Below are 42,949 nucleotides of genomic sequence, written 5' to 3' on the forward strand. Positions count from 1 at the left end.
CGGTTTCGACGATGTGGTGCCAGGCGCTGCGCCGCCAATCTTCGGCGGCTTCGCCGGTGTCGGTCCGGCCGTAGACGCTTTCGACGGTGCCGCCGAGATCGTCCTGCCAGTGAAAGGCGCGGCCCTCGTAGACGGGATGGAGCGTGTCGACCAGCGCCAGCCCGCGCGACAGCGCCAGCCCCGCCGCGGCGCAGCGCGAACAGAAGCCCGCGACGAGTTCCGCTTCCGACGTCCCCGCGAGGCCCTGGCCCACGAGCCAGGTCGAGATCGCCGCGATGTCCTCGTCCCGCATGCCGCCTCGCCTTTCGACCGGGGTCCGTCGTAGGAGGGCGGATGCCGCAACCCTCGCCGCGAGCCCGCCCGTGACCGACCTCGTCTACAAGATCGCACCATCCTCGCTGTGGCGCGAGGCCGAAACCCTGGGGGAGTTCCGCGGCGCCCCGGTCGACGCGGCCGACGGCTTCATCCACTTCTCGACGGCCGCCCAGGCGCGTGAAACCGCGGCGAAGCATTTCGCCGGGCAGGGCGACCTGCTGCTCGTCGCCGTCGACGCCGCCGCGCTCGGCGCCGCGCTGCGCTGGGAGCCGTCGCGCGGCGGCGCATTGTTCCCTCACCTTTATGGCCCGCTGCCGCTCGCCGCCGTGCGGAGCGTCGCGCCCCTGCCGCTCGGCGCCGACGGGGCGCACGCTTTCCCGGACGGGATGTGAGGATCGCGGCGCGGCCCGGTCGGGCCCGCTTTCAGTCGCGGGCGCGCTCGGGGTTCGACCAGCGCGAGGGCGCTTCGGGGCGCGCGTCGCGGCGGGCGTCGTCGGGCGCCAGGCGCGGCTGCGGCCCGCGCCAGCTCAGGACGCGGAGCACGAGCCACACCGGCAGCACCACGGCGGCGCCTGCTGCCACCGTGCCGCCCAGGCCGCGAAGCGCCGCGAAGCCCGACCCGTAAAGGTGGCCGACCGCGCGCTGGAGGTCGTCCAACAGGTCGAGCGCGTCGATGCCGAGCCAGGACATCAGGGCGCCGACGATCAGCGACACGGCGACGAGGCGGATAAGCACCGCGAGCGGCGAGCCGCCGATGAAACGGGTGGCGACGCTGTCGGGCATCGGGAAAGCTCCGGGGCGGGCCGGGACGACCCCGGCGGCAGCCCGCATGTGAGCGGCCGCGGGCGGCGGCACAAGGGCGGCGGTGGGCCCGGATCTGCGGAGCGAAGCCTTGCCGCTTCACCCCATGTCAACCCTTGCTGCCGAAGGTTGCGCCCATTAAGCGTGCTCGCGCCGGGGACGGCGCGGCAGTCATCGCTGGGGAGCCTCATGGGTCGCAGGTATTTCGGGACGGACGGCATCCGTGGCAGGGCCAACGGCGTCATCACGCCCGACCTCGCCATGAAGGTCGGCCAGGCGACGGGTCTCCTGTTCCAGCGCGGCAGCCATCGCCACCGCGTGGTGATCGGCAAGGACACGCGCCTGTCGGGCTACATGATCGAGAACGCCATGGTGGCGGGCTTCACATCGGTGGGCATGGACGTGATGCTGCTCGGCCCCATGCCGACGCCCGCCATCGCCATGCTGACGCGCTCCATGCGGGCCGACATCGGCGTGATGATCTCGGCGTCCCACAACGCCTATGAGGACAACGGCATCAAGCTGTTCGGACCGGACGGCTACAAGCTTTCGGACGAGGTCGAGCGCGAGATCGAGACCCTGCTCGACGAGGACCTCGGCCGCCGCCTGTCGAAGTCCCCGGCGCTCGGGCGCGCCACCCGCGTCGACAGCGCCCAGGCCCGCTACATCGAGTTCGCCAAACGCACGCTGCCGCGCCACCTGTCGCTCGAAGGGCTGCGCATCGTGCTCGATTGCGCCAACGGCGCCGCCTACAAGGTGGCGCCCGAAGCGCTGTGGGAGCTCGGCGCCGAGGTGTTCTCCATCGGCGTGTCGCCGGACGGCTTCAACATCAACAACAACGTCGGCTCGACCTCGCCGGAAGCGCTGGTCGCCAAGGTGCGCGAGATGCGGGCCGACGTCGGCATCGCGCTCGACGGCGACGCCGACCGCCTGCTGATCGTGGACGAGAAGGGCGACATCGTCGACGGCGACCAGCTCATGGCCGTCATCGCCCAGAGCTGGTTGGAGGACGGGCGGCTCAGCAAGCCCGGCCTCGTCACGACCGTGATGTCCAACCTCGGCCTCGAGCGCTACATCGAGGGCCTGGGCCTGTCCATGGTCCGCACCGCGGTGGGCGACCGCTACGTGCTGGAGCACATGCGCGAGCACGGCTTCAACGTCGGCGGCGAGCAGTCCGGCCACATCATCTTGTCCGACCATTCCACGACGGGGGACGGGCTCGTGGCGGCCCTGCAGGTCCTGGCCGTGGTGAAGCGGCGGGACCGTTCCGTGTCCGAGGTGTGCCACCGCTTCGAACCGCTGCCGCAGGTGCTGAAGAATGTCCGCTTCGTGGACCGGCGGACGCTGGCACAGGAAGACGTCATCCGCGCCATCGACGGGGCCCGCGAGCGCCTCGGCGGCGACGGCCGCCTGCTGATCCGCCCGTCCGGCACCGAGCCGGTGATCCGCGTCATGGGGGAGGGCGACGACCGGCTCCTGGTCGAAACCGTCGTCGACGACGTTTGCGCGGCGCTGTCGGCCCATTCGGCCGCGATGGCGGCGGAATAAGGCGAGAGCCCGCCTCCGGTCCCCGTCGGGTCGGCCCGCGGCGCGGGGTCAGTTCACCACGACGCCCTGGCCGCAGCGCGTCGCGCGCACCCAGGTGGTGGCGTCGCCGATCGTCAGGCCGAGCGCCGCCAGGATGTTCGACAGTTCGGCGTCGATCGGCTGGAGGTCGGCTTGCAGCAGCGCGCCGATCGCGGCGGCGGTGCCGGCCGGGAGCGTCACGTTGGCGCCGAGCACGCTCCCGCCGAGCTGGAGGTCGCCGAACAGCCTGGACAGCAGCGACGACGTGACATCCGTCGTGGACGTGGTCTTCGCCGTGCCGGCCGCGACGTCGGCCCGCGCGAAGGGCACCGCCGTGGCGCCCGTGTTCGACACTGTGGCGTGGGCCCGCCCCCACACGGACACGACGACCAGGTTGGTGAGCAAGGCGGCGCTCGGGCTGGGGGCGACCGTCATGTCGACCAGCATCGCGTCGGACACGTTGCCGATCCAGGCGTCGACGGCGCCCGGCGTCACGCTCAGCGTCGCGGCGGGGTCGACCGGGGCGCCTGCCGAGCAGCCGATCGCCGACAACGCCGCGGTGGCCGGCGCGACCTCGACGTAGAGGGGCAGGTTCAACCCCGACACGGCGCCGAACTGCGCGAGCTGCAGCGTGAGGAGCACCCGCGTCCGCGCCGTGTGAAGCGTGGTGCCGACGGGGCCGATGGCGGCGTAGCTCGACCCTGCCGTGGGGCCGCCGATGGCGACCTTGACCGTGGCGGCCACGATGGCCGTGCCGCTCCCCCCGAGGTTGGCGGACACTTCCGCCGTGCCGCCGCCGAGCCGTGCCGCTGCGGCGACGAGGGGCAGGAGCGGAAGCGCCGCCGCGGCCGGCGCCGGGGATCCCACGGCGAGGGTGCCGAAAGCGCCGAAGGCCACGAGGCTGCCGAAGGCGAGGCTCGGCCCCGACGACCCGACGGCGGTGGCGACCGCCCGCAGCGCCACGACCGCGGAGGGCGACGTGCCGTCCGCCGTCAGCGCGTCCGCCGCGGCGCCGATCACGTCGGCGACCCTCACGGTCGCGCCCGCCAGCGAAGCGTAGGTCCCCGTGGCGCCGACCCGCGCCGCCAGCGCGTTGGCGACCCCGAACAGGTCGACACGGGCGGCGGCCAGGCTGGCATAGTCGGCGGCCGACAGGCTCAGCGTCGATCGGGTCAGCCCGCCCAGCACGGCGTTGGCGAGCCCGGCGTCGACGCGGGCCAGGGTGGAGCCCAGCGCGAAACTCGCCACGTTGGCGTTGACAGCGGTCGAGCGCGTCCCGACCGTGGCGACGGCGGTCCCCAGCAGCGCGCCGAACACCGCCGTCGGCGCACTCCGCAGCGTCACCCGCGCGGCATTGGGCGCGGTGCCGCCGACGGTGAACCGCTGTGGCGCCGCCACGGCGGGGTCGGCCGCATAGGTGCCGAGTTCCACTGACGCGAGGGTGGCGGCCGGCACGCTGTTGGCGGCGAGGCTGGCGGCGGCGGCGGCCGGTGCGTCGGCGATGTTGGCCGCCGCCGCCACGGCGGCGAGGTCGGTGATCCCCTGCTGCCGACGCTTCACGAGGTAGAAGCGGCTCGCGTCGATCGTGATGGCCGCCATGCCGAAGGTGACGCCCAGCGCCATCACGGCCGTGACGGCGACGGAGCCGGACCGGTCGCGCCGGAAGCGGCGGGGCAGGGGCGCCACGGCTCAGAACCCCCCGCGCTGCACCACGGCCGAGCGGGCCACCGCGGGGCTGGGCAGCGGCAGGCCGGACAGCATGCGGTAGGCGAAGAGGCCGGACATGTCGTACCTCACCGTCACCTGGAACGAGGTGGCGGTCGGGTCGCTCGTCGACAGCGCGATCCTGGTCGGGTCGATGAACGGGTAGCTCGCGGCATTGGCCGACACGAAGGCCTGCGCGAGCTGCGCCCGCTCCGGGTCGGAAAGGCCGGCCACGGATGCGCGCGCCGCTTCGGCGACGAGCTGCTGGATCCCGTTGTCGACGCCGATGACGGCGCCGAAGGCCACGATGCCGAACAGCAGCATGACCAGGATCGGCATCACCAGGGCGAACTCGACCGCCGTGGCGCCGCGGCGATCCAGGATCCATCGCGGGATATGGTGTGGCATCGAGCAACCCTCGGAGTGATCCGAGTATCGACGATGCGGGTTAACACAATTATACTACATAATCATCCGTTTCGACTTGAACGGACTTGTGCGGTCGCCGATGCGGCGGGCGAGCGCCGCCGTTGGCACAAGGGCTTCGCCGCGCGTGGAAAAAGGGCGGAACCGCCGGACGGGCCGCCGGCCGCGAAGCGCCGCCGCGATGGCACGCCGTTCAAGCTCGGGCAGCGGGCCTCACTCCACGCTGGGCTTCAGGCCCGCGGCGGCGTCGCCGGCGGGCGCCGCCGCCCTGGGCGCCACCGGCCGCGCTTCGGCCCGGATTTCGGCCCGCGCCTTGGGCCACAGATGCGCCAGGGTGCGGTCCGTTTCCGAGCTCCAACCCGCCGGGGCGTCGCGCGTCGGCGTGGCGGTGCCCCCGGGCACGATGCGGACGACGTGGAAACCCTCCGCCTTCAAGGCGGACAGGAAGCGGGGCAGCATGTCGGCGGTCTGCCGCTTGATGTCGTGCAGCAGGATGATGCCGCGCCCCGCGCCGCGCAGCCGCCCCATCAGGAGGTCCAGCTCCGCGTCCGGCGTCATGGGGATCCAGTCGGACGCCCACAGGTCGGCGCCGAAGACCGCGACGCCGCGCGCCTTGAGCCAGGCGAGCGAACCGGGCGAGTCCCCGAAGCCGGGATAGCGGAAGAAGGGCACGCGCGGCGTCCCCGTCCAGGGCTCGTCACCCGCCGCGCGGTCGTCGACCCTCATGCCGTGCTCGATGTCCTCGATCCCCGCCTCGGCGCTCATGTTGCGCAGCGTGACCCCAGGGTGGTCGAAGGTGTGGTGCCCCACGGTGTGGCCTTCGGCCACCTCGCGCCTCACCAGTTCCGGATGGGCCTGGGCGTTGCGGCCGATGAGGAAGAACGTCGCCTTGACGCATTGGGCGGCGAGCGCCGCCAGCACGTCGGGCGTGGTGGGGCCCCAGGGGCCGTCGTCGAAGGTCAGCACCACCTCGTGGTCGCGCAGGTCGAGCGTGCGCGGATAGGTCTTGAGCCCGAGTTCCGGTGCTCCCCCCACCTCGATCGTTCGGGATACACCGAGTGCGTCCGGATTGTGACAGCTTTGGGCCGGCCCCTGGGCGGACGGGGGCTCGGCCGCTGCCGCGTCCCCGACGCTGCCGAGGAGGACCAGGGCGGCCAGGACGGTTCGGGATCGGGTAACCATGGGCGCGGTTTGCCGAGGCCGCGTGGCATTCCTATGACACGCCCCGCCCGCTTGCCGCCCCGTTAAGGAGGCATTACGGGGATCGATCTAACTTCGGATTATCACCCGCCCGGCTCCCATGGGTCCGTGCGGGACCATGATGCTCCTGCGATCCCGCTCGCGCGCTTCCTGGTGGGCCAGGCGGCTCCGCACGGCCGGGAACCGCGCGAGCCGTCTCGACGAAGCGAGTTGCGGTCCCTCCATGAACCTCAAGCGTGCTTTCGGCATCGTTCTGGCGGCCTTGTCCCTGGCGGGCTGTTCCGGGGCGCCGTTGCCCCCCACCACGAGCTTCGGCGGCCCGTTGCCCGACGCCTTCGCGGTGCACGGCATCGACGTGTCGAAGTACCAGGGCACCATCGACTGGGGCTCGGTGCGGGACTCCGGCGTGCAGTTCGCCTGGATCAAGGCGACCGAGGGCGGGGCCGACCTCGACAGCCGGTTCCACCAGAACTGGAACGGCGCGCGGGAAGCCGGCGTGGCGCGCGGCGCCTATCATTTCGTCTACTGGTGCCGCTCCCCCATGGAGCAGATGCGCTGGTTCGAGCAGAACGTGCCGAACGAGCCCGGCATGCTGCCCCCCGTGCTCGACGTGGAACTCACCCCAACCTCGCCCACCTGCAAACGGACCCTGTACCGGGAGCAGACCGTGCGCGAGATCCGCACCATGCTGCAGGAGATGGAGCGCTTCTACGGGCGCAAGCCGGTCATCTACGCCACCGTCGACTTCTACGCCGGCATCCTGGCGGGCGGCGCCCTCAACGACTTCCCCATCTGGGTGCGCTCCACCAAGTACCACCCCAACGTCCGCTATCCCGGCCGCAAGTGGCACTTCTGGCAGTACCAGTCTGACGCCCATGTGGCGGGCATCCGCGGCAAGGTCGACCGCAACGCCTTTTTCGGCTCGCCCGACCAGTTCGCCGACTTCCTGCAGGGCATCGACCTGCCGCTGTGACGGCGCCCGATCGGGAGCGGGGTCACAGGCCCTTCGGATTCCCGGGAAGGATCGTGAAGGGGTAGCGGGTGCCGCCCTCGTCCACGAAGGCGCCGTCGGCGCCCTGGGCCTCGACGGCGCGGCATTCCTCCTCCTCGTCGTCCACCCGGGTGCAGATCTTGTCGCCCTTCAGCGCCCAGCGGCCGTCCGCCTTGCCGTCGTTGTCCACGATGGTGAGGGTCCCGTCGGGGGCGAATAGCTCCGAATAGGGGCCGTCGGGCGTGGTGCCCGTCACGGTGTTGCCGACCACGCGGGCCCAAGCGGCGGCGCCCGCCAGGGCGGGGGTGCTCGCCGGGGCGGGTGGGTCGTCGGCCCGGGCCGCGAGCGGCGCCCCGACCAGCACGACGGCCATTCCGATCTCGATCCATCGCCCGCCCATCGCACCGCCCTCGCTCGACCACGACCGCGCCAACGCCCGCCGCCCCGATCGGTCCCATCATCTCCAGGCGAGCGTCGTCCATGTTCTTCGTCCTGTCCAAGGTGCTGTGGATCGCGGCGGCGCCCACCAATCTCCTGCTCGGCCTGGCGGTGCTCGGCGCGGCGGGCGCGCTCGCGGGGCGGCGCTGGGCGCCGCGCGTCGCCTTCGCCGCCGTGCTGGCGCTCGTAGGCTGTGGGGTGCTACCCGTGGGGCGGCTGATGCTGCGCCCGCTGGAGGACCGGTTCCCGCAGCCCTCGCTCGACGGCACGGCGCCCGCCGGCATCGTGGTGCTCGGCGGCCCCATCGACCAGGTGACCGGCGCCGCCCGCGGCCAGGTCACGCTGCGGGACGCGGCGACGCGCCTCACCGCGGGCGCCGCCCTGGCGCGGCGCTTCCCGGGCGCCGTCCTGGTCTACACGGGCGGGTCGAACGCGCTGCTGTCCGAGGTCGGCGGCGAGGCCGCGGACGCCAAGCGGCTGTGGGTGGACCTCGGCGTCGACCCCGCCCGCGTGCTGATCGAGGACGCATCGCGCAACACGGAGGAGAACGCCCGCTTCACCCGAGACCTCGTCCACCCGAAGCCGGGGCAGCGCTGGATCCTCGTCACGTCGGCCTACCACATGCCGCGCTCGGTCGGCCTGTTCCGCGCCGCGGGCTTCGACGTCCTGCCGTTTCCGGTCGACTACCGCAGCACCGGCACGGCCCACGACTTCGCCCCCACCGCCGAGATCAGCGCCGGCCTCGGGCGGCTCGACGTGGCGGCGCGGGAATGGATCGGGCTGCTGGCCTATCGGGCCTCGGGCAGAATCGCCGACCTCGTCCCGGGGCCCTGAGGCTCGGGCACCTGGTCCTCGGGCGGCAGTTCCAGCGACACGGCGCGCAGCGCGTCCGACGAGAACTGCCGCACCAGGATGGCGAAGACCACCACGGCCGTGGTTCCCATCAGCACGATCGGGCCGACGAACCATCCGAGATAGGCGAGGGCGAAGAAGAAGGCGCGCTGGCCCCGGTTGAAGTGGCGCCCGGCCACGATGTTCATCTCGGCGGCCCGCAGCGCCGTCAGCCGGCGCTGGTCCGGCCGGCCGGACTTCGCGGCCGGCGTCGCGCCGATGAGGATCGAGGCGTAGTTGAACAGCCGGTACGACCAGGCGAACTTGAAGAAGGCGTAGCCGAAGATCACCACCAGCCCCACGACCTTCAGGTCCCACAGCGTGCGGCTCGCCACCGTGCCGAGCGGGAAGTCGTTGAGAATGCGCAGGGCGTCGTCGGCGCCGCGCAGCAGCGTCAGCGAGCCGCCGAGCGCCAGCAGCGACGTCGAGGCGAAGAAGGACGTGCCGCTTTGCAGCGTCGCCATCAGCGCGGCATCGACGATGCGGGCGTCGCGCGCCTGCATCTCCAGCATCCAGCGCAGGCGGTACTCGTTCATGCGGTTGTTCAACGCCAGCCGGCCGAAGGGCGAGCGCTCGACGAGGAGGTGGTAGGCGAACCAGCCGAACAGGAAGAAGGCCACGGCCGCGTAGTCGAGGGGGGACAGCAGCATGGCGGCTTCCGCTTCGGGGAGGTGGGGGGCTTATAGGGGCGCGGGAGCGCCGCGCGCCACCCATCATCGCCGCGCATCGATCCCATCACGGATCTTCGCTTGTCCCATCCGGCCCGGCGTCGTCCGATGCGGCCCGTACCGCCTTCGGAGATCCGCCCCGTGACGCCCCGCCTCTTCATCGCCAACAAGGCCTATTCGTCCTGGTCGCTGCGGCCCTGGCTGCTGCTGACCGAGTTCGGCATCCCCTTCGACGAGACCGTGATCCCGATGTACCGGCCCGAAACCCGGGCCGAGATGCTGGCGGTGAGCCCCAACGGCAAGATGCCGGCGCTGCACGACGGCGCCGTCGTGGTGCCGGAGTCGCTGGCTATCGTGGAATATCTCGCTGAAGGCTACCCGGACCTCGCCATCTGGCCGCGGGACCGCGCCGCGCGGGCGCTGGCCCGGGCGATCTCGTCCGAGATGCACGCCGGCTTCATGAAGCTGCGGCAGACCTGCCCGACGAACTTCCGCCGCACGCCGAAGGCGATCGCCATCGACGAGGGGGTCCGCGCCGACGTCGTGCGCATCGAGGCGATCTGGGCCGACGCCCGGGCGCGGTTCGGGAACCACGGCCCCTTCCTGTTCGGCGCCTTCTCGGCCGCCGACGCCATGTATGCCCCAGTGGTCAACCGCTTCCACGCCTATGCGATCCCGATGTCGCCGGCGTCGCGCGCCTACATGGACGCCGTCATGGCGCTGCCGTCCTGGCGGGCCTGGATCGCCGGCGCCGAGGCCGAACCTTGGCACCACACCGGGTACGACGACATCTGAGGGCTTCGCCCCGATGCGGGACGATTGCCGCTCCCGCCCTGCCGGCGCAGCCGAGAGCATGGACCGCGGGGCAGCGTCCCGGCCCGTCGCGGGCCCGCTCGCAGCCCTCCCATGGCGAGGGCGCGCGCTTCCTTTCTGGGCCTGCGGCGTCCTGCCACCATGGCGGTCGCGCCGCACGATGGCGGGACCGCGGCGGCGCCGGTGCGGGCCCAGGAGAACGACGCGAAGCGCGTCTGCATGGATCGCGCGGACATCATCGAAGGCCCGGCGGACGGTCGCATCCTGTTCTCGCCGATCGCGCCGGCGCTCGCAGACTTCAGCCGGGGACGGGCGGCAGCCGGGGAAGGGCGGCGGTCAGCGACGGCCCTGCCGGCTTCGGGATGCGGCGCCGCCTTCTCGCCGAAAAGAGGGGTGCCGGCTCGTGCCGACGGCTTTGTCGTCCGGCGCCATGCGGACCAAACCTTTATCGCCGCCGCCCAGCGCGACACTGGACAAGGGGCCACGATCGCCCCGGCCGTGCCGTGACGGCGCGGCGCCGTGCCGGGGCCGGATCGCCGCAACCCTTCGGCGCGGCGCCGCGGCGCCTTGATCCCGTCGCGATCGGAGTCTATCCGGGAATGAACGTTCATTCTCGAGGCTGACCCATGTCGATCACGGCACTCGCCGTTGAAGCTGAGGATGCGCCCCGCACCCGCATCCTGGAAGCGGCGGAGCGCGCCTTCGCGCGCCACGGCTTCCGCGGCGCCACCATGCAGATCGTGGCGGCGGAAGCGCGCATGAGCGCCGGCAACCTGTACCGCTACTTCTCCTCGAAGGAGGCTCTGGTGTCGGGCCTGGCCGAGCGCGACCAGGCCGCGCTGGCCGAGGACTTCGCGACGCTCGACGTTTCGGAGGACCCCTTGGCGGCGATGGGCGTGCTGCTGCGCAAGCACCTCGTAGAAGCGCCGAAGAGCTGCAGCCAGCTCGCCCTGGAGATCTGGGCCGAGTCGGGCCGCAATCCCGACGTCGCCCGCATCTGCCGCACGATCGAGGACGACGTCCAGGCGCGCCTCGCCGCCCTGGTCGAGGGGCCCTGCCGCGCGGCCGGCATCGCGCCGGACTTCGCCGTGCGGGTCATATTCACCGTCACGGCCGGGCTGTTCAAGCGTCACGCCACCGACGCCCGTTTCGACGGCGAAGCCGAGGTGGCGCTGGCGCTTGGCGTCTACCACGCGCTCTTCGCGGGGGCCGTCCGGCCCCGCGCCGCCCTGGGTGCGGAGGCCGCCGCGTGAAGCTCCTCGTCCGCCTCGTCCTGGCCGTCGCGCTCCTGGCGGGAGGTGCCGCGGCGCTCGGCACCTTCGTGCCGGCGTCGCGCCCGGCGCTCCGGGCCGGTCTCGACCGCGCCGGCCTGTCCGCGCCGGCGGAGCGGTGGCTGCCCGGCGGTGGCCCGGCCGCCCGCACCGAGGCGTCGGCACCCGCGACCCCGCTGCCGCCCGCCGTCAGCGTGGTGCGCGCGTCCGCCCGCGAGTTCCGCGACCGGCTCTACGTGTCGGGCACCCTGGTGGCGCGCGAGGAGGCCATGGTGGGCCCGCAGCTCGACGGGCTGCGCATCACCGAACTTCTCGCCGACGACGGCGACCGCGTCGCCGAAGGCCAGGTGCTGGCCCGGCTCGACCGCAGCCAGCTCGACGCCCTGACCGCGGAAAGCGACGCCGCGCTGGCGCGCGCCGACGCATCCGTGGCGCAGGCGCAGAACGCCATCGCTCAGTTCGAGGCCACGAACGCCCAGGCCCAGGCCGATTATTCCCGCGCCACGCGGCTCGAATCCGGTGTGATGTCGCAGTCGGCGCTCGACAGCCGTGCTTCCGCGGCCCGCTCGTCCACGGCCCAGCTCGCCGGCGCCCGTTCGGCGCTGGCGGTGGCGGTGGCGGACAAGCGCGCCCAGCAGGCGCAGCGCCGCGAACTCGACGTTCGCATCGCCCGCACGGAGGTGCGCGCCCCGGTCGCCGGGGTCGTCACCCGCCGCTCGGCCCGCCTCGGCGCCCTGTCGGCGAGCGGCGGCGACGCCCTGTTCCGCGTCACCCGGGACGGCGCCGTCGACCTCGACGCCGAGGTGCCGGAGGACGGCCTCGCCCGCGTCCGCCTCGGCATGGTGGCCACGGTCACGGTGTCGGGCGACCCGAACCCGATCCCCGGGCGCGTCCGCCTCGTGTCGAGCGAGATCGACCGCGCGAGCCGGCTCGGCCACGTCCGCATCGCGCTGGGCGCCGACGCGGTGGCGCGGATCGGCGCCTTCGCGACGGCGGTGGTGGAGATCGGCCGGCGCGACGGCGTCGCGGTGCCGGCTTCGGCCTTGTCGGGGCAGGACGGCGGCTGGTCCGTCGAAACCGTCGCGGCGCGCGACCGCGTCGAAAGCCGAGCCGTCGTGCGCGGCCTGGCCGACGGCGACGACGTCGAGATCCGCCAGGGCCTGACGCCCGGCGACCTCGTGGTGGCCCGCGCTTCGGCCTTCCTGCGGTCCGGCGACCTCGTCCGGCCCATGCTGGGCGGGGTCGCCGCGCCCGACCGGGAGGCCAGCCGATGAGCCTGCCAATCTCGGCCATGTCGATCCGCCGGCCCGTGCCGGCGCTGGTCGCCTTCGCGGTGCTGGTGATCCTGGGGCTGGTGGCGTTCCGCTCGCTGCCCGTCACCCGCCTGCCCAACATCGATATCCCGATCGTGCAGATCGCCATCACCCAGTCGGGGGCGGCGCCGGCCGAGCTTGAAACTCAGGTGACCCGGAAGGTCGAGGATGCCGTCGCGGGCGTGCCCGGCATCTGGCACATCCTGTCGGCGGTGTCGGACGGCTCTTCCGTCACCACGATCCAATTCGACATCGGCACCAACGTCGACCGCGCCCTCAACGACGTGAAGGACCAGCTCGCCAAGATCCGCGTGCAGCTGCCGCGCACCATCGACGAGCCGATCGTCCAGCGCTTCGACGTCGAGGGGCTGCCCATCGTCACCTACGCTGTGTCGTCGCACGATCGCTCGACCGAGCAGATCTCCTGGTACGTCGACGACACGGTGGCGCGCGAACTCCAGTCCATCCACGGCGTGGGCCAGGTGACGCGTTCGGGCGGCGTCGACCGCGAGATCCGCGTGGCGCTCGACCCCCGCAAGCTGCTCGCCCTCGGCGTCACGGCGGCGTCCGTGTCGGCGCAGCTCCGCGCCACCAACGTCGACCTCGCGGGCGGCCGCGGCGAGATTGCCGGCCAGGAGCAGGCCATCCGCACGCTGGCGGGCACCCGCGCGGTGGCGGACCTCGCCGCCCTGCCGATCGTGCTCGGCGGCGGCCGGCACGCGCGCCTCGACGAACTCGGGGCCGTGTCGGACGCGTCCGCCGAGCCCCGCACCTTCGCGTCCCTCGACGGGCGCCCGGTGGTGGCCTTCGGGGTGACCCGCGCCAAGGGCGCCAGCGATGCCGAGGTGGCCGACAAGGTGGCGGCGAAGCTGAAGGCGCTCGAGGCGGCCCACCCGTCCTACGCCATCGCGCGGGTCGACAATCAGGTCGACTACACGGTCGGCAACTACCATTCCGCGATGGAAACGCTCGTCGAAGGCGCCGTGCTGGCGATCCTGGTCGTGCTGGTGTTCCTGCGCGACGTGCGCGCCACGATCGTGGCCGGCATCGCGCTGCCGCTGTCCGCCATCCCGACCTTCTGGATCATGGGAATGCTGGGCTTCTCGCTCAACGCCGTGAGCCTGCTCGCCATCACGCTGGTGACGGGCATCCTGGTCGACGACGCCATCGTGGAGATCGAGAACATCGTCCGCCACATGCGGATGGGCAAGTCCGCCTACCGCGCGTCGCTCGAAGCCGCCGACGAGATCGGCCTCGCCGTCATCGCCATCTCGATGACCATCGTGGCCGTGTTCGCGCCCGTGTCCTTCATGGGCGGCATCCCGGGCCAGTACTTCAAGCAGTTCGGCCTCACCGTCGCCATCGCGGTCTTTTTCTCGCTGATCGTCGCCCGCCTCGTCACGCCGGTCGTCGCGGCCTACTTCCTGAAACCGCACGGCGACGGGGGGGCGGACGAGGGACCTGTCCTGCGCGCCTACACGGCGCTCGTGCGCTGGTCTGTCGACCACCGCTGGATCACGGTGACAGCCGGGCTCGTGCTCTTCGTGCTGTCGCTGTGGTCGACGCAGCTGCTGCCCTCCGGCCTGCTGCCGGCCGAGGACACGGGGCGGTCGCTGCTGGCCGTCGAGCTGCCGCCGGGTTCGCGCCTCGACGACACCGAGGCCGTGACGCGGGGCATCACCGACACGTTGCGCGCCATCCCCGAGATAAAATCGGTCCTGGTCTACGGCGGCCAGGTGCTGGGCGACTCGGCCGAGGTCCGCAAAGCGACGCTCGTCATCAACCTCGTCCACAAGAGCCGCCGCGCCCTCACCCAGAAGGCCATCCAGGCGGAGATCAGCCGCGACATGGGGCGGGTGCCCGACATCCGCTTCTGGTTTCTGAAGGACAACGGGCAGCGCGACCTGCAACTCACGCTGGCGGGGACCGACACGCGGCTCATCGACGACACGGCGAACCAGCTCGCCAGCGAGATGCGGACCGTGCCGATCCTCGTGGACCCGCGGTCCACCGCCGACCTCGACCGGCCTGAGCTTGAGATCGTGCCGAAGCCCGGCCTCGCCGCCGACCTCGGCCTGTCCACGGAAGCGCTGTCGGAAACCATCCGAGTCGCCACGCTCGGCGACATCGACGCCAACCTCGCCAAGTTCAACGCCGGCGACCGGCTGATCCCCATCCGGGTCGAACTCGAACAGACGGCGCGCTCGAAGCTCGACGTGCTCCGGAACCTGCGCGTGCCCACGCTGTCCGGCAGCGTGCCGCTGTCGGCGGTGGCGGATTTCAAGAACGGGCAGGGGCCCACCGCGATCAGCCGCTACGACCGGTCGCGCCGCGTCACCGTGGAGGCAGACCTCGCCGGCGACCACCCCCTCGGCGAGGGCATCGCGGCCGTGATGGCGCTGCCCACCGCGAAGCACCTGCCCGACGGCGTGAGCTTCCGCCAGTCCGGCGATGCCGAGATCATGGCCGAGGTGTTCTCGGGCTTCGCGCTCGCCATCGGGGCGGGGCTGATGATGGTCTACGGCGTGCTGATCCTGCTGTTCGGCAGCTTCACCCAGCCCATCACGATCCTGTTCTCGCTGCCGCTGTCGATCGGCGGCGCCATCCTGGCGCTGCTGGTGACGGGGCGGCCCATCTCCATGCCGGTGGTCATCGGCATCCTCATGCTGATGGGCATCGTGACAAAGAACGCCATCATGCTGGTCGACTTCGCCGTGGAGGAGATCCGGCGCGGCACGCCGCGGCGCGAAGCCCTGGTCGAGGCGGGCCGCAAGCGCGCCCGGCCCATCGTGATGACCACCATCGCCATGGTGGCCGGCATGCTGCCCTCGGCCTTCGCCTTCGGCGACGGCGGCGAGTTTCGCTCGCCCATGGCCATCGCGGTGATCGGCGGGCTCATCGTGTCCACCGTGCTGTCGCTGGTCTTCGTGCCGGCGGTGTTCACCGTGCTCGACGATGCGGGGCGGCTGCTCGGGCGGCTGCTCGGGCGCTTCGTCGGCGACAAGGACGAGCCGGAACTCGCCGCCGCGGGGAACACCCGCATCGTGGGGCGGCCCGATTATTCCCAGGCGGCGGAGTAGGGGGCCGTCCACGCGCAGCTCCGGCCCCGGCCGAAGCGCGTCGCGGCGCCGCGCCAGTGGCTGTCCGGGTTCCGGATCGACCGCCCGCGGTTTCGCGACATCGCCACCCGTCGCCGCGCCTCCGGTGCGGCGACGGTTTCCGACCCAGGGAACCCGGGAGAGGGCCGGCATTTGGCCTGAATCTGTGCAATCGGTCCGACTCTTCCGCCGATCGTCAGTGTTTCTTCAGCGAAGCCTCCTTAGGCTCCTGGGACAGGCGCGGCCCGGTGGGCCGCCCCGCGAGGGCCCATCATGGACCGAACCGCCACCACGACGACCGAGCGCAAGGCGGGGCGGCGCGAGACGATGGCCGGGTTCGGCTTCGCGTCACTTCTGGTCCTGGTCGGCCTCTTCGTCACGCCCCGCGCAGACCTGCCCGGCCCGGTCCTGCCCGGATTCATGCCGGCCTTCGCGGGCGCCATGGTGGTGATCGATCTCGTGTTGGCGGTGCTGCTGTTCAGCAAGGGCGCCATCGCGCGCCGCGCTTCACCGATCCGGCTCGGGACGGCCTACCTCTTCGCGGCGCTGATCATCGTGCCCCACATCGCGGCATTCCCGGGCGCGCTCGTCCCCGATACCCTGATCGGTACATCCGCCACCGCCGTCTGGCTCTGGGCCTTCTGGCACACCGGGTTCGCGGTGGCGATCGTCCGTTACGCTACGGGGCGCCAAGCGCAGGCCGAGGCTTCCACGATCCGCCGCGCGGTCCTGGTCGCCGTGTCGATCGTGGCCGTGCTGACGTGTCTCACCACCGCCGGTCTGCCCTACCTGCCCCCTATCGTCACCGGCAAGTCGTATGGCTTCGGCACCTTCGCACTGATCATGCAGGCTGTCGTGATGCCAGCCAACGTGGCGGCGCTCGCCCTCGTCCTCGTCAAACGCCGCCTGCGCTCGGCGGAGGACCTTTGGCTGACGATCGCCATGGTGGCGGCCTGCCTGGACGTTTGGCTCACCCTTCGGGCCGGAGCCCGCTTCAGCGTGGGATGGTATGTCGGCAGGATCGCCAGCTTGGTGACGTCCACGGTGGTCTTGGTGTCGCTCTTCGTCGACATCACGCGGCTCTACAGCCAGGTCGCGAAAGCCAACCGGCTCCTCGAAGATCTGGCCCATGTCGATGGGCTGACCGGCGTCGCGAACCGTCGGCACTTCGATGCCAGCCTCACGACAGAATGGCGGCGAGCCCAGCGCGATGGGCGTCCGCTGTTCATCCTCATGATCGACGTCGACGAGTTCAAGAAGTTCAACGATCGCTACGGCCACCAGGAGGGCGACATCTGCCTGAGGAGGGTGGCGCGGTGCATCGACGAGAGCGCGCGCCGGCCCGGCGATATGGCGGCGCGCTACGGCGGGGAAGAGTTCGCGCTGGTTCTGCCGTCCACCGACCCAGCGGGCGCGGCCTTCCTCGCCGAAGCCCTGCGCCAAGCGATCCGAAACCTCGCGATCCCCCATGAAGCCGGCACGCACCCGGTCGTCACCGTCAGCATCGGGATCGCCACCGTCGTCCCGACGAGCATCGATGGGTCCGACGCCCTCCTGCGAGCCGCCGATGCGGCGCTCTATCGTGCCAAGCTGGCGGGGCGCGACCAGACCTGCCAGCTCACGACGACCATGGACGGCGGTTCTCCTTCCACCGCGGATCGCGGTTTCCGGGTCCGCCACGAGGCCGCCTGACCGGCGGCGTCGCGGGCCTGAAACGGCGGCTCCGGGCGTGCGACGGGCAGGGGGCCGCGCCGCGCCCCTCTCGACGAAACGGCCGCCCCGAGGGGCGGCCGTTAGCACTTTACGAGGTGGAGCCGGCAGCGATCAGTAGTTCGGGTCGTCCGGGACCTGACCGTTGCCGTAGGTGGGGCGCGGGTTGGCCGGCACGCCGGCGTCCTCGGCATCTACCGGCTCGGGGCGCGCGATGCGGCGCGTGCGGGCGCGGGTGGTGGCGTTGGAGCGCTCCTCGGCGACCTGCTGGTTGGTCGGCTGGGCGTCGCCGAGCACCAGCACCTTGGTGCCGACGTCGACGCGGGAATACAGGTCGAGCACGTCCTGGTTCATCATGCGGATGCAACCCGACGACACGCTGGAGCCGATCGTATAGGGCTCCACCGTCCCGTGTATGCGGAACAGCGTGTCCTTGCCGTCGCGGTACAGGTACATGGCGCGGGCGCCGAGCGGGTTGCCCGGGCCGCCGTGCATGCCGAGGCCGCTCGGAAGCTTGGACATGGCGCCGACGATCTCGGGCTGGCGGGCGAACATCTCCTTCGGGGGATACCAATCCGGCCATTCGCGCTTGGCGCCGATCTGCGCTTGGCCCGACCACAGGAAGCCCTCGCGGCCGACGCCGACGCCGTATCGGATGGCTTGGCCGTTGTCGATCACCAGGTACAGGAAGTGGCCCTTGGGATCGATCACGATGGTGCCGGGCGGCTGTTCGGTCGGGTAGTCGACGAGCGTGCGCAGGAAGCGCGGGTTGACGCGGTTCACGTCGATCCCCTTCACGGGATAGGGCTCGTCCTTGACGGGACCGTAGATCTCTTCGGCTTCGACCTCCTGGGCGAAGGCGGCGCGGATCGGCAGCGCGGCGAAGCCCGCGAGCGCGACACCTCCCAGCAGCATGGACCGGCGACTGTGCTTCAGCATCGACATCTCTCCTGGTGCCAGCCTCCGGGGAGGAGCGGCCTCCTGGCAGTCTGAGCACGTCTTGGCGAGCATAACACGGATGCTGGGGGCGAGGTTGCTGTGGCTGCATGCTTCGCGGCGGGCGTGTCTTCCGCGTGACAGGTGACGACTTGCGCCCTTCGTCCCGGCGCACGATGAAGGGACCATGCCTCTCCACCTGCTGAAACTCTGCGTCGGTGCCGAATCCGTGGCCGACCTCGAAGGCTGGATCGCCGAGCGCTTGGCCGAACAGCGGCGCCTCGGGCAGTCGGCCGAGCAGCGCCACACCACCCGCATGGTGCCCAAGCGACTGGCCGAACTGCTCGACGGCGGCTCCCTGTTCTGGGTCATCAAGGGGCAGGTCGCGGCGCGCCAGCGCTTCCTCGACGTGCGGCCGTTCATCGACGCCGACGGCGTCGGCCGCTGCCACCTCGTGCTGGAGCCCGAGGTGGTGCCGGTCGAAACGCGTCCGTGCCGGCCCTTCCAGGGCTGGCGCTACCTCGATCCCGCGACGGCGCCGCGCGACGCCGGCGGCCTCGGCCCCGAACTGTCCGCCCTGCCGGACGCGCTGCGCCGCGAACTGCGCGACCTCGGGCTGATCTGAACGGGCGGGAGCGTGCGGCGGCGGGCCGCTTGCGGTCGGGGCGGCGCTGCACGATGTTGGAGTGACCCCGCTTGCCCCTTCGAGGATCCGCCGTGCCGCCGTTCGACGATCGCCGCGCGATCAACCGTTCCGCCCCGTCGGGTTCACCCGTGGACGCCTTCCTCGACGATTCCCGCCGCACGCCGATGCCGCGGACCGGCCCGGGCCGTGGTCGCCTCATCTTCGCCCTCGACGCCACCATGAGCCGCCAGCCGACCTGGGACGCCGCCATCGCGCTCCAGGGGCGCATGTTCGACACCACGGCGAAGCTCGGCGGGCTCGACGTCCAGCTGGTGTATTTCCGCGGCTTCCGTGAATGCAGGGCGTCGTCCTTCGTGTCGGGCGGGGCCGGGCTCGACCGGCTGATGAGCCGCATCCGCGTCGAGGGCGGCAACACGCAGATCGGCCGCGTCCTCGCCCATGCGCGCGACGAAGCGCGGAAGGAGCGCACCGGCGCCCTGGTCTACGTGGGCGACGCCGTGGAGGAGCGGGTCGACCCGCTCTGCGCCGCGGCGGGCGAACTCGCGCTGCTCGGCCTGAAGTGTTTCATGTTCCACGAGGGTCACGACAAGGGGGCCGAGCGGGCGTTCCGCGAGATCGCGCGCCTGACGGGGGGGGCCTACGCGGCTTTCGACACGTCGGCGCCCGGCAGGCTCGGCAGCCTGCTCGCCGCCGCCGCCGCCTATGCGGCTGGCGGCACGCCGGCGCTGGAAGGGCAGGGCACGGGGGCGGACCGCGACGCCGCGCGCCTGCTCCTGTCGCAGATCCGGTGAAGGCTGCACCGATGGTCCCGCTCGTCGCCGGCGTCGTTTTGTTCTGGATCGGCTCGATGCTGGTCCGCGAGTTCCTGCGCGCCCGGCCCGCCGTGGTGGCGCGCCGCATGAAGCAGGGCGGCGGCACGGTGCTGGTCGTCTTCGCGCTGCTGCTGCTGGTGCGCGGGCAGATCGGCCTCGCCCTGGGCTTCGCCGGGCTCGGGTTTTGGCTTATGACGGGCCGCCGCGCTTCCGCCTGGGGCGCCGCCCGGGCCATGCGGCGCGCGCGGCCCGGCAAGGGGCGCGTGTCGCGCGTCCGCTCCGCCACGATCGAGATGGAACTCGACCACGTCAGCGGGGTGATGAGCGGCAGCGTGCTGGCCGGCCCCTTCGAGGGTGCGCCCCTGGCCCAGCTCGACCGCGACAGCCTGGCGTCATTGCACGACTTCTGCCTGTCGGCCGACGTCGAGGGCGCCCGCCTCCTAGAAGCTTACTTCGACCGCCGCTTCCCCGGTTGGCGTGGAGCAGCACAGCACAAGGGCAACGCGGGGCGCGGCGGCGCGGGCGCGGGCCCGCGCGGCGCTGCCCGCTCGGGCGCGATGTCGGAGGACGAGGCCTACGAGCTTCTCGGCCTCGCGAAGGGCGCGAGCCGGGAGGAGGTCGCGCGCGCGCACCGGAGCGTGATGAAGAAGGCCCACCCCGACCACGGCGGATCCACCGATCTGGCGGCCCGGGTGAATGAAGCCAAAGACGTCCTGATGCGACGACATCAGTGATGTTCCGCTGAAGGGATGGGACAGGCGACGGGGACTGGCGCCGGCGCGCCGGTCAATCGCGCGTGGCGAAGCAGGCGAAGCCGGAGCGCTTCAGCGTCTTGCAGGCGGCTTCGGCCTCGGCGGGCTCGAGGCCGGCGAAGCGGGCGCGGTAGAGGGTCGAATCCCCCTTCTGCACTTTTTCGGTGAAGGGTCTGGCCGAGGCCAGCGCGGAGCGGCCCTCGCTGCGGGCCCGGCTGAGCAGTTCGGCGGCCGAGCTGGCGTCGGCGGTGGCGCCGATCTGGATGACCACGCCGCTCTTCGCGTCCGCGGGGCGGCCGTCCTCGACGCGGCCGCGCGGACCCGGCGTGGTGTCGGTGCGGTCGTCGGACGCAGCGTTGAAGGAGATGCCGCCCGACCTGCCGGCCGCCGCAACCCGCGTGTCCGTCGCGGCCGGGCCGAGCCGCACGGGCTGCGGTCCCGTGACCCAACGGAGGCTCGACGGCGTCGCGGTCGCGACGGCGACGCTCGTCGACGAGGCCGCGGCTGAGCGGCGGTTGGTCGAGCCGTCGATGGCGGGGCGGTTCGCGTCGCGGCCGTCCTCGGCCATCCTCGGGGCGCCGGCGATGAAGGCCGGCCGCGCCCTGTCGCCCGGGGCGCGGGCGAGGCGGACGCGCTCGGGCGCGCGGTCGGGCACCGGCACGGCCATCTCGGGGGCGATCAGGCTTGGGCCTCGCGGCGCACGACGCGGCGCGGGTGCGGCATCGTCGTCGGCCGCGTTCTCGGCCGCGTCGTCGTCGCCGTCCGCCACCTCGGCCATGGGCCGGCGCGGGGGTTCCGGCGCGGCGCGCTCGACGGGCTCCGGCGCGGGCGCGGTGCGGTGCGGCGTGTCGGCCGCGTCCTCCACCGGGCTGCCCTCGGCGACGTGGGTGCCCGGGCCGGCCTGGGCTTCCTCGAAATGAGACTGCAGCAGCCCTTCCATGACGTTGTCGCGGCTCGCCGCGGATTTGCCGCCCATCACCACCGCGACCACGTGCCGGTTGCCGCGCTGCACGGACGACAGGAGGTTGAAGCCCGACGCGTTGGTGTAGCCGGTCTTGATGCCGTCCATGCCCTGCATGCGGGCCATCAGGTGGTTGTGGGTGCCGATCGTTTCGCCGCGGTACACGAAGCTCGGGGTCGAGAAGTATCGGTAATACCGCGGGAACCGGTCGTGGATGGCGCGGCCCAGGATCGTCAGGTCGCGGGCCGTCGTGATCTGCCGCATGTCGGGCAGGCCCGACGCGTTGTGGTAGAAGGTGTGCCGCATGCCGAGCGCGTGGGCCTTCTCGGTCATCACCTTGGCGAAGGTCAGCTCGTCGCCGGCCAGGTTCTCCGCCACCGTCACCGCCATGTCGTTGGCCGAGCGGGTCACGATGGCCTTGATGGCGATCTCCACCGGCACGGTGGAGCCCGCGGGCACGCCGAGCTTGGTGGGCGACTGGCCGGCCGCGTGGGCCGACACCTGCAGGGGGGTGTCGAGCGCGATCCGCCCCTTTTCGAGCTGCTCGAACAGCAGGTACAGCGTCATCACCTTGGTGATGGAGGCCGGGTGGCGCGGCGCGTCCTCGTTGACGCCGTAAAGCTCGCGCCCCGAATTGGCGTCGATCACGATGGCCGAAAAGTTCGGTGCAGCGCCGCCGAGCGCGGTGCGGGCCGAATGGGCGACGTGGTGGTTGTGGGCGAAGCGTTGGAAGGCATGTCGCCCGCGGGCTTCGGCCGGCTGTCCCGCCGCCAGCACCGCCAGGGCCATGGCGGCCGGGACGATACGTCCCGCGATCCGCTTCTCGACGCCACGCAACACCATGAAACTCATCCCCGCTCCGAACCGGCGCGCGACATGTCGACGTCGCGGGCCCGTCTGGTTTTCGCGTTTGACCGTCGGCGGCGATCGCCGTCGGCGATCGACCCGTGATCGAAAGGGCACAGTCGGGGAGGCTAGGGGATCGCGGTTACATGGGGGTTAACGGGAGGTGGCTCGAACCGCTCGGATCGCGGCTTCATGTTGCACTGCATAAATTCCGTCGACGCCGTTTTGCGGCGCACCTAGAGCGTGCGGCGCCCGCCCGGGCGCCCCATCCCCGCAGAATTAGCACCACGTTCAAGAGCTTCGAGGACGTCCAGAAGCTCGGCAAAAGCCAGATCGAGGCCGCCACGGCGTTCGCCGCCGCGGTCTGGCGCGGGGTGCAGCAGATCGCCGCCGAGCCTTCGACCTACGCCAAGCGCAGCATCGAGGACGGCTCGGCCGCGACCACCCGCCTCATGGGCGTGACGAACCTGGACGGGGCCGTGAAGGTGCAGGCCGAATACGCCAGGACGACCCTCGCGGGCATGATGGCGCAGGCCGGCAGGATGAACGCGCTCGTGATGGCGGTCGGCAAGGATGTCGCCGAGCCCTTCAGGGCCGTGATGCCCATCGGCTTCGGCGAGACCCGCAGCCGCTGACGACATGAGCCGGCAACGACATCTCGGGTCCGGCCCGCCGGGCACGACCCCATCGACGCGGACGGCGACGTCCCCGCGGCCACCCCCATCGGTCCCGCCCGTCGCGCCGCCGGCGCGCGTCGGGGGACATCGACACCGGCCCGCCGATCGCCCCCGGCGACCCCGCGGTCCTGCGTGCAGCGCCGCCCATCGCGGCCCACCGGAGAGCGTGGCCGAGACATCCCTCCCGGCCCCTCCTTTCCCGGCCCCTTCGCTCCCGATCCCTCGGCGGCCGGCGCTCCCGGACCCCGCCGGCGGCTTCCGGACAGCACCGGATCCGGACCCGCGGCGCATTCCCGACCCCTGCGGCCGAACCGCCATGCCGGCCCGGCACGGGCCCTGCATCGCCCGCCCGGGTCCCGCGGCGCGGGCCTCGGGATGCGGGCGAACGGGTGTCGCCGGGGGCGGCGCGGCGGCGGCCGGGCCGCCGTCGCGGCACCCTCATCCCGGGCGACTGCGGGTTCCCGTTTCCGTCACGGGTTTGTCAAGGATGACGAAGCGTCTCTCCGAGACCCCTGGCGAAGCGGGAATCCGAGCCGTACATTGAGAAACGACGGTGCGTCGCCCCACGGCGCCGCCCATCGACCACGAGGATATCCGGAACGTGCCTGCCCGTTCGACCGACCAGCACCGTGTCCGGACCGCCGCTCAGACGAGCGGCGCCGGGCCGGCCGGCCCCAAGGAGCCGCGACGGGGCGGCGACGGGTCGGGGACGGCGGTCATCACCCGGCCGAAGACCCAGACCAAGCGGCCCAGCATGTATCGCGTGCTGCTCCTCAACGACGACTACACTCCCATGGAGTTCGTCATCGAGGTGCTCCGCATCTACTTCAACAAGGGGTCGGACGACGCCAACCGCATCATGATGCACGTGCACCAGCACGGCGTCGGCGAATGCGGCGTGTTCACCTACGAGGTCGCCGAGACCAAGGTCACGCAGGTGATGGATTTCGCCCGCAAGCACCAGCACCCCTTGCAATGCATCATGGAAAAGAAGTGAAAGGCGGTCGCCATCATGCCAGCGTTTTCCCGCTCACTCGAACAGTCTCTGCACCGCGCCCTGGCCCTGGCCAACGACCGGCACCATGAATACGCCACGCTGGAGCACCTGCTGCTCTCGCTCACCGACGACACCGACGCCGCGGCCGTGCTGAAGGCCTGCTCGGTCGACGTGGACGTGCTGAAGAAGCAGGTCGTCGACTACATCGAGCACGAACTCGAGAACCTCGTGTCGGACGGCCGCGACGACGCCAAGCCTACCGCCGGCTTCCAGCGCGTCATCCAGCGCGCCCACATCCACGTCCAATCGTCGGGCCGCGAGGAGGTCACCGGCGCCAACGTGCTGGTCGCCATTTTCGCCGAGCGCGAGTCGCATGCCGCCTATTTCCTGCAGGAGCAGGACATGACGCGCTACGACGCCGTCAACTACATCAGCCACGGCATCGCCAAGCGCCCCGGCATGTCGGATTCGTCGAAGACGCCCCGCGGCGCCGAGGATGAGGACCACCGCGACGGCAAGGAGGGCAAGGACGGCTCCGAGTCCAAGAAGAAGGACGGCGCCCTCGACGCCTATTGCGTCAACCTGAACAAGAAGGCCAAGGATGGCCGCATCGATCCCCTCATCGGCCGCTCGGCCGAGGTGGACCGCACCATCCAGGTCCTGTGCCGCCGGCAGAAGAACAACCCGCTGCTCGTGGGCGAGCCGGGCGTCGGCAAGACCGCGATCGCCGAAGGCCTCGCCCGCAAGATCATCAAGGGCGAAGTCCCCGAGGTGCTGGCCGAGGCCACGGTGTTCTCGCTTGACATGGGCACGCTGCTGGCCGGAACGCGCTACCGCGGCGACTTCGAGGAGCGGCTGAAGCAGGTGATGAAGGAGATCGAGGGGCACAAGAACGCCATCCTCTTCATCGATGAGATCCACACGGTGATCGGCGCCGGCGCCACGTCGGGCGGCGCCATGGACGCGTCGAACCTGCTGAAGCCCGCGCTGGCGCAGGGCTCGCTGCGCTGCATCGGCTCCACCACCTACAAGGAATACCGCCAGTATTTCGAGAAGGACCGCGCGCTCGTCCGCCGCTTCCAGAAGATCGACGTCAACGAGCCCTCGATCCCGGACGCCGTCGAGATCATGAAGGGCTTGAAGCCCTACTACGAGGAATTCCACAAGGTGAAGTTCACCACCGAGGCCGTGCAGGCCGCGGTGGAGCTGTCGGCCCGCTACATCAACGACCGCAAGCTGCCCGACAAGGCGATCGACGTGATCGACGAGACGGGCGCCAGCCAGATGCTGCTGCCCGAGAAGAACCGCAAGAAGACGATCGGCATCAAGGAGATCGAGGCCACCATCGCGTCGATGGCCCGCATCCCGCCCAAGACCGTGTCCAAGGACGACGCCGAGGTGCTGGGCCACCTCGACGAGAACCTGAAGCGCGTCGTCTACGGTCAGGACAAGGCGATCGACGCCCTCACCTCGGCCATCAAGCTGGCCCGCGCCGGCCTGCGCGACGGGGAGAAGCCGATCGGCTCCTACCTGTTCTCGGGGCCGACGGGCGTCGGCAAGACCGAAGCCGCGAAGCAGTTGGCCGCCTCGCTCGGCGTCGAGCTGATCCGCTTCGACATGTCGGAATACATGGAGCGCCACACGATCAGCCGGCTGATCGGCGCCCCTCCCGGCTACGTCGGCTTCGACCAGGGCGGGCTCTTGACCGACGGCATCGACCAGCACCCGCATTGCGTGCTGCTGCTCGACGAGATCGAGAAGGCCCATCCGGACCTTTACAACATCCTGCTGCAGGTGATGGACCACGGCAAGCTGACCGACCACAACGGCAAGGCGGTCGACTTCCGCAACGTCATCCTGATCATGACCACCAACGCCGGCGCCGCCGACATGGCGCGCGAGAACTTCGGCTTCACGCGGGCCAAGCGCGAGGGCGAAGATCTCGAAGCCATCAACAAGATGTTCACGCCGGAGTTCAGGAACCGGCTGGACGCCATCGTGCCCTTCGGCCGCCTCCCCGAGGAGGTCATCTCCAAGGTGGTCGACAAGTTCATCCTGCAGCTCGAAGCCCAGCTCGCCGACCGCAACGTGACGGTGGAGCTGACGGACGAGAGCCGCGCTTGGCTGATCGAGCACGGCTATGACGAGGCGATGGGCGCCCGCCCGATGGCCCGTGTCATCCAGAAGGTCATCAAGACCCCGCTGGCCGACGAGGTCCTGTTCGGCAAGCTGAAGAACGGCGGCGCCGTCAAGGTCGTGGTGATCACCGACGAGGCCGGCGCCAAGACGCTGGGCTTCGTGTACCCGGAAGGGCCGGTGCTGCCGCGCCCCGAGCGCGAATTCGTCGAGGCCGGCAAGAAGCGGGACCCCGACGGCAAGCGCGCGCGGGAGCGGGCCGCGGCCCAGGACGCCGACGATGCCGAGGACGATGGCGGCGAGCCGGACGCCCCCTCGTCCGACGCCGGCGGCGGCGGCTCGGTGCCCAAGGTGCCGCTGAAGCTGCAGTGAGCGGCGGGCCGCCGCCGCTCGCGCGGCGCGGTCCCGTCCTGTAGGGTCGCCCCACCATCGCCCGTCCGGGGTCCCCCCGGGCGGGCCTTCACGTGAATGGAACATCATGCCGTCTCAAGAGGATGTCGTCGCCGCGCTGGCCGGGATCATGGGCCCCGACGGGCGCACGCCGCTGGCGCAGTCGGGCGCGCTCGGCGGCGTCGTGGTGCGCGAAGATCGCGTCTTCGTGTCGCTCGAGGTCGAGGCGGCGCGCGCCGCCGACGCGGAGCCGCTGCGCGCCGCGGTGGAGCGGGCCGTCGCCGGCCTGCCCGGGGTCGGCAAGGCCTTCGTGACGCTGACGTCGCAGTCGGCGGGCGGCTCCACCCGCAAGGCCGGCCCGGCGCCGCAGCCCCACGCGCACGACCATGGCCACGGCCACAGCCACGGTGGCCATTCGCACGTCCCGGCCGCGCCCGGCCCCAAGGCCCAGGCGGCGCGGACCGCGCAGGGCATCCCCGGCGTGAAGACCATCATCGCGGTGGCGTCGGGCAAGGGCGGCGTCGGCAAGTCCACGACCTCGGCCAACCTCGCCCTGGCGCTGCGCAACCTCGGCCAGCGCGTCGCGGTGCTCGACGCCGACATCTACGGCCCTTCCATGCCGCGGCTCTTCGGCTTGAAGCAGAAGCCCGAGGTGATCGAGGGCAAGACGATGCGGCCGCTCGAAGCCTTCGGGCTGAAGATCATGTCGATCGGCTTCCTCGTCGAGGAGGAGACCCCGATGATCTGGCGCGGGCCGATGGTCATGTCGGCCATCACGCAGATGTTGCGCGAGGTCGCCTGGGGCGACGTGGACGTGATGATCGTCGACATGCCGCCCGGCACCGGCGACGCGCAGCTCACCATGGCGCAATCGGTGCCGTTGGCCGGGTCCGTCATCGTGTCCACGCCCCAGGATCTCGCGCTGATCGACGCGCGCCGCGGCATCGCCATGTTCCGCCGCACCGAGGTGCCGATCCTCGGCATCGTCGAGAACATGAGCACCTTCGTGTGCCCGCATTGCGGAACCCGGACGGACATCTTCTCGCACGGGGGCGCCCAGCACGAAGCGGAGCGGCTCGGGGTGCCCTACCTCGGCGAGGTGCCGCTGGCGCTGCCGATCCGCGAAACCTCGGACGCCGGCCGGCCCATCGTGGTCGCCGACCCGCAGGGCCCGCACGCGCAGGCCTATATGGAGATCGCGCGGCGCCTGATGGCGACCCTGCAGGGCTCGCGGAGCCGGCCCGCGCCGCGCATCGTCACCGAATAGCCCGGTTTCGGGCGGCCTCCGCCGCCTCGCGAAGGCCGGGGCGGGGCTGCGGGACGAGCGCTGCATCCCGCGTCGGACTCTCGCTCCGGGACCGCGTGTCCTCCGAAACCTTCATCTTCGGCGTGTAGGCCGGAGGTCCTGCAATCTTGCGGACGATCGGCGCGCTGCGCCGGGCCAACGGGAGACCCGTGATGCGCGAAGGGATCGGGCGGCGGCGTTTCGTGGCGGCGGCTGCGCTGGGCGCGGCCGGCGTGGCGGCGGGCTCCGCGTCCGCCGATGCGGCGGAGGTGACGTGGCGCCTGACGTCGAGCTTCCCCAAGTCGCTCGACCTGCTGTACGGGGGCGCCGAACTCTTCGCCCGCCAAGTCGGCGCCATCACGGGCGGCCGTTTCCGCATCGACGTGTTCCCGCCCGGCGACATCGTGCCGGGCCTCGGCGCGCTCGACGCCGTGGGGGCCGGCACCGTGGAGGCCTGCCAGACCGAGCTCGACTATTATTACGGCAAGGACCCGGCCTTCGCGCTGCCGACGGCCTTTCCCTTCGGCATGAACGCACGGGAACAGACCGCCTACGCGCTCGCCGGCGGCCTCGACGCCACCAACGCGCTGCTGGCCGACTACGGGGCGATCGCCTACCCGGCGGGAAACACGGGGGCCCAGATGGGCGGATTCTTCCGCCGCGAGATCCGGTCCGCCGGCGACCTGGCGGGCCTGAAGATCCGCGCAGGCGGCCTCGCCGGCCGCGTGCTGCAGAAGCTCGGCGCCGTGCCGGCCCAGACGCCGCGCGGCGAGATCGTGGCGGCGCTCGGCGCGGGCACGCTCGACGCCGTCACCTGGGTGGGGCCCTACGACGACGCGCGCATCGACGAGGGCGGCAAGCTGCAGAAGGTCGCGCCCTATTACTATTACCCGGGCTGGTGGCGCGGCGGGTCGATGGTCCACGTCGTCTTCAACAAGGCGAAGCACGACGCCCTGAAGGAGGAGTTCAAGGCGGCGCTGAGGACGGCGGCGCTGTCCACCCACGCCCAGGTGCTGGCCTCCTACGACGCCGCCAACCCCGGAGCGTTGAAGAAGCTCGTCATCGGCGGGGCGGAACTGCGAGCCTTCCCGCAGGACCTGCTGGAAGCCGCCTACAAGGCGTCCGGCGAGGTCTACAAGGAGATCTCGGATGCCAACCCGCGTTTCAAATCCATGCTGGACGCCGCGATTGCGTTTCGCGCCGACCAGTACCTGTGGTGGCAGGTCAGCGAGTACACGTTCGACAATTTCATGATCCGCCAGCGCGCCCGGGGTTGATGGGGGAGCCGCCCTCACGGGCGGCTCCGGGTCGCAGCCGTCGCTCCGAGCGGCGGGTCATCGGTTCACTTGGGCATCAGCACGCTGCCGATGACGTGGGCCACGCCGTTCGACTGGTACACGTCGGCGGTCTCCACGATGGCCCCGCCGCCCTTCTCGTCGACGATCGCGACCTTGTCGCCGTCCATCTTGGCGGTGAGCGTGCCGCCCTCGACGGTCTTCATGTTGAAGGAACCGCCGCCGGCCTTGATGCCCTTGACGATCTCCGCCGAATCGATCTTGCCGGGCACCACGTGATAGGTGAGAATCTTGGTCAGCGTGGCCTTCATGTCGGGCTGGGTCAGCTTCTCGACCGTGCCGGGCGGCAGCTTGTCGAAAGCGGCATTGGTGGGCGCGAAGACCGTGAAGGGGCCGGCACCCGACAGCGTGTCGACGAGGCCCGCCGCCTTGACGGCCGCCACCAGCGTGGTGAGGTTCTTGGCCGCCGACGCGTTCTGCACGACCGTCTTGCTCGGCGACATCGGCGCGCCGCCGACCATGGGGTCGGCCGCATAGGCGAGCGACGCGGTGCCGGCCGCGAGGACCGCCGCCAGCGCGAGGCCGCGCAGGCCGTGGGTGAAGGACGTCATCGTTTCTCTCCCGTGCGTCGCCGCCCGGACAGATGTCCCCGAGGCTCGGCGTCGGGAGGAGATACGGGCCGCCGACACCGGAGTTTCACGCGACGGCCGAATGTCGAGACCGGCACGGTCGTGGCCGGCCGGTCTGCGCGCTTGGCTGCGCCACGTCGCAACCCTTCGGTCGAGCCTCGTCATGCGGCTTTCGCGTCCTCATGGCCGGTCGTCGACGATGGCACCTCGAGGTCGTGTCCCGCGTCACGTCGGCGCCGCGCATCCGCAACGGCCGGCGACCGATCGCGTCGACCGCTGCGACGACGGGAGAGGCCGAGGATCCCGCTCAGAGGGACGGCTTGTCGAGACCTTCGATCTCCACCTTGAGGAGTTCGAACGCCACTGCCCTCGTGCACAGCAGCAGGCCCTCGACCGCCGCGATGATCCCGGCATGGACGATGTCGGGATCGTTGGACGACTTGGCAGTTTGGAGTTCGGCGTGCAGACGCTCGGTGACGTTGGCGACATCGCTGATGCGCATGGACGGTGATTCGATCATTGTCGCTTCTCTGAGGCCCGAAACGGGAAGGCCTTAACACGGCTTCGAGCGAGGCCGCGCCTTTCCCGGTTTCGCCGCTGCAACGCGGCCGTGTCGCGGCATCACCTACAGGTCCGCGACGCGGCACGAGACCGCGTTCGTGCGCGGCGCCCACCAGTGATCCGGGACCGGGCCGTTTCGGCCGGATGCCGGGTCACAGGGCGTCCGATCACCGCCCGTAAACGTCCTCGAAGCGCACGATGTCGTCCTCGCCCGTGTAGCTGCCGACCTGGACCTCGATCATCTCGAGGTCGATCTTGCCGGGGTTGGCCAGCCGGTGCACGGACCCGATCGGCAGGTAGGCGGCCTCGTTTTCATGGCGCAGGATCACCTGGTCGTCGATCGTCACCTCGGCGGTGCCGCGCACCACGACCCAGTGCTCGGCGCGATGGAAATGCTTCTGCAGCGACAGCCTGTGGCCCGGCTTGACCGTGATGCGCTTGACCTGGAAGCGCGAGCCGATGTCGATACGCTGGTAGGACCCCCAGGGGCGGTACATCAATAGGTGGTCGTCCACCTCCGGGCGCCCGCCGGTCTTCATCTTGCCGACGAGATCCTTCACGGCATCCGAGCGCTCGCGCGACGTCACCAGCACGGCATCGGGCGTGGCGACGACCACGACATCGTTCAGACCCACGACGGTCGTGAGCACGCCGTCCGAATGGACGAGGCTGTCGCGGGTATCCGAAACCTCGACCTTGCCCTTCAGCGCGTTTCCGCTGCGGTCCTTCGTCGACGCGTCCCAGATGGCGCCCCAGGTGCCGATGTCGGACCAGGCGAAGGAGACGGGCAGAACGCCAGCCCGGGTCGTGCGCTCCATCACGGCATAGTCGATGGAGATCTTCGGCGCGCGCGCGAAGGCGTCGGCGTCGAGCCGAAGGAAGTCGAGGTCGACCGTCGCGCCCGCGACGGCGGCGCGGGCGGCGGCCAGAACATCGGGCGTGTGCGCTTCGAGTTCGGTCAGCATGACGTCGGAGCGGAACAGGAAGTTGCCGCTGTTCCAAAGGTAGCCCGCATCGATGTAGCGCGATGCGGTGGCGGCATCGGGTTTCTCGACGAAGCGCTCCACGCGGCGGGCGTTCGTCCCGGCGACGGGGCCGCCCGGCTGGATGTAGCCGTAGCCGGTGGCGGGCGCCGTCGGGGTGACGCCGAGCGTCATGACGAGGCCGTCGCGCGCGCCTTCGGCTGCCGCGAGGCAAGCGGCCACGAAGGCCTCCGTGTCGGCGATGAGGTGATCGGCGGCGACCACGACGGCGACGGTGCGGGATCCGCGGCGCTCGGCCAGGCAGGCCGCCACCGCGACCGCGGCGGCGGAGTCGCGGCGCATCGGCTCCAACGCGATGTCGGCCTCGACCCCGATCGCCCCGAGCTGCTCGGCCACGATGAAGCGCACGTCGTTGGACGCGAGGACGAGGGGCTTCAGAAAGGCGGGGTGGCCGAAGCGCCTGACGGTGAGCTGGAAGTTCGACAGGTCCTCGAGTAGCGGGATGAACTGCTTCGGCATGCTTTCGCGCGACGCGGGCCACAGCCGCGTGCCCGAGCCGCCGCACATGATGACGGGCAGGAGGAAAGGCGCCTCCTCCTGCGGTGACGGCGCGGTTCCGCGCGCTTCGGTTTTCCGATCAACGGCCATGACGAGCCCCTTCCCACACGAGCGACGCACGGTCGTCGACACGCAGCCGCGAACATCGGCGTGGGGTCAATCTACAGGAGACCGGGCCCATCCCACAACGCGGGACGACGCGACCCGACCGATTGGACCGGGTCGACGAACGAAAGCTTGTGAAAGCAAGCCTCAAGGATCGAAGACGGGCACGGATGCTCGAGCGTCGGCGTATCTCACGCGGGCACAAGTTCGATTCATGCGCGGACCTGGAGTCGGGCGCTTCAGCGAAGGGGCCCCGGCCGCGCCCCGGGCGCACCCAGAACCTCGAGCAGGTCGTCATCGCTGTCCTCGTCCTCGATCAGGTCGCGGGCGTGCAGCATGTCTTCCATCTCGGAGAAGACGTGATCGACCTCGCCGGCGCGGACCGGCGCGATCGGGGAATATAAGCGTTGCACCGAGGGCGCCGGCCTCGGGCCGCCGCCGCCGATGTCGAGCGCGTCCAGGTCGTCCAGCAGCGCCATCGCCTGGGCGTCGATCGCCTTGATCCAGGCCCGGTACAGGGATTCGGCGGCGCGAAAGGCGGGGCTCGAGCGATCCGACACGTCCGGGATGGCGTCGTAGGCCTGTTCGAAATCGGCCTTGAGCTGTCGGAGGTGCTCGCGATGGGCGGGGGTGATCGCGGCGATGCGGGTCAAGGCTTTCTCCGGAAGGGATCGCACGCGGGCGCCGTCGCGAGGGAGGCGACGACGGTTCCGTTTAGGTCAAGCGTCCCGGGGAGACAACCGCGCGCCACCCCGCGGACCGATCAGGGTCCGGACGGGCCCGTGGGGGCGGAGCCGATGCGGGTCTCGACCGAGCGGTCGACCACCGCGGCGCCGTCCCGCGTGACGGTGTAATGCGCCGCGTAGATGCCCGGACCCCAACCGCCCGGCGGGCGGCGGCGTCCGATGCCCATGAAGACCTGGTCCTTGTTGGATGGCAGCGGCGGTTCGCTCCGGTCGACCAGCACGCCGCCGGGGCCGGTGACGACGAGGCGTTGGATGTCGCCGCGCCTGAGATCGATCGCCCGCACATAGGCGAGGACGGCGGGCGAGTCCGGGGCGAGCGGGTCGCGACCCGCGCCGTCGTCGACCTGTTCCACCGTCACCGCCGTCGGGGCGAGCCCGAAGTTGAGGACGGTGCCGTTCTTGTAGGCCAGCGAGGGTTGCAGGTCGGCCCGCCACAGGGACGTCCCGCCCGCGCAGGCCCCTTCGGGCTGGCCATAGGCGAAGGGGTCGACGACCCGCCCGTCGTGGCGCACAGTGATGTGGAGGTGCGGGAACTCGGTGTCGCCCGACAGGCCGACGCGGCCGATGACCTGATCGACCTTGACGCTGTCGCCGGGCTTCACCGCGACGCTGCCCTTCGCCATGTGGCAATAGTCCGTCTGGAAGCCGTCGGCGTGGGCGATGATCACGGCATTGCCGCAGTCGCGATCCTTGATGGCGTCGTGCCCGAGAACGGCGACCGACACGTCGTCCATTCCGTCCCGGACGCGCAGCACCCGGCCCGGCGCCGCCGCGAGGATGTCGACCCCGCGCCGCTCGTCCGCCATGGTGAGCACGCGGATGTCGGTGCCGTTGTGGCCCTTGTAGGTCACCGTCCCGCAGCGGAAGTCCTTGGCGTCGCCGCCCCCGCCGTGGTCGACGTAGTGCTGGATCTCGCAGGTCTTCCCGACGCTGCAGGCGACCGGCCAATCGAGGACGACCTCGGCCCGCCCCGGGGCAGGGAACAACCAGGCCGCTGCGAGGGCCAAAAGGACGGTGAACGGTTTCATCGAACCAGGATGCAGGTCCGATGTGGCGGATCAACGGCCGGGCAGTTCGACCTGCGTGGGCGCCACACCGCTGCGTGCCTCGCGGTCCGCACGGCGCGATGACGGGCGTCCTCAGCCTTTTTCGGCACCACGTCGCGGTTGGCAAAGAGCTTAGCGACGCTTAAGACGCACACGTCGTGACGGAGGGGGCGGGCTATGACGGGGATCGACGGGACATCGTTCGTGAGCCTGTCTCGCGGCGACCTGTTTCCGTGGGCGGCGCTGCGCGATGCCCCCGAAGTCACGTTCGGCTATCATACGACGGCCGGCCGTTACCTCGTCTTCCTGTTCTACGCTTCCGCCGCGGATCCCGCCGTGCAGGAGGCCATAGGGGTCGTTTATCGACATCGCGCCTGCTTCGACGATGAGCGTGGCTGCTTCTTCGGTATGGGACGCGACGCATCGGACAAAGCGCAGGGACGCGTCGCCGACACGATGCCGGGCATCCGGTTCATGGATGACAGTCTGGGCGTCGCGGCCAGGATCTGCGGAGCCTTGCCCGAGGGGCCCGGCCCTGTCGATGCGGGGGCGACGTCGCGGGCCTTCTGGCTCGTCGTCGATCCGACCTTGCATGTGTTGGCCAACATTCCGCTCGGCCCTGAGGCTCGCGACCACGACGCCGTCCTGGAAATGGTGCGCGACTTGCCGGCGCCGGGCGCCTTCGCGGGCTTTGAACTGCCTGTGCCTGTGCTGCTGCTGCCGAACGTCTTCGATCGCGCCCTATGCCGCCATCTCGTCGGGCTCTACGACGCCGACGGGGGCTCGGAGTCGGGGATCTACCGCAACGGCGCGGGCGTGAACGACCATTCCTTCAAGCGTCGCAGGGATTACACGATCGAGGATGCCGATTTGATCCGCCGGCTCCAGGGCATGATCGCGCGGCGGGTCTCGCCTGAGATCGAGCGGATCTTCTTTACCAAAATCACCCGGATGGAACGCTACATCGTCGGTTGCTACGCGGCCGAGGACAACGCGCATTTCCGCCCACACCGCGACAACGGCCCGGGGCTGACGGCGCACCGCCGCTACGCCGTGTCGGTCAACCTGAGCGAAGACTTCGATGGCGGCGAGGTCAGCTTTCCAGAATACAGCCAGCGCGGCATCAAGGCCCCGCAGGGCTGGGCCGTCGTGTTTCCTGCCGCCATCCTCCATGCCGTTTCGAAGGTGACCTACGGCCGGCGCTACGCCTTTCTGCCCTTCGTCTACGACGAGGAGGGGGCTAAGATCCGCGACCGGGAACTGGCCCGCCATCACGCGGCCACGGCCGCGTGAGATCTCGCGCCGACCGCCGGAGTGCGATGTCACAAAACATCAGCGGGTGCAGGACCAGGTAGGCCACCTCTCAGCCCCTGCGCGACAGCATGCCGTCGACCACGGGCACAATGCCGTAGTCGTTCATCCGCTCTCCGGATGACGAGTGAATTTGAACGCTCTGAGCAAGCACAGGGACAACACACTCCGTCATCCCGACCTCGCTGAAGCGGCGCCGTCCTGGTTTGTGGTTCGTCGAGGGCTTCCCTGCTTCAGCTGGGGTGGACCCGCCACAACCGAACCGACACGCTTTCCGGCTCGGCCCGATGGACCCTCTCCCCGCGCGTCATTTCGGATCGAGCCGCCCCTACCCGCGTTCTCTGACCCGTCGCGGTTCGTGCGCCTCAGGTCCATGGACGCAAGCGCGTCCTGGACCTGTCTGGTCCACCCTTCGCGGCTTTCCGGAACCAGCCTATCCATCACCGCCACAAATCCGAGCTGGCGCAGGTTGTCAGCCGCGTTCCCACACGGTCCCTTACCGTTCCTCCGAACTTATACATCTTGGAGCGGTTCTTGAGCGTCAGTTCGTCGTTCACCACGCCGCTGGCAGCGCAGCGTTTGGTCGACGGAAAAGACCGCCGCGCAGGCAGCACCAAGCCGCCGAGCTTCTTCTCCTTTTAGTCCACCATGCCGAGCAGTTGCGCCAGTGCTACCTCCGACAGGCTGCGGGCGAGGTGATAATCATTGCGCGATCCGGCGAGGATCACCGTTTCCACGACGACCGCTTCGTCCGGTCGTGCGACCGCGGTCGCGCGCCTTTTGGAGGTGAATCGTCGCGGCGGTCCGCCTCGCGCCATATCAGGCGAGAGATGGATCGCGAGGGCCGCTCCTGCCGCCGGCTGTATCGCACCTCGGCACGGTGGACGTCCCGTGGCGAAGTTGGCCCTCCCGATCGAGCGCGCCAGCCGCTTCTGCCGCCGCGCGACGAGACGCTTCACCGCAACAGGTTTGGTTGGGCGCGTGCGGTTCGGAGCGGCGTGGCGCGCGGTAGCTTCTTCGCCGGTAGCCACCACGAGGGCGTTGACGAGGCCGACATCCACACTGGCGACCGAACCCGGGCGGGAGTGGCGTGGTCGCACGCGAAGCAGGCGTGCACCTTGCTCGTGTCGGTCGGAACCCGCGCGGTCGAACCATCGAGGTGTGGGTTGTCGCAGGCGCGGCCTTTCTGGCCTTGGCCCGAACGATCGCCCCGGCCTGCATGGGATCGCTCGTCATCGGTTCATCCGTGTCGAATTGAAGGCACGCGTACCATCATCTCGACGTAGCGATATGCGGCAGCCCAGGATGCCGCCGACCCCCGGAACGGCCTCGCGTAGCGGCGCCTCGCCGATGAGAAGCACCAGCATGGTCGCTCGCGGCCCCGCGTCGAAGCGGTGATAGCTGGCCTTCGGTGAACCCGTCTTTTGACGATGCGAAGACTGGTGTCGTGCGACGGCGCGACTTGAATGGCGGCTTGCCGAATGAGCTTCGGGGCTCGCGCCCCTCGCGCTTGGCACTGCGCCGCTCCTCGAAGAATCGCTCGGAGGCGGCACCGAGGTCGATGGTCGCCTGGGCGCCCGCGCAAAGGGTGAACGCGAAGGTCCAGGGCAGGTCGGTCTTGCGCCGCAACGTTCAACTGGCGCACAGGCGTGCCGTGGTGGCCACATCGCTTTTCCGTTTCGCCTCGTCTGGTTCGGCGCGTGCGGCGTCCGACAAGGCGCGATGCTCGGCGGACGCTCGGTTCCAGGCGAGACGCGCCGTGCCGACTGCGCGCTGCATATGCCGCTCCTGGGCGACCGTCTGGTCTTTGGCGATGCGACAGCCGAGTTTCACGGCGAAGCGCGCGTGTCAGAAGTGACCATCGTCTGCTTTTGGTGGGCGTCGTCGGCATGTGAGGCGGTCAGGCGACCGGGGCCGCGACTGACGGAGCTTCGTCGGGCGGTCGGCCGGCTCGGGCTGAGGTGCGAGCCGCGCAGCGGTGAAGGCCCGCAGCCGATACGACCAGGCGCGCGATCCTCGGACGATCAAGTCGACTGGATGTCGACCGCGATCTGAACGGCCGCGACGAGAGCTTCCGCGGCGACCGGCTGATAGCCCTGCATGTCCACCCCGACGTCGACGCGGCAGGGGTCGAGGTGAGGCACCCGTGCGTTCCTCGGCGTGCCGTGTACGTGGCCGTGCGCCATGACGGTCGCGACCCGCCCGTCCCGGTTATGCGCCGATCCGGGCCACGCCAGCATCGGGTAATGGCACAGCGTCAACCTCACACCCGCGACGCGCTGGCTCGCCAGGTCGCGGACCGAGGCCCAGGCGCAACCCTTGACCACGTCGTCGCCGTCGTGATTCCCGCGCACGAGGTGAATGGAGCCGTTCAGCCGACGGAAACGGCGCTCCGCCGTGCCCTTCGGACCGAGCGAGAAGTCGCCGAGATGCCACACCGTGTCGCGCGGGCGCACCAGCGCGTTCCATCGCTCGGTCAGGGCGGCGTCCATCTCCTCGGCGTCGGCGAACGGCCGGTCGCACATGGCGATCACGGACGCATGTCCAAAATGCGTGTCGCTCGTCAGCCAAAGCGTCATCGACGGTCTCCGCAGGCTGGCGCGAGCGTTTCGCCCTCGACGACAACGCGAACCTCGTCGGCATCGAGATAGCGGCGCTCGATGAGCGCCTCGGCCAGGCGCTCGACGCTGCCGCGATGCGCCGCGACGAGCGCGGTCACGCGTCGGTGCGACGCGCTCAGCATCTCGTCGATCGTCGCCGAAAGCCAGGCGTCGTCGAGCATGTGGCTGGCGTCCAGCGCGCGAAGGCCTCGCGCACCCATCCCCCATCGGCCGAGCGCCGACATCGACAGCGCCGTGGCGTCCGACAGGTCCTGTTCGCAACCCGCGCTGTGCGAGCCGAGAAGGACCTGCTCGGCCACAAGCCCGGCGACGAGGATGTCGAGCCGCCCCTCGACCGTCGCCAGCGTGGCCACGGTCGAACGCGTCGAGCGCGCGTATCGCCGGTCGAGGTCGACCTCTTCGAGGCGGGCGACCCCGCTCCGAAGCATGACCAGCGCGTGCCCGGCCTCGTGAACGGCGATGACACGGTCTTCGGCGGGATCGAGACCGGTCGCCTGCCGCCGCGACCGCAGCGCCGCGCAAACGTCGTCGGCGCAGACTGCACGTCCGAACACGCGACGCGCCGTCCGTCTCGCATCCCTGACGAGGAGCGAAATCTCGGCGGGGCTCATCCCGCGGCACAGCCGCGCCGCTGCATCGAGGCCATCAAGGCCGGCCTCGGGACCGAGATGCAGCCGCAACACGCCGGAAAGGGCACCGATGTCCGGCGCCGGCAGAACCACGTGGCGGTCGAGACGGCCCGCACGGCACAGCGCCGGGTCGACGCGCTCGGGATGGTTCGTGGCCGCTACGACCACGATGCCATCGCGCGGCGCGGCGCCGTCGAGGAACGCGAGCCAGCCGTTGATGACGGCGGTGAACCAGGACTCGTTATGGCCGTTCTCGCCGCGCCGGCCCATCGTGTCGACCTCGTCGATGAACAGGATGAACGGGCCCGACTTCGCCTTCGCGCGCCACTGATCGAAGAGCTTGGTCATGCCGCGGCTCATCGTGTCGCCGGCCGACCCGCCGGCGGCGGACCAGTCCGTGTAGGTCGTGGGGACGAGGTCGACCTCGCATTCGAGCGCCAAAGCCTTGGCGAAGGTCGTCTTGCCGCAACCGGGCGGGCCAGACAGAAGGATGCCGCGATCGACGTCGCTCCAGGGCAGGCTGCCGGCGCGATAGTCGCGGAGATCGGCGGCAAGGCTCGCCCCCCAGTGTCCTGCATCGCCGAACCCCGTCATCTCGGACAGGCGGCGCACGACGCCGTCGGCTGCAGGCGGCTTGGCCCCAGGCGTGGCCCCGGGGCGGCGATCCTTCGCCTTCGACGGGCCTTCCGCGCGATCCCGGGCCAGCTTGCGGATGCGGTTGCCGGCGTCGATGTGATCGCCGTCGGGCTGCACGACGAGAATGAGGTCGTCCCAGCCGAGCAGGGCGGCATCCTCGTCCTTGACGCGGATCTTGTTGCCCGTCGCGGCCTCGACCACGGAAGCGATGACGTCGCCGCGCGGCACCATGGGGATCGTGATCGTGCGGTCGGCCAGCGTCACGGCTTCGCGGGGCGTCATGTTTCGACCGTCAGCCGTCACGGCGACGATGGGCGCGCCGCGGCGCAGCGCGGCGGCGTACCATCCGGGCAGGACCACGCCGTCCTCGCCCACGACCAGGATGCCAGGTCCCGGCTTCGTGTGACGGCCACCGACGCAGTCCTGGATCGCGGTTCGGATGGCCTCCGCCACGGGGTTGATGAGGGCGTCCTGCCCGGTGATCACGCAGGTCGTGCCCCGGCGCAGCACCTGCGGGTCGACGCCGGCGCGATCGAGGAAGACGGCGCCGAGCCAAGTGGTCGGCGGCACCGGCTCGGGAGGCGGGATATCCTCCTCGGCGGCGACTTGCATGGCGACCCGCTGTGCTGAGCGGATGGCGGCGACGAAGCTGTGCGGCAAGCTGGACAAAAGCGGTTCCCCTGACGACCGCTTCGGTATGCCGGAAAAACGTTGCGTCGCCGTGAGCTGGCGCGATCAAATCAGGTAAACGAGAGTCAACCATCCGTTACGCGAGGCAATAGTTCGATATCGAGAATCGCCAGCTCACAATCGGTAACAGATGCATGTCATGGCTTTCGACGGGATCAGCTCGGGACGCGGAGGCCGTCATGCGGACTAGACTTTGGGTTTTCAGCGATCTTCATCTCGAAACGGAAGGCGAGGTGGATATCTTGCGCGGCGCACCCACGTCCTTCGACGCGATCGTCGTGGCCGGTGATGTCGATACGCCGAGCTGCCGCGCCCTGTTCTGGCTCGCGGAGCGCTTCCAGGGCTGCCGGATGATCTACGTCCCGGGCAACCACGATCGATGGTCCGCGAGGCTCGAGCGTGTCACCCATGATGAACACGATGAAAGCGGGCGCGAGGTCGCGGCGCGCTACGGCATCGACTGGCTCGACCGCGGCAGCGTCGAGGTCGGCGGTGTGACGGTCCACGGCTGCACGCTGTGGACCGATCTGCGATTGGGATATGGCGACCTCGGTCACAGCACCGGCATGGCGCGGCGGGGCATGAACGATTATCGCCGCATCCGCAGGCGTCCGAGCGGCCGACATCACTACATCCGTCCCGAGGACACCCGCGAGTGGCACCGACGCGACCTCGCCTGGCTCGACGGAGCGCTGACGACGCCCGACGGTCTACCGCGCCCGCGCCCGGCCGTGGTGGTCACCCATCACGCGCCGAGCCCGCAGTGTCTGGCAGATCCCTGGGACCCGTTGCGGCACTGCTACGCGAGCGATCTCCGGCCGTTCATCGAGCGGCACAGGCCCGACCTGTGGATCCACGGCCACGTCCATCACCATGTCGACCACCGCGAGGTTTCGACACGCATCGTCGCCAACGGGCGAGGTCGCGGGAGCGAGGCGGCCGATTGGAATCCGAGCATGGTCGTCGAGGTGGGCGACATCGCCGTGGATGTCATCGAGGAGAGTCTCCGTCGCGAGTGAGCAGGACGTCGGCATCGGCGAAGCAGATTGCGGCTGGTATCAGGCGCGCGTCATATCGCCGGTGCCCAGACCCGGCAGTCTGAGGTTTGAGAATGCCGGACCCGCGGTGACGTGATGTAGGGGGACATGGTGACGGCTCAACCGGTGCCTCAGCTCGACTTTGGCCAATCGGGCGGTCTGGTCGGATCGGGTTGACGAAGCGAGCGTGAAGCGCGGCTCTGCCATGACAGCGGCATGGTACCCCAAGGCCCGTCCCACCTTCTCCGATGCCCTCGCGGCCGTGCGCCGCGCGAGCTGGCGCGAACAGCATTTCCAAACGTTACCGCGGCACACCGACCGCCGAAAAGTCCCCTTCAGGCTGCCGCCAGCCTCGGCCTACGCCCTCTGCAACGCAGCCTGCAAAGGACAAAGTCGAGCTTACAAGGCAGCCCTCGCTGCAGGAGTACGCTGCTCCCCTACGTCGACCTGAGGCAGCGCGTCCGCACAGATCATTCTCTGCGTATGATTTGGACTTCGGCGAACGAGGCGCTGGTGTCGCTTCATAAGCGCTTCGGCGAGATCTACTCGGATATCGGCCGTCCCTCGATCCCGCCCGAGCAGCTTCTGCGGGCAATGCTGTCGAAGGCCTTACACTCGATGCACTCCGAGTGACAGCATATGGAGCACATCGATTTTTGTCTCCTGATCCGCTAGTTTATCGTGCTAAGCATCAACGATCCCGTGTGGGACGTGTCGACATTTTCCAAGGTACGATCAGTACGTCTTAGGAAATTTCGGTGGCTGACGGTTCTTAGTCAAGCTCTAATTCCATATAAATTTAACATTTCCTTAGGAATATTGAAAATTTCTAGTACCTAAAAGGTTGCAGCCTCGATTTTATGCTGAGGCGTAACTTCGGATTCATAGGTTTCGTTCACTGTCGGGAGGTTAAGTTTGAAGTGGAAGCTAACTCATGGATCAGAACGCGAGAATGGAATACCTCTGTGCTGCAATCCTGAAAAGTCTTGATCGTTTCGACTTGGATGTCAAAGGTCTTACAGAGCGTTTAGATCGTCATGAACAGTTGATATCAGCGTTTTCGGCAGCGATATCTGGCTATCAAGACAATATTCCGAAAAAATTGGATAGCATTTTGAGTAATATAGACAGATCGATTGATGAAAAATTAGCAGACACGGATTTTGCGATCGCAGACAATAACAACTTATTCAAATCGGCTGCGGTTCGACTCAACGAGGAAATCAGAAATAGCTATGTCGACGCAGTCGGTGCTCTACTAAATCCTATCGAGGATCGGCTGAACAAAATCGATGAGAATATGTCGAAAATTCTGGAAAGCAGTTCGAAAAGCTAAAAGATTTAGAGCCTAACTCAAAAGCTCACGATCGCACGAGTTGCTAGATGGCGGCGAGCGCGATGAAGGCCAGCAGGGTTGAGGTGAGGTGCTCGAAGTTCTTGGCCAAGCGCTGGCTCCGACACAGCCAGGAGAAGGTCCGCTCGATTCTCCAACGTAGCTCGATCACCTCCAAGGCGACCGCGTTGGGACTGCGGCGGACCACCTCCAGCCGCAGCCCGTTGCCCGCTGCGGCTCAAAGATCTGTTATGCATTGTAGCCCGTGTCGGCGACACACAATGGCGAGGCGCTGGTGCTGCTCGACGAGCGGCTTTGCCTCCGGCAACTCAAGGTGCTCATGCACGCTGACCGTCTCGTCCGACAGATCCGCCGGATCCCTGCGGTGAAAGCCGCCTTGTGGGAGGAGCGTCTCGCGGCTAAGATCTGCCCTTATTAATGTTCATAAAATCAGAGCCTTGGCTCAGTAGCTCAACGTTGTCGAACTCGGCCGCCGCCGTCGCTGGTCCGAGGACGAGAAGCTCCGCATCGTGACGGAGTGCCTGGAGGCGCCGCGGCCGGTGTCGGCGACGGCGCGTCGTCACGGCATTACCCGGTCTCAGTTGATGGCGTAGCGCCGGGCGTTGAAGGTTGAGCGCGTCTCCCCCCCCCCGGCGCCGGCCTTCGTGCCCGCCGTCCTGGTGCCGGAGCCGGCCGCTGAAGCCAAGGCAGCGACGCGTCGAGGAAGGCCTCGGCAGGCCGTGCAGGGCCGCATGGTGATCGAGGTGGGGCGGGGCCGTCGCGTGGTGGTGGACGGCGCCGTGGACGCCGAGGCGCTCGCGCGCGTGCTCGACGTGCTGGATCGGCGATGATCCCGGTCCCGTCCGGCGTCCGGGTGTGGATCGCGGCCGGCCACACCGACATGCGTCGCGGCATGAACGGCCTGTCGCTGCTGGTGCAGGAAGGTCTCAAGCGCGATCCGTTCGCGGGCGACCTGTATGTGTTCCGAGGCCGGCGCGGCGACCTGATCAAGTGCCTGTGGCACAACGGGCTCGGCCTGTCGCTCTACACCAAGCGGCTGGAACGGGGCCGGTTCGTGTGGCCCGCGACGGCGGGCGAGAGCGTGGCCATCACGCCCGCGCAACTC

The 42,949-nt window shown here is 70.0% G+C and carries 43 protein-coding genes and 1 pseudogene (1 of these 44 cut by a window edge); 25 read left to right on the forward strand and 19 right to left on the reverse strand.

The genetic code is table 11. From position 1 onward, the window contains the following. Positions 1-292 carry the 5' end (the start) of an adenylate/guanylate cyclase domain-containing protein gene (locus D3273_RS14970; protein WP_129227694.1) on the reverse strand. 917 nt of this gene lie to the left of the window's left edge, so the window shows 292 of its 1,209 coding nt (coding positions 1-292); its start codon is at positions 290-292; the stop codon falls past the left edge of the window. Positions 293-362: 70 nt separating this feature from the next. On the opposite strand from D3273_RS14970, the gene D3273_RS14975 reads away from it, so the two are divergent. Beyond that, on the forward strand, positions 363-707 hold the full coding sequence (locus D3273_RS14975; protein ID WP_245501173.1) for a DUF952 domain-containing protein: 345 nt from the start codon (positions 363-365) through the stop codon (positions 705-707). 31 nt (positions 708-738) lie between these two features. On the opposite strand, the gene D3273_RS14980 is transcribed toward D3273_RS14975, so the two are convergent. Then, positions 739-1,098: a DUF6460 domain-containing protein gene (locus D3273_RS14980; protein ID WP_129227696.1), complete on the reverse strand. Its 360-nt coding sequence runs from the start codon at positions 1,096-1,098 to the stop codon at positions 739-741. Positions 1,099-1,305: 207 nt separating this feature from the next. Here D3273_RS14980 and glmM point away from each other — a divergent pair, with 207 nt between their 5' ends. Continuing rightward, complete coding sequence (glmM, locus tag D3273_RS14985; protein ID WP_129227697.1) at positions 1,306-2,664, forward strand: phosphoglucosamine mutase; 1,359 nt, start codon at positions 1,306-1,308, stop codon at positions 2,662-2,664. A 48-nt stretch (positions 2,665-2,712) separates the two neighbouring features. Here the strand turns inward: glmM and D3273_RS14990 are convergent, their stop codons facing one another. From D3273_RS14990 to D3273_RS15000, 3 genes are all read right to left on the reverse strand, one after another. Beyond that, a complete protein-coding gene (locus tag D3273_RS14990) occupies positions 2,713-4,368 on the reverse strand; it encodes a TadG family pilus assembly protein (RefSeq protein ID WP_129227698.1) in 1,656 nt (551 codons plus the stop codon). Between the two features lie 3 nt (positions 4,369-4,371). Further along, positions 4,372-4,794 (reverse strand): TadE/TadG family type IV pilus assembly protein, encoded by a 423-nt coding sequence (locus tag D3273_RS14995; RefSeq protein ID WP_129227699.1) that lies wholly within the window; start codon positions 4,792-4,794, stop codon positions 4,372-4,374. Between the two features lie 231 nt (positions 4,795-5,025). After that, positions 5,026-5,847, reverse strand: a complete 822-nt coding sequence (locus tag D3273_RS15000) for a polysaccharide deacetylase family protein (protein WP_245501174.1) — start codon at positions 5,845-5,847, stop codon at positions 5,026-5,028. 388 nt (positions 5,848-6,235) lie between these two features. Here D3273_RS15000 and D3273_RS15005 point away from each other — a divergent pair, with 388 nt between their 5' ends. Beyond that, a complete protein-coding gene (locus D3273_RS15005) occupies positions 6,236-6,985 on the forward strand; it encodes a glycoside hydrolase family 25 protein (protein WP_245501175.1) in 750 nt (249 codons plus the stop codon). A gap of 22 nt (positions 6,986-7,007) precedes the next feature. On the opposite strand, the gene D3273_RS15010 is transcribed toward D3273_RS15005, so the two are convergent. Then, a complete protein-coding gene (locus D3273_RS15010) occupies positions 7,008-7,403 on the reverse strand; it encodes a hypothetical protein (RefSeq protein WP_129227702.1) in 396 nt (131 codons plus the stop codon). A gap of 80 nt (positions 7,404-7,483) precedes the next feature. Between D3273_RS15010 and D3273_RS15015 the strand changes: the two genes are divergently transcribed. Further along, positions 7,484-8,275, forward strand: coding sequence for a YdcF family protein (locus D3273_RS15015; RefSeq protein WP_129227703.1), 792 nt, complete (start codon positions 7,484-7,486; stop codon positions 8,273-8,275). Here the strand turns inward: D3273_RS15015 and D3273_RS15020 are convergent. Continuing rightward, positions 8,230-8,982 (reverse strand): DUF599 domain-containing protein, encoded by a 753-nt coding sequence (locus D3273_RS15020; RefSeq protein WP_129227704.1) that lies wholly within the window; start codon positions 8,980-8,982, stop codon positions 8,230-8,232. The two genes, D3273_RS15015 and D3273_RS15020, sit on opposite strands and share 46 nt — an antisense overlap. Before the next feature lie 159 nt (positions 8,983-9,141). Between D3273_RS15020 and D3273_RS15025 the strand changes: the two genes are divergently transcribed. The 6 genes from D3273_RS15025 to D3273_RS29170 all read left to right on the forward strand — a co-directional run bounded on the left by D3273_RS15025 (position 9,142) and on the right by D3273_RS29170 (position 17,187). Next, complete coding sequence (locus D3273_RS15025) at positions 9,142-9,795, forward strand: glutathione S-transferase family protein (RefSeq protein ID WP_245501176.1); 654 nt, start codon at positions 9,142-9,144, stop codon at positions 9,793-9,795. Between the two features lie 159 nt (positions 9,796-9,954). Next, positions 9,955-10,320, forward strand: coding sequence for a hypothetical protein (locus tag D3273_RS15030; RefSeq protein ID WP_129227705.1), 366 nt, complete (start codon positions 9,955-9,957; stop codon positions 10,318-10,320). Positions 10,321-10,439: 119 nt separating this feature from the next. Next, on the forward strand, positions 10,440-11,066 hold the full coding sequence (locus tag D3273_RS15035) for a TetR/AcrR family transcriptional regulator (RefSeq protein WP_129227706.1): 627 nt from the start codon (positions 10,440-10,442) through the stop codon (positions 11,064-11,066). Further along, the gene (locus D3273_RS15040; RefSeq protein ID WP_165359505.1) at positions 11,063-12,358 is read left to right on the forward strand and encodes an efflux RND transporter periplasmic adaptor subunit; all 1,296 of its coding nucleotides are present in this window, start codon (positions 11,063-11,065) and stop codon (positions 12,356-12,358) included. Before D3273_RS15035 ends, D3273_RS15040 begins: the two co-directional genes overlap by 4 nt. Next, positions 12,355-15,477, forward strand: a complete 3,123-nt coding sequence (locus D3273_RS15045; RefSeq protein ID WP_129227708.1) for an efflux RND transporter permease subunit — start codon at positions 12,355-12,357, stop codon at positions 15,475-15,477. The genes D3273_RS15040 and D3273_RS15045 overlap by 4 nt, the downstream gene beginning before the upstream one ends. Positions 15,478-15,822: 345 nt before the next feature. Then, entirely contained in the window at positions 15,823-17,187 is a 1,365-nt protein-coding gene (locus D3273_RS29170) for a GGDEF domain-containing protein (RefSeq protein ID WP_281011297.1), read from the forward strand. A 132-nt stretch (positions 17,188-17,319) separates the two neighbouring features. Here D3273_RS29170 and D3273_RS15055 read toward each other — a convergent pair whose 3' ends face one another. Further along, positions 17,320-18,144 carry a L,D-transpeptidase gene (locus D3273_RS15055; RefSeq protein ID WP_245501178.1) on the reverse strand — a complete coding sequence of 275 codons (825 nt, stop codon included), beginning with the start codon at positions 18,142-18,144 and terminating at the stop codon, positions 17,320-17,322. A gap of 184 nt (positions 18,145-18,328) precedes the next feature. On the opposite strand from D3273_RS15055, the gene D3273_RS15060 reads away from it, so the two are divergent. The 3 genes from D3273_RS15060 (at position 18,329) to D3273_RS15070 (ending at position 20,333) form a co-directional block, all read left to right on the forward strand. Then, entirely contained in the window at positions 18,329-18,766 is a 438-nt protein-coding gene (locus D3273_RS15060; protein WP_129227711.1) for a DUF1489 family protein, read from the forward strand. 149 nt (positions 18,767-18,915) lie between these two features. Then, a complete protein-coding gene (locus D3273_RS15065) occupies positions 18,916-19,578 on the forward strand; it encodes a VWA domain-containing protein (RefSeq protein WP_207210786.1) in 663 nt (220 codons plus the stop codon). Between the two features lie 11 nt (positions 19,579-19,589). Then, entirely contained in the window at positions 19,590-20,333 is a 744-nt protein-coding gene (locus tag D3273_RS15070) for a DnaJ domain-containing protein (protein ID WP_129227713.1), read from the forward strand. A 52-nt stretch (positions 20,334-20,385) separates the two neighbouring features. On the opposite strand, the gene D3273_RS15075 is transcribed toward D3273_RS15070, so the two are convergent. After that, positions 20,386-22,155, reverse strand: a complete 1,770-nt coding sequence (locus D3273_RS15075; RefSeq protein WP_129227714.1) for a D-alanyl-D-alanine carboxypeptidase — start codon at positions 22,153-22,155, stop codon at positions 20,386-20,388. A 149-nt stretch (positions 22,156-22,304) separates the two neighbouring features. Here D3273_RS15075 and D3273_RS15080 point away from each other — a divergent pair, with 149 nt between their 5' ends. From D3273_RS15080 to D3273_RS15100, 5 genes are all read left to right on the forward strand, one after another. Further along, complete coding sequence (locus tag D3273_RS15080; protein WP_129227715.1) at positions 22,305-22,793, forward strand: phasin family protein; 489 nt, start codon at positions 22,305-22,307, stop codon at positions 22,791-22,793. A gap of 643 nt (positions 22,794-23,436) precedes the next feature. Beyond that, a complete protein-coding gene (gene clpS / locus D3273_RS15085; RefSeq protein WP_245501179.1) occupies positions 23,437-23,832 on the forward strand; it encodes an ATP-dependent Clp protease adapter ClpS in 396 nt (131 codons plus the stop codon). Between the two features lie 15 nt (positions 23,833-23,847). Continuing rightward, a complete protein-coding gene (clpA, locus tag D3273_RS15090; protein ID WP_129227716.1) occupies positions 23,848-26,340 on the forward strand; it encodes an ATP-dependent Clp protease ATP-binding subunit ClpA in 2,493 nt (830 codons plus the stop codon). Positions 26,341-26,446: 106 nt separating this feature from the next. Continuing rightward, positions 26,447-27,625 carry an Mrp/NBP35 family ATP-binding protein gene (locus D3273_RS15095; RefSeq protein ID WP_129227717.1) on the forward strand — a complete coding sequence of 393 codons (1,179 nt, stop codon included), beginning with the start codon at positions 26,447-26,449 and terminating at the stop codon, positions 27,623-27,625. A 191-nt stretch (positions 27,626-27,816) separates the two neighbouring features. Further along, entirely contained in the window at positions 27,817-28,920 is a 1,104-nt protein-coding gene (locus D3273_RS15100) for a TRAP transporter substrate-binding protein (protein WP_428977780.1), read from the forward strand. Between the two features lie 65 nt (positions 28,921-28,985). On the opposite strand, the gene D3273_RS15105 is transcribed toward D3273_RS15100, so the two are convergent. The 5 genes from D3273_RS15105 to D3273_RS15125 form a co-directional block, all read right to left on the reverse strand. Next, positions 28,986-29,549 (reverse strand): fasciclin domain-containing protein, encoded by a 564-nt coding sequence (locus tag D3273_RS15105; RefSeq protein ID WP_129227718.1) that lies wholly within the window; start codon positions 29,547-29,549, stop codon positions 28,986-28,988. Between the two features lie 325 nt (positions 29,550-29,874). Beyond that, positions 29,875-30,069, reverse strand: coding sequence for a hypothetical protein (locus tag D3273_RS15110; protein WP_129227719.1), 195 nt, complete (start codon positions 30,067-30,069; stop codon positions 29,875-29,877). Between the two features lie 226 nt (positions 30,070-30,295). After that, positions 30,296-31,759 carry a mannose-1-phosphate guanylyltransferase/mannose-6-phosphate isomerase gene (locus tag D3273_RS15115; protein WP_129227720.1) on the reverse strand — a complete coding sequence of 488 codons (1,464 nt, stop codon included), beginning with the start codon at positions 31,757-31,759 and terminating at the stop codon, positions 30,296-30,298. Between the two features lie 254 nt (positions 31,760-32,013). Continuing rightward, positions 32,014-32,427 (reverse strand): hypothetical protein, encoded by a 414-nt coding sequence (locus D3273_RS15120; protein ID WP_129227721.1) that lies wholly within the window; start codon positions 32,425-32,427, stop codon positions 32,014-32,016. Positions 32,428-32,537: 110 nt separating this feature from the next. Further along, a complete protein-coding gene (locus D3273_RS15125) occupies positions 32,538-33,506 on the reverse strand; it encodes a M23 family metallopeptidase (protein ID WP_245501180.1) in 969 nt (322 codons plus the stop codon). A gap of 237 nt (positions 33,507-33,743) precedes the next feature. On the opposite strand from D3273_RS15125, the gene D3273_RS15130 reads away from it, so the two are divergent. Beyond that, complete coding sequence (locus tag D3273_RS15130) at positions 33,744-34,859, forward strand: 2OG-Fe(II) oxygenase (protein WP_129227723.1); 1,116 nt, start codon at positions 33,744-33,746, stop codon at positions 34,857-34,859. Between the two features lie 656 nt (positions 34,860-35,515). Here D3273_RS15130 and D3273_RS15135 read toward each other — a convergent pair. From D3273_RS15135 to D3273_RS15145, 4 genes are all read right to left on the reverse strand, one after another. After that, complete coding sequence (locus D3273_RS15135; RefSeq protein WP_129227724.1) at positions 35,516-35,938, reverse strand: hypothetical protein; 423 nt, start codon at positions 35,936-35,938, stop codon at positions 35,516-35,518. 571 nt (positions 35,939-36,509) lie between these two features. Next, on the reverse strand, positions 36,510-36,710 hold the full coding sequence (locus D3273_RS29960) for a helix-turn-helix domain-containing protein (RefSeq protein WP_428977781.1): 201 nt from the start codon (positions 36,708-36,710) through the stop codon (positions 36,510-36,512). A gap of 191 nt (positions 36,711-36,901) precedes the next feature. Beyond that, the gene (locus tag D3273_RS15140; protein ID WP_129227725.1) at positions 36,902-37,456 is read right to left on the reverse strand and encodes a metallophosphoesterase family protein; all 555 of its coding nucleotides are present in this window, start codon (positions 37,454-37,456) and stop codon (positions 36,902-36,904) included. Beyond that, a complete protein-coding gene (locus D3273_RS15145) occupies positions 37,453-39,432 on the reverse strand; it encodes an AAA family ATPase (RefSeq protein WP_129227726.1) in 1,980 nt (659 codons plus the stop codon). Before D3273_RS15145 ends, D3273_RS15140 begins: the two co-directional genes overlap by 4 nt. A gap of 200 nt (positions 39,433-39,632) precedes the next feature. Between D3273_RS15145 and D3273_RS15150 the strand changes: the two genes are divergently transcribed. The 3 genes from D3273_RS15150 (at position 39,633) to D3273_RS15155 (ending at position 41,826) form a co-directional block, all read left to right on the forward strand. Next, a complete protein-coding gene (locus tag D3273_RS15150) occupies positions 39,633-40,472 on the forward strand; it encodes a metallophosphoesterase (protein ID WP_129227735.1) in 840 nt (279 codons plus the stop codon). A gap of 234 nt (positions 40,473-40,706) precedes the next feature. After that, positions 40,707-41,123: a transposase gene (locus tag D3273_RS30110; protein WP_487343516.1), complete on the forward strand. Its 417-nt coding sequence runs from the start codon at positions 40,707-40,709 to the stop codon at positions 41,121-41,123. 301 nt (positions 41,124-41,424) lie between these two features. Beyond that, positions 41,425-41,826 (forward strand): hypothetical protein, encoded by a 402-nt coding sequence (locus D3273_RS15155; protein ID WP_129227727.1) that lies wholly within the window; start codon positions 41,425-41,427, stop codon positions 41,824-41,826. Between the two features lie 43 nt (positions 41,827-41,869). On the opposite strand, the gene D3273_RS15160 is transcribed toward D3273_RS15155, so the two are convergent. Then, positions 41,870-42,031: a transposase gene (locus D3273_RS15160; protein WP_165359506.1), complete on the reverse strand. Its 162-nt coding sequence runs from the start codon at positions 42,029-42,031 to the stop codon at positions 41,870-41,872. 295 nt (positions 42,032-42,326) lie between these two features. Between D3273_RS15160 and D3273_RS29175 the strand changes: the two are divergent. The 3 genes and pseudogenes from D3273_RS29175 to tnpB all read left to right on the forward strand — a co-directional run. Then, positions 42,327-42,437: pseudogene (locus D3273_RS29175) on the forward strand (transposase); the annotation flags it as partial. A 51-nt stretch (positions 42,438-42,488) separates the two neighbouring features. Then, complete coding sequence (locus tag D3273_RS29180) at positions 42,489-42,674, forward strand: hypothetical protein (RefSeq protein WP_245501182.1); 186 nt, start codon at positions 42,489-42,491, stop codon at positions 42,672-42,674. Beyond that, positions 42,671-42,949 (forward strand): IS66 family insertion sequence element accessory protein TnpB (gene tnpB, locus D3273_RS15170; protein WP_165359507.1); only part of this gene is annotated, 279 nt, incomplete at its 3' end. The genes D3273_RS29180 and tnpB, both read left to right, overlap by 4 nt.

The organism is Lichenibacterium minor (genome assembly GCF_004137685.1).
Classification (GTDB): Bacteria; Pseudomonadota; Alphaproteobacteria; order Rhizobiales; family Beijerinckiaceae; genus Lichenihabitans; species Lichenihabitans minor.

Excerpts from the sequence above, each read along its gene's own strand:
- D3273_RS15130 (WP_129227723.1), top strand. The coding sequence starts at position 33,744 with ATGACGGGGATCGACGGGACATCGTTCGTGAGCCTGTCTCGCGGCGAC.
- D3273_RS29170 (WP_281011297.1), top strand. The coding sequence starts at position 15,823 with ATGGCCGGGTTCGGCTTCGCGTCACTTCTGGTCCTGGTCGGCCTCTTC.
- D3273_RS15150 (WP_129227735.1), top strand. The coding sequence starts at position 39,633 with ATGCGGACTAGACTTTGGGTTTTCAGCGATCTTCATCTCGAAACGGAA.
- D3273_RS15055 (WP_245501178.1), bottom strand. The coding sequence starts at position 18,144 with ATGCTGAAGCACAGTCGCCGGTCCATGCTGCTGGGAGGTGTCGCGCTC.
- D3273_RS15045 (WP_129227708.1), top strand. The coding sequence starts at position 12,355 with ATGAGCCTGCCAATCTCGGCCATGTCGATCCGCCGGCCCGTGCCGGCG.
- D3273_RS15035 (WP_129227706.1), top strand. The coding sequence starts at position 10,440 with ATGTCGATCACGGCACTCGCCGTTGAAGCTGAGGATGCGCCCCGCACC.
- D3273_RS15100 (WP_428977780.1), top strand. The coding sequence starts at position 27,817 with ATGCGCGAAGGGATCGGGCGGCGGCGTTTCGTGGCGGCGGCTGCGCTG.
- D3273_RS15005 (WP_245501175.1), top strand. The coding sequence starts at position 6,236 with ATGAACCTCAAGCGTGCTTTCGGCATCGTTCTGGCGGCCTTGTCCCTG.
- D3273_RS14980 (WP_129227696.1), bottom strand. The coding sequence starts at position 1,098 with ATGCCCGACAGCGTCGCCACCCGTTTCATCGGCGGCTCGCCGCTCGCG.
- D3273_RS15020 (WP_129227704.1), bottom strand. The coding sequence starts at position 8,982 with ATGCTGCTGTCCCCCCTCGACTACGCGGCCGTGGCCTTCTTCCTGTTC.
- D3273_RS14995 (WP_129227699.1), bottom strand. The coding sequence starts at position 4,794 with ATGCCACACCATATCCCGCGATGGATCCTGGATCGCCGCGGCGCCACG.
- D3273_RS15030 (WP_129227705.1), top strand. The coding sequence starts at position 9,955 with ATGGCGGTCGCGCCGCACGATGGCGGGACCGCGGCGGCGCCGGTGCGG.
- glmM (WP_129227697.1), top strand. The coding sequence starts at position 1,306 with ATGGGTCGCAGGTATTTCGGGACGGACGGCATCCGTGGCAGGGCCAAC.
- D3273_RS15060 (WP_129227711.1), top strand. The coding sequence starts at position 18,329 with ATGCCTCTCCACCTGCTGAAACTCTGCGTCGGTGCCGAATCCGTGGCC.
- D3273_RS15010 (WP_129227702.1), bottom strand. The coding sequence starts at position 7,403 with ATGGGCGGGCGATGGATCGAGATCGGAATGGCCGTCGTGCTGGTCGGG.
- D3273_RS30110 (WP_487343516.1), top strand. The coding sequence starts at position 40,707 with ATGGTACCCCAAGGCCCGTCCCACCTTCTCCGATGCCCTCGCGGCCGT.
- D3273_RS15140 (WP_129227725.1), bottom strand. The coding sequence starts at position 37,456 with ATGACGCTTTGGCTGACGAGCGACACGCATTTTGGACATGCGTCCGTG.
- D3273_RS15070 (WP_129227713.1), top strand. The coding sequence starts at position 19,590 with ATGGTCCCGCTCGTCGCCGGCGTCGTTTTGTTCTGGATCGGCTCGATG.
- D3273_RS15015 (WP_129227703.1), top strand. The coding sequence starts at position 7,484 with ATGTTCTTCGTCCTGTCCAAGGTGCTGTGGATCGCGGCGGCGCCCACC.
- D3273_RS15075 (WP_129227714.1), bottom strand. The coding sequence starts at position 22,155 with ATGGTGTTGCGTGGCGTCGAGAAGCGGATCGCGGGACGTATCGTCCCG.
- D3273_RS15110 (WP_129227719.1), bottom strand. The coding sequence starts at position 30,069 with ATGCGCATCAGCGATGTCGCCAACGTCACCGAGCGTCTGCACGCCGAA.
- D3273_RS15095 (WP_129227717.1), top strand. The coding sequence starts at position 26,447 with ATGCCGTCTCAAGAGGATGTCGTCGCCGCGCTGGCCGGGATCATGGGC.
- D3273_RS15105 (WP_129227718.1), bottom strand. The coding sequence starts at position 29,549 with ATGACGTCCTTCACCCACGGCCTGCGCGGCCTCGCGCTGGCGGCGGTC.
- D3273_RS15080 (WP_129227715.1), top strand. The coding sequence starts at position 22,305 with ATGGGGGTTAACGGGAGGTGGCTCGAACCGCTCGGATCGCGGCTTCAT.
- D3273_RS15155 (WP_129227727.1), top strand. The coding sequence starts at position 41,425 with ATGGATCAGAACGCGAGAATGGAATACCTCTGTGCTGCAATCCTGAAA.
- D3273_RS15115 (WP_129227720.1), bottom strand. The coding sequence starts at position 31,759 with ATGGCCGTTGATCGGAAAACCGAAGCGCGCGGAACCGCGCCGTCACCG.
- clpA (WP_129227716.1), top strand. The coding sequence starts at position 23,848 with ATGCCAGCGTTTTCCCGCTCACTCGAACAGTCTCTGCACCGCGCCCTG.